Origin of the sequence: Streptomyces sp. NPDC051109 (genome assembly GCF_044455885.1) — a bacterium.
In the GTDB taxonomy this organism is placed as follows: Bacteria; Actinomycetota; Actinomycetes; order Streptomycetales; family Streptomycetaceae; genus Streptomyces.
The window spans coordinates 1-50,740 of record NZ_JBITFF010000034.1 but is presented as its reverse complement, the minus strand read 5'-3'; the positions used below and the strand labels follow the sequence as shown (position 1 = coordinate 50,740).

General features: G+C 72.2%; 45 protein-coding genes and 1 tRNA gene. 26 read left to right on the top strand and 20 right to left on the bottom strand.

Annotated features, from left to right (window positions below; all coding sequences use genetic code 11):
• Positions 1 to 389 precede the first annotated feature (389 nt).
• From ACIBAD_RS35160 to ACIBAD_RS35145, 4 genes are read right to left on the bottom strand one after another with little or no spacing between them, the layout of a single operon-like run.
• Entirely contained in the window at positions 390 to 1,592 is a 1,203-nt protein-coding gene (locus ACIBAD_RS35160; protein WP_398910941.1) for an ABC transporter permease, read from the bottom strand.
• Entirely contained in the window at positions 1,589 to 2,326 is a 738-nt protein-coding gene (locus tag ACIBAD_RS35155) for an ABC transporter ATP-binding protein (RefSeq protein ID WP_398910939.1), read from the bottom strand. Before ACIBAD_RS35155 ends, ACIBAD_RS35160 begins: the two co-directional genes overlap by 4 nt.
• A complete protein-coding gene (locus tag ACIBAD_RS35150) occupies positions 2,323 to 3,447 on the bottom strand; it encodes a peptidoglycan-binding protein (protein WP_398910937.1) in 1,125 nt (374 codons plus the stop codon). Before ACIBAD_RS35150 ends, ACIBAD_RS35155 begins: the two co-directional genes overlap by 4 nt.
• Positions 3,444 to 3,959: a hypothetical protein gene (locus ACIBAD_RS35145; RefSeq protein ID WP_398910935.1), complete on the bottom strand. Its 516-nt coding sequence runs from the start codon at positions 3,957 to 3,959 to the stop codon at positions 3,444 to 3,446. The genes ACIBAD_RS35150 and ACIBAD_RS35145 overlap by 4 nt, the downstream gene beginning before the upstream one ends.
• Positions 3,960 to 4,061: 102 nt before the next feature.
• Here ACIBAD_RS35145 and ACIBAD_RS35140 point away from each other — a divergent pair, with 102 nt between their 5' ends.
• From ACIBAD_RS35140 to ACIBAD_RS35130, 3 genes are read left to right on the top strand one after another with little or no spacing between them, the layout of a single operon-like run.
• Positions 4,062 to 4,772 carry a response regulator transcription factor gene (locus ACIBAD_RS35140; protein ID WP_398910934.1) on the top strand — a complete coding sequence of 237 codons (711 nt, stop codon included), beginning with the start codon at positions 4,062 to 4,064 and terminating at the stop codon, positions 4,770 to 4,772.
• Positions 4,769 to 6,061, top strand: a complete 1,293-nt coding sequence (locus ACIBAD_RS35135) for a sensor histidine kinase (protein ID WP_398910932.1) — start codon at positions 4,769 to 4,771, stop codon at positions 6,059 to 6,061. Before ACIBAD_RS35140 ends, ACIBAD_RS35135 begins: the two co-directional genes overlap by 4 nt.
• A gap of 26 nt (positions 6,062 to 6,087) precedes the next feature.
• Positions 6,088 to 7,011: a L,D-transpeptidase family protein gene (locus ACIBAD_RS35130; protein ID WP_398910930.1), complete on the top strand. Its 924-nt coding sequence runs from the start codon at positions 6,088 to 6,090 to the stop codon at positions 7,009 to 7,011.
• Between the two features lie 28 nt (positions 7,012 to 7,039).
• Here ACIBAD_RS35130 and ACIBAD_RS35125 read toward each other — a convergent pair whose 3' ends face one another.
• A complete protein-coding gene (locus ACIBAD_RS35125) occupies positions 7,040 to 7,690 on the bottom strand; it encodes a hypothetical protein (RefSeq protein WP_398910928.1) in 651 nt (216 codons plus the stop codon).
• A 237-nt stretch (positions 7,691 to 7,927) separates the two neighbouring features.
• Between ACIBAD_RS35125 and ACIBAD_RS35120 the strand changes: the two genes are divergently transcribed.
• The 8 genes from ACIBAD_RS35120 (at position 7,928) to ACIBAD_RS35085 (ending at position 17,556) form a co-directional block, all read left to right on the top strand.
• Positions 7,928 to 8,875, top strand: coding sequence for an LLM class F420-dependent oxidoreductase (locus ACIBAD_RS35120; protein ID WP_208329026.1), 948 nt, complete (start codon positions 7,928 to 7,930; stop codon positions 8,873 to 8,875).
• 26 nt (positions 8,876 to 8,901) lie between these two features.
• Positions 8,902 to 9,699, top strand: coding sequence for an SDR family NAD(P)-dependent oxidoreductase (locus ACIBAD_RS35115; RefSeq protein WP_398910926.1), 798 nt, complete (start codon positions 8,902 to 8,904; stop codon positions 9,697 to 9,699).
• A gap of 132 nt (positions 9,700 to 9,831) precedes the next feature.
• Complete coding sequence (locus ACIBAD_RS35110) at positions 9,832 to 10,953, top strand: LLM class flavin-dependent oxidoreductase (RefSeq protein ID WP_134073552.1); 1,122 nt, start codon at positions 9,832 to 9,834, stop codon at positions 10,951 to 10,953.
• Between the two features lie 243 nt (positions 10,954 to 11,196).
• Positions 11,197 to 12,936 carry a D-aminoacylase gene (locus tag ACIBAD_RS35105; RefSeq protein ID WP_134073554.1) on the top strand — a complete coding sequence of 580 codons (1,740 nt, stop codon included), beginning with the start codon at positions 11,197 to 11,199 and terminating at the stop codon, positions 12,934 to 12,936.
• Positions 12,933 to 14,414, top strand: a complete 1,482-nt coding sequence (locus ACIBAD_RS35100; RefSeq protein ID WP_398910924.1) for an aldehyde dehydrogenase family protein — start codon at positions 12,933 to 12,935, stop codon at positions 14,412 to 14,414. The genes ACIBAD_RS35105 and ACIBAD_RS35100 overlap by 4 nt, the downstream gene beginning before the upstream one ends.
• 263 nt (positions 14,415 to 14,677) lie before the next feature.
• Positions 14,678 to 16,252, top strand: a complete 1,575-nt coding sequence (locus ACIBAD_RS35095) for an APC family permease (protein ID WP_398910922.1) — start codon at positions 14,678 to 14,680, stop codon at positions 16,250 to 16,252.
• Between the two features lie 139 nt (positions 16,253 to 16,391).
• Positions 16,392 to 16,685 (top strand): hypothetical protein, encoded by a 294-nt coding sequence (locus ACIBAD_RS35090; protein WP_134073558.1) that lies wholly within the window; start codon positions 16,392 to 16,394, stop codon positions 16,683 to 16,685.
• 76 nt (positions 16,686 to 16,761) lie between these two features.
• Positions 16,762 to 17,556 carry a DUF4239 domain-containing protein gene (locus ACIBAD_RS35085; RefSeq protein ID WP_134074533.1) on the top strand — a complete coding sequence of 265 codons (795 nt, stop codon included), beginning with the start codon at positions 16,762 to 16,764 and terminating at the stop codon, positions 17,554 to 17,556.
• A gap of 1,169 nt (positions 17,557 to 18,725) precedes the next feature.
• On the opposite strand, the gene ACIBAD_RS35080 is transcribed toward ACIBAD_RS35085, so the two are convergent.
• Both ACIBAD_RS35080 and ACIBAD_RS35075 read right to left on the bottom strand, forming a co-directional pair.
• Entirely contained in the window at positions 18,726 to 18,971 is a 246-nt protein-coding gene (locus ACIBAD_RS35080; protein WP_398910919.1) for a DUF397 domain-containing protein, read from the bottom strand.
• Positions 18,968 to 19,804, bottom strand: coding sequence for a Scr1 family TA system antitoxin-like transcriptional regulator (locus tag ACIBAD_RS35075; protein WP_398910917.1), 837 nt, complete (start codon positions 19,802 to 19,804; stop codon positions 18,968 to 18,970). The genes ACIBAD_RS35080 and ACIBAD_RS35075 overlap by 4 nt, the downstream gene beginning before the upstream one ends.
• 126 nt (positions 19,805 to 19,930) lie before the next feature.
• Between ACIBAD_RS35075 and ACIBAD_RS35070 the strand changes: the two genes are divergently transcribed.
• Positions 19,931 to 20,356 (top strand): ATP-binding protein, encoded by a 426-nt coding sequence (locus ACIBAD_RS35070; protein ID WP_398910915.1) that lies wholly within the window; start codon positions 19,931 to 19,933, stop codon positions 20,354 to 20,356.
• Positions 20,357 to 20,377: 21 nt separating this feature from the next.
• On the opposite strand, the gene ACIBAD_RS35065 is transcribed toward ACIBAD_RS35070, so the two are convergent.
• The 3 genes from ACIBAD_RS35065 to ACIBAD_RS35055 are packed head-to-tail and all read right to left on the bottom strand — an operon-like array spanning position 20,378 to position 22,939.
• Complete coding sequence (locus ACIBAD_RS35065) at positions 20,378 to 20,626, bottom strand: hypothetical protein (RefSeq protein ID WP_134073566.1); 249 nt, start codon at positions 20,624 to 20,626, stop codon at positions 20,378 to 20,380.
• Positions 20,627 to 20,685: 59 nt separating this feature from the next.
• A complete protein-coding gene (locus ACIBAD_RS35060; RefSeq protein WP_398910913.1) occupies positions 20,686 to 21,546 on the bottom strand; it encodes a TIGR03619 family F420-dependent LLM class oxidoreductase in 861 nt (286 codons plus the stop codon).
• A 40-nt stretch (positions 21,547 to 21,586) separates the two neighbouring features.
• Positions 21,587 to 22,939, bottom strand: coding sequence for an ADP-ribosylglycohydrolase family protein (locus ACIBAD_RS35055; RefSeq protein WP_398910911.1), 1,353 nt, complete (start codon positions 22,937 to 22,939; stop codon positions 21,587 to 21,589).
• A 290-nt stretch (positions 22,940 to 23,229) separates the two neighbouring features.
• Between ACIBAD_RS35055 and ACIBAD_RS35050 the strand changes: the two genes are divergently transcribed.
• Positions 23,230 to 24,324 carry a tyrosine-protein phosphatase gene (locus tag ACIBAD_RS35050; protein WP_398910909.1) on the top strand — a complete coding sequence of 365 codons (1,095 nt, stop codon included), beginning with the start codon at positions 23,230 to 23,232 and terminating at the stop codon, positions 24,322 to 24,324.
• Positions 24,325 to 24,406: 82 nt separating this feature from the next.
• On the opposite strand, the gene ACIBAD_RS35045 is transcribed toward ACIBAD_RS35050, so the two are convergent.
• The 3 genes from ACIBAD_RS35045 to ACIBAD_RS35035 all read right to left on the bottom strand — a co-directional run bounded on the left by ACIBAD_RS35045 (position 24,407) and on the right by ACIBAD_RS35035 (position 29,127).
• Positions 24,407 to 26,968, bottom strand: a complete 2,562-nt coding sequence (locus ACIBAD_RS35045) for a bifunctional FO biosynthesis protein CofGH (protein ID WP_398910908.1) — start codon at positions 26,966 to 26,968, stop codon at positions 24,407 to 24,409.
• 49 nt (positions 26,969 to 27,017) lie between these two features.
• Entirely contained in the window at positions 27,018 to 27,800 is a 783-nt protein-coding gene (locus tag ACIBAD_RS35040) for an SDR family oxidoreductase (protein ID WP_398910906.1), read from the bottom strand.
• A gap of 106 nt (positions 27,801 to 27,906) precedes the next feature.
• Positions 27,907 to 29,127, bottom strand: a complete 1,221-nt coding sequence (locus tag ACIBAD_RS35035; RefSeq protein ID WP_398910904.1) for a PLP-dependent aminotransferase family protein — start codon at positions 29,125 to 29,127, stop codon at positions 27,907 to 27,909.
• Positions 29,128 to 29,257: 130 nt separating this feature from the next.
• On the opposite strand from ACIBAD_RS35035, the gene ACIBAD_RS35030 reads away from it, so the two are divergent.
• Positions 29,258 to 30,109, top strand: coding sequence for a hypothetical protein (locus tag ACIBAD_RS35030; RefSeq protein ID WP_134073577.1), 852 nt, complete (start codon positions 29,258 to 29,260; stop codon positions 30,107 to 30,109).
• 157 nt (positions 30,110 to 30,266) lie between these two features.
• On the opposite strand, the gene ACIBAD_RS35025 is transcribed toward ACIBAD_RS35030, so the two are convergent.
• The 3 genes from ACIBAD_RS35025 to ACIBAD_RS35015 all read right to left on the bottom strand — a co-directional run bounded on the left by ACIBAD_RS35025 (position 30,267) and on the right by ACIBAD_RS35015 (position 32,561).
• Complete coding sequence (locus ACIBAD_RS35025) at positions 30,267 to 30,479, bottom strand: DUF397 domain-containing protein (RefSeq protein WP_030156708.1); 213 nt, start codon at positions 30,477 to 30,479, stop codon at positions 30,267 to 30,269.
• Between the two features lie 208 nt (positions 30,480 to 30,687).
• A complete protein-coding gene (locus tag ACIBAD_RS35020; RefSeq protein ID WP_134073579.1) occupies positions 30,688 to 31,575 on the bottom strand; it encodes a Scr1 family TA system antitoxin-like transcriptional regulator in 888 nt (295 codons plus the stop codon).
• 239 nt (positions 31,576 to 31,814) lie between these two features.
• On the bottom strand, positions 31,815 to 32,561 hold the full coding sequence (locus tag ACIBAD_RS35015; protein ID WP_030156705.1) for a GPP34 family phosphoprotein: 747 nt from the start codon (positions 32,559 to 32,561) through the stop codon (positions 31,815 to 31,817).
• A gap of 163 nt (positions 32,562 to 32,724) precedes the next feature.
• Here ACIBAD_RS35015 and ACIBAD_RS35010 point away from each other — a divergent pair, with 163 nt between their 5' ends.
• The 5 genes from ACIBAD_RS35010 to ACIBAD_RS34990 all read left to right on the top strand — a co-directional run bounded on the left by ACIBAD_RS35010 (position 32,725) and on the right by ACIBAD_RS34990 (position 38,797).
• Positions 32,725 to 35,748, top strand: coding sequence for a hypothetical protein (locus ACIBAD_RS35010; RefSeq protein WP_398910901.1), 3,024 nt, complete (start codon positions 32,725 to 32,727; stop codon positions 35,746 to 35,748).
• A gap of 176 nt (positions 35,749 to 35,924) precedes the next feature.
• Positions 35,925 to 37,871 carry an MFS transporter gene (locus ACIBAD_RS35005; RefSeq protein ID WP_398910900.1) on the top strand — a complete coding sequence of 649 codons (1,947 nt, stop codon included), beginning with the start codon at positions 35,925 to 35,927 and terminating at the stop codon, positions 37,869 to 37,871.
• 98 nt (positions 37,872 to 37,969) lie between these two features.
• Positions 37,970 to 38,173 (top strand): hypothetical protein, encoded by a 204-nt coding sequence (locus ACIBAD_RS35000; RefSeq protein ID WP_398910898.1) that lies wholly within the window; start codon positions 37,970 to 37,972, stop codon positions 38,171 to 38,173.
• Between the two features lie 229 nt (positions 38,174 to 38,402).
• Entirely contained in the window at positions 38,403 to 38,612 is a 210-nt protein-coding gene (locus tag ACIBAD_RS34995) for a hypothetical protein (RefSeq protein ID WP_398910896.1), read from the top strand.
• 17 nt (positions 38,613 to 38,629) lie between these two features.
• Positions 38,630 to 38,797: a hypothetical protein gene (locus tag ACIBAD_RS34990; RefSeq protein ID WP_398910894.1), complete on the top strand. Its 168-nt coding sequence runs from the start codon at positions 38,630 to 38,632 to the stop codon at positions 38,795 to 38,797.
• Between the two features lie 61 nt (positions 38,798 to 38,858).
• Here ACIBAD_RS34990 and ACIBAD_RS34985 read toward each other — a convergent pair.
• Positions 38,859 to 38,931, bottom strand: a tRNA-Arg gene (locus ACIBAD_RS34985).
• Between the two features lie 399 nt (positions 38,932 to 39,330).
• Here ACIBAD_RS34985 and ACIBAD_RS34980 point away from each other — a divergent pair.
• Entirely contained in the window at positions 39,331 to 40,203 is an 873-nt protein-coding gene (locus ACIBAD_RS34980) for a xanthine dehydrogenase family protein subunit M (protein WP_134073583.1), read from the top strand.
• Between the two features lie 24 nt (positions 40,204 to 40,227).
• Here ACIBAD_RS34980 and ACIBAD_RS34975 read toward each other — a convergent pair whose 3' ends face one another.
• Positions 40,228 to 40,710, bottom strand: coding sequence for a RidA family protein (locus ACIBAD_RS34975; RefSeq protein WP_134073585.1), 483 nt, complete (start codon positions 40,708 to 40,710; stop codon positions 40,228 to 40,230).
• 138 nt (positions 40,711 to 40,848) lie between these two features.
• Positions 40,849 to 42,126, bottom strand: coding sequence for a M6 family metalloprotease domain-containing protein (locus ACIBAD_RS34970; protein ID WP_134073587.1), 1,278 nt, complete (start codon positions 42,124 to 42,126; stop codon positions 40,849 to 40,851).
• Between the two features lie 245 nt (positions 42,127 to 42,371).
• Here ACIBAD_RS34970 and ACIBAD_RS34965 point away from each other — a divergent pair, with 245 nt between their 5' ends.
• The 3 genes from ACIBAD_RS34965 (at position 42,372) to ACIBAD_RS34955 (ending at position 46,219) form a co-directional block, all read left to right on the top strand.
• A complete protein-coding gene (locus ACIBAD_RS34965; protein WP_398910891.1) occupies positions 42,372 to 43,115 on the top strand; it encodes a TetR/AcrR family transcriptional regulator in 744 nt (247 codons plus the stop codon).
• Positions 43,116 to 43,198: 83 nt separating this feature from the next.
• Entirely contained in the window at positions 43,199 to 44,737 is a 1,539-nt protein-coding gene (locus ACIBAD_RS34960; RefSeq protein ID WP_134073591.1) for an MFS transporter, read from the top strand.
• A gap of 504 nt (positions 44,738 to 45,241) precedes the next feature.
• A complete protein-coding gene (locus ACIBAD_RS34955) occupies positions 45,242 to 46,219 on the top strand; it encodes a sigma-70 family RNA polymerase sigma factor (RefSeq protein WP_134073593.1) in 978 nt (325 codons plus the stop codon).
• 70 nt (positions 46,220 to 46,289) lie between these two features.
• On the opposite strand, the gene ACIBAD_RS34950 is transcribed toward ACIBAD_RS34955, so the two are convergent.
• Entirely contained in the window at positions 46,290 to 47,240 is a 951-nt protein-coding gene (locus tag ACIBAD_RS34950; protein ID WP_134073595.1) for a YafY family protein, read from the bottom strand.
• 63 nt (positions 47,241 to 47,303) lie between these two features.
• Between ACIBAD_RS34950 and ACIBAD_RS34945 the strand changes: the two genes are divergently transcribed.
• The 3 genes from ACIBAD_RS34945 to pfkB all read left to right on the top strand — a co-directional run bounded on the left by ACIBAD_RS34945 (position 47,304) and on the right by pfkB (position 50,637).
• Complete coding sequence (locus tag ACIBAD_RS34945) at positions 47,304 to 48,806, top strand: MFS transporter (RefSeq protein ID WP_398910888.1); 1,503 nt, start codon at positions 47,304 to 47,306, stop codon at positions 48,804 to 48,806.
• A gap of 125 nt (positions 48,807 to 48,931) precedes the next feature.
• Complete coding sequence (locus ACIBAD_RS34940; RefSeq protein WP_134073600.1) at positions 48,932 to 49,690, top strand: DeoR/GlpR family DNA-binding transcription regulator; 759 nt, start codon at positions 48,932 to 48,934, stop codon at positions 49,688 to 49,690.
• Positions 49,687 to 50,637, top strand: a complete 951-nt coding sequence (gene pfkB / locus ACIBAD_RS34935) for a 1-phosphofructokinase (RefSeq protein WP_134073602.1) — start codon at positions 49,687 to 49,689, stop codon at positions 50,635 to 50,637. The genes ACIBAD_RS34940 and pfkB overlap by 4 nt, the downstream gene beginning before the upstream one ends.
• Positions 50,638 to 50,740: the final 103 nt, after the last annotated feature.

Here is a 50,740-nt window from a genome sequence, read left to right as displayed (position 1 = left end):
AAGCGACGCGACCGCAGGGAGCGCCCTTGACGGACCGACCCGACACGGAAGGACAGTGGACTGACGGGACGCCCCCGGACACACCACCAACCCCGTGCCGATGAGTCCCGCCTCCGACACTCCGGCCGGTCTTCTCCGGCCCCGTGCCGATGAGTCCCGCCTCCGACACTCCGGCCGGTCTTCTCCGGCCCCGTGCCGATGAGTCCCGCCCCCGACACTCCGGCCGGCCTTCCCCGACCCCGCGCCAAAGGTTCCCGCCTCCGACACTCCGGCCGACCTTCCCCGGCCCCGCACCGAAGACCCCCGCCCCCGACCCCCCCCGCCCGCCTTCACCGACCCCGCACCGAAGACCCCCGCCCCCCGAAGCTCCCTCCGCCCTTCACCGCCCCCTACGCCGCCTGCAACGCCAGGGTGGGGGAGAGGCGGGCCGCGCGGACTGCCGGGTAGAGGCCGGCCAGGGTGCCTATGGCCAGGGTCGAGGCGAAGCCGCCCGTCACCGCCCAGAGGGGGACCACCCAGGGGAGGTCGCCCGCTCGGGCGTAGGCGGCCGTGGCCGCCGCGCCGAGGGCGATGCCCGCCAGGCCGCCGAGGCCCGACAGGAGCAGGGACTCCGTCACGAACTGGATGCGGACCTGGCCCTTGGTCGCGCCCAGCGAACGGCGCAGGCCTATCTCGTGGCGGCGTTCCAGCACCGAGATGATCATGGTGTTCGCGACCCCGACCCCGCCCACCAGCAGGGCGATGCCGCCCAGGCCGAGGAGGAGGGTGCTGAAGGCCCCTTCCGTCGCGGCCTTCGCCTGGAGCGCCGCCGACGGGTCCGTCACCGAAACCGTGCTCGGCGACTGCGGGTTGGCCGTCGCGGCGATCAGTCCGCGGACCGCCCCGACGCGGTCGTCCGCCGAGCGCTCGTAGATCGCCGTCGGATGGCCGTCGAAGCCGAGCAGCTGCTCCGCCGCCTCCCAGCCGACCAGCGCCGAGCGCTCGATCTCCGGGGCCAGCGGGATCGGGTCAAGGATGCCGATGACCGTGAAGTACCGGCCGCCGATGAACACCTGCTGACCCGGCTCCGTGATGCCCAGGCGCTCCGCCGAGACGTTCCCGAGCACCACCGACGGGTAGCGTCCGGTGGCCCCGTTCAGCCAGGTGCCCTTCTGCATCCGGGCGCGCAGGACCTCCGGCAGGTCGTCCTTCGTCGCCTTCAGGCCGATGCCGCCCGTCTCCTCCTTCGGGATGTTCTCCGAGCGCCGTACGGACTGCGCGATGTCGCCCGTCGTGCCCACCGACTCGACCCCCTCGATACGGGAGATCATGCCCGGGGCCTCCTTCGGCAGCTTCGTGTCCTGCCCCGAGAACATGGACTGGCCCGGCGTGGCCACCAGCATGTTCGTCCCCAGCTCGTCGAGCTCGCGCAGCAGCTTGGCTTGGCTGGACGAGGACACCCCGACCACCGCGATCATCGTCGCGATGCCGATGGCGATGCCGAGCGCGGACAGGAACACCCGCATCGGGCGCGAGCGCAGCCCCGCCGAGCCGACGTGCAGCACGTCCCGCGGGCCTAGGCGGGACGGGCGCAGCTTCCTGGCGGCCCTCACTGCTCCCCCACCCCCGCCCCCGCCGTGTTCCACACGTCCGCCACGATCTCCCCGTCCCGGATGCGCACCTGCCGCGGCAGGCTCGCCGCGATCTCGTGGTCGTGGGTGATCACGGCGATGGTGGCTCCATCCGCGTTCAGTTCGTGCAGCAGCTCCATCACCGACCGCCCCGACGCCGAGTCCAGCGCGCCCGTCGGCTCGTCGGCCAGCAGCAGGTCGGGCTCGCCCGCGACTGCCCGCGCGATCGCCACGCGCTGCTTCTGCCCGCCGGACAGCTCGTGCGGCCGGTGTTCCATCCGGTCGCCCAGGCCGACCCGCTCCAGGGCCCGCGCCGCCCGTCGGCCGCGTTCGGCCCGCGACAGGCCGGAGTACAGCAGCCCCTCGGCCACGTTCGCCTGCGCGCTGATGCCCGGTACGAGGTGGAAGGACTGGAAGACGAACCCGACATGGCGTGCGCGCAGCGCCGACAGGGCGCGGTCGGACAGCGTCGCGATGTCGTGCCCGGCGATGGCGACCGCGCCGGCGCTCGGCCGGTCGAGGGTGCCGACGATGTGCAGCAGGGTGGACTTCCCGGAGCCGGACGGGCCGACGATGGCGAGGAGTTCGCCGTTCAGGACGGTCAGGTCGACCCCGCGCAGGGCCTTGACCCCGCCGGGGTACTCCTTGGTGACGCCCGCCAGTTCCACGACGGCGCGCGCGTGCCTGTTCTCGGCCGTGGCCGCTGTCGCCGTCATTGCTTGGGGATCCCCACCTGCATGCCCTCCTTGAGGGCGTCCCCCTTGACCTCGACGCGGCCCCGGCCGAACATGCCGAGCTCGACCGGGACGTCGCGGACCGCGCCGCCCTCGACGACCTGCACGCCGAAGCCCCCGCCGGACAGCGCGAGGAGCGCGTTGACCGGTACGGAGAGCACGCCCTTGCGGGTCTCGCCGGTGAGCCGGACCGAGACCGGGGACTGGTCCGGGCCCTTGATCTCCGAGGCGTTGTCCAGGGACACGTTCACCTCGACCTTCGGCTTCCCGCCGCCACCTCCGCCGCCACCACCTCCGCCGCCGCCGCCGGGGCCACCGCCGTCGGGGTCGTCCGGGTTCGCCGTGCCGCCCACCGAGTCGATCTTCCCGGTGGCCGTGCCGCCGCCCGGCAGGTTCACGGTCACCTTGTCGCCCGTCTTCGCCGCGCCGGCCTTGGCCACGTCCAGCTGGAAGCGGACCATCCGCTCGGTCCCGGTCAGCGTCATCACCGGCTTGCCCGGCGCCGGCTCGTCGCCGACCGCCGTGTCGTTCTTCTGCACCCGCTGCGGTCCGGCCGCGAAGGCGATGTCCTCCTTGCCGACCTCGCCCGTCTCCGCCGCCTTGTGCGCCTTCTGCCAGCGCTTGACGGCCGTCGCCGTACCCGCCGTGAAGGTGCCGTCCTCCGGGTCGAGCCCGGTTCCGTACCCGAGGGTCTGGAGGTTCCGCTTGAGCTGCTTGACGTCCTCGCCCTTGTCCCCGGTCTTCATCTGCCGGTACACGGGCGTGCTCCCGTACATGAGCCGCACCGGCTTGCCGTTGACCTCGTACAGTCTCCCGTCCCGCTCGATCGCCGTACCCGCACCCGCGGCCCAGGTCAGCACCCCGGGGCCGCCCGCGGCGAGCTTGCGCTCCTGCGCGTAGCCGAGGATGCCCTCGACGGTGAGGCCGGAGCTGAGGTCCCCGCGCGTGACCGGTGCCGTCTGCTGCGGCAGTCCGTCCGCGCGGCGGCCCTTCGACCCGTCGGAGTCCGCCCGCGGCTGGGCCGCCGTCACCGCGTACCCGCCGCCCGAGACGGCGAGTACGACGGCCAGCGATCCCAGCAGCCACCTGCCGCGCCGCCTCACGCGGCTTCGCACTTCTTCTGGGCGTCCTGGAAGGCCTGCTCCTGGCCCTCGGGGATCTTGGTCGCGCTCATCGCGCTCCCGTTGAACTCGGGGTCGGGGACGTTCACGCCGTTGTCCCGCATGCACTTGGCCCACTTCAGGGCCTTGTCCTTGTCCTCCTGCGAGACCTGGCCCGTTCCGGGGGCGTGCATCCCGCACGCCTCGAAGGCCTTCTTCAGCGCCTCCGGGTCCTCGCTGCCCGAGCCCAGCGTCATCCCGCGCGGGTCCTGGCCGGGCTCCGGGTCGGGCGCGTCCATGCCGTGCTCGCGCAGGCACTTGCGCGCCTTGAGCGCCTTGTCGGCGTCGGCGCCGCCGGCCTGCCCGCCGCCACCGCTCGACGCTTTCGAGGACGTGCCGTCCTTCTTCCCGTCCTTGCCGTCCTTGCCTTCCTTCCCGTCCGAGCCGGCACCGCCCGTGCACGCGGTGACGAAGAGGGTCAGGCCGGTGAGCACCGCGGCCGTGGTCATGGTCATGGATCGATTCATGCGCCAGACCCTGCACCCGAGGCGGATTTCGCTTCTCTCTCCGATCTTGCTTATGACGAGGAAATACGAGAATCCGGTAGAGAGGGCGGCATGCGAGTTCTGGTGGTGGAGGACGAGGAATTCCTCCGGGAGATGATCGCCGACGGGCTGCGCCGCGACGCGCTGGCCGTCGACGAGGCGGGTGACGGCCTGGAGGCCCTGCGGCGCCTGCGCCTCGGCGAGTACGACGTCCTCGTCCTCGACCGCGACCTGCCCGGCCTGCACGGGGACGAGGTCTGCCGCCAGGTGGTGCGCGAGCGACTGCTGACCCGCGTCCTGATGCTGACCGCCTCCGGGACCGTACGGGACAGGGTCGAGGGGCTCGGCCTCGGCGCCGACGACTACCTCACCAAGCCCTTCGCGTACGACGAGCTCCTCGCCCGCGTCCTGGCTCTCGGTCGGCGCACCCGGCCCGCGCTGCCGCCGGTGCTGGAGCGGTGCGGGATCGCCGTGGACACCGCCCGGCGGAGCGCCAGCAGGGACGGGCACCGGCTCGCGCTGTCGCGCAAGGAGTTCGCGGTGCTGGAGGCGCTGCTGCGGGCGGAGGGGGCCGTGCTCGGCAACGACGACCTGATCGAGCAGGTGTGGGAGGAGGACACCTCGTACAGCACCAATGCCGTACGGGTGACCCTCAGCAAGCTGCGGGCCAAGCTGGGCGAGCCGCAGCTGATCGAGACGGTTCCGGGGGCCGGGTACCGGATCGCGGGTCCGACTGCCGGTCTCCCCGATCCGATCACCGATCCGATCACCGATCCGCGATGAGAGCAGTGCTCCATTCCGAGCGCGCCCGTCTCACCGCGCTCTACGGCTCCCTGCTCGTCCTTGCCGGCGGCGGACTGATCGCCCTGATCAACGTGCTTCTGCGGGGCGGCCTCTACACCCGCATCAGCGGGGCCGTCACCACCGCCGTCCCCGGCACCGCCTTCGAACGCGCCGCCGTCGAGGGCCAACCGCTCAAGGCGGTACCCGCCCAGCGGCTTCCGCCCGGCGCCGCCACGCCCACCCGGGAGCAGCTCCAGACGTGGGCCGCCACCCGCAACCTCTCCACCGCCGTCGAAGCCGCCACCCTCCACGAGCTGCTGGTCGTCTCGCTCATCGCCCTCGCCGTGTTCGCCGTACCGTCGATCTGGCTGGCCTGGTGGATGGCGGGGCGCGTGCTGCGGCCCGTCGGCGTCATCACCGAGACGGCCCGCCGCCTTTCGGGGGAGAACCTGCACGAGCGGATCGGCCTCAAGGCCCCGCCCGGCGAACTCAAGCGGCTGGCCGACACCTTCGACGGCATGCTCGACCGGATGGAGAGCCTGGTGGGCGCGCAGCGCCGGTTCGCCGCCCATGCCGCGCACGAGCTGCGCACCCCGCTGGCCGTGCAGCGGGCGGCCGCCGAGATCGGACTGGCCGGGGGCCCGCCGCCGGAGAAAGTGGCCCGGATCCGAGCCAAGCTGATCGGCGTCGCCGAGTCCAGTGAGCACCTCGTGGAGTCGCTGCTCCTGCTCGCGGTGTCCGAGGAGGGCCTGGAGGCCACCGCTGCGGTGGACCTCGCGGCCCTCGCGGAGGCGGAGCTGTCGGAGACGGAGCGGTCGGAGACGGAGCGGGCCGAGCCCGGGTCAGGGCACGAGGCGGAGCCGGCCGGGGGCGCCGGGCTGACCGTGGTACGGAGCCTTGAGGCGGTGAGCGTGGTCGGCGACCGGTCCCTGTTGGGCCATCTGGTGCGGAACTTGCTGGCCAATGCCGTACGGCACAACCGGCCGGGCGGGCGGATCAGCGTGAGGACCTCCGCCGACGGGGCGCTGACCGTGTCCAACACCGGGCCGGTGATCGAGCCCGACGACGTGCCGCGACTGCTGGAGCCGTTCCGGCGGCGCGCCGAGCGGCAGCACACCGCGGGGGAGGGCGCCGGGCTGGGGCTCTCGATCGTCGCCTCGATCGCGCGGGCGCACGGCGCGAAGCTGGTCGTGCGGGCCAATCGGGGGCATGGCGGCGGATTGACGGTCCGGGTGCGCTTTCCGGTCACACCTGCGCCGCACCGGACGGCGTCGCCTCAGGAATCCTGATGATCCCCGTGTGTACCGTCGGAGGCATGAGCAAGCACCCCCGAGCCGGCTCCCGCAGTCCCCGTTCACTCCGCACGTTCCGCGGCCTCCGCTCGCCCCGGCGGGTGGCCGTCGCCGCCGCCGTGGGCCTGCTGGCCTTCGGGGCCGGCTGGGCCTTCACGGTCCAGGAGGACGGGCCCGGCACCCCCGCCTCGGCCCGGACCGACCGCCCGGGGGACGCGGCCCGTACTCCGCCGTCGGCCGCGACCGCCGACGCCGCCACCTCCGATGCCGCCCCGGCCGCCGGAGCCACCCACGCCAGCCGCGGGGCCCACGGCGCTCCCGGTGCTCCCGGGGCGCCCGCAGCCTCCGATCCCGACGACGGCCTGTCCGAGGTCAGCGACGAGACACGGGCCCGGATCCCGGCCGACTCCCGCCAGCTGCTCCTCGTCGCCGGCAAGGCGAGGGACTCCTCGGAGTCCACGGCGACCCTCTACAGTCGGCCGGCGGCCGGCGCCGACTGGGTCCGCACCGCCGGGAGCTGGCCCGCGCACAACGGCGCCAGCGGCTGGAACTCAGCCGAACGCGAGGACGGGGACCTGACCACGCCCGTGGGCGTGTTCACCCTGAGCGACGCCGGCGGTCTGCTCGAGAAGCCGCCGGGCACGAAGTTCCCGTACGACCACAACCGGCTGTTCGTGCCCACCGGCCGGGGGGTGAACGGCGAGTCCCTCGCGGGCGCCTTCGAGTACGTCATCGCGATCGACTACAACCGCCGCAAGGGTTTCTCGCCGCTGGACCTGGTCAAGCCGGAAGGCGAGGACAAGGGCGGCGGCATCTGGCTCCACGTCGACCACAACGGCCCCTCGCAGGGCTGCATCGGCATCTCGAAGGAGGCCATGAAGAAGCTGCTGACCACCCTGGATCCGGCGGCGAAGCCGGTCGTCGTGATGGGCCCGGCGGGCTTCTGACGGCCGGGCTCCGTCCTCCCGGCCGGTGTCACACGGCCGTCCCGGCCGGTTCCCGACCGGCCGGGGCGGCGGCCAACCGCCGCTCCCGCAGCAGGAGCCCGATGTACGCCAGGTCGAAGACGCTGCACATGATCCCGAGCCCGAGGATGAACGGCGAGCCCTCGACCACCCCGAAGAGCAGGGTCGGGGCGAGCGTCCCGAGCCACTTCGCGACGGCGATGACGAGGGACTGCCCGCGCGGTCCGCGCCGGTCGGCGTAGAGGGAGATGAACAGCCCGGACATCAGCAGGTTCTGCAGGAACGCCGCGTACCGGGTCGCGTCGTGCGTCCCGAAGTGCGCGAGGAACAGCCACTGCACGGCGAAGCCGCTGCCGAACACGAGCACGCTCCACGCCGCGAAGAGCGGCCGCGTCACGAACTCGGGCAGCTCGGCGCGCCCGAAGCGCAGGTACGTCCAGATGATGACGACGTCGGCGAGGGCCCACACCACGTTGACCACGCCCTGGGCGGAGACCCCGGCGCGGACGTCGCCCACGGCGTAGGTCGCCTCCCACGCGAAGTTCAGCGCGAGCGCGGCCACCGGCATCGCGTACGTCCGGTCCCGCAGCCCGACCCGGATCGCCTCGACGTACACGACGGTCCACGCCACTCCGCTGACCAGCGTCAGAAACAGATCCACCCGCGGCACCCTAGCCAACCCGCCCCCGCCCGCACATCCCCCGGGCCGTCTCTTCCGGATGCACGGCGTCCCGGCCCGGAAGCCAGGGCCTCGCCCCGTCCGCGCACCCGTCGGGTGGGTCGAACCCCTTGCCTGACGGTCCGTCAGCTACGACGATGGCCCCCGGCACCGGCGGGAAACGGGTCGGCGGCCGCGGCCCGGTCGGCGGGCGGCGGCGGAAGACGAAGCGGAGGCGGCATGGCGCGCGTGTTTGCGGAAGGCCGGCTGGTCTACGGGATGCAGCTCCCGATCCAGTCGCAGAGCACCATCTACGCCGAGCCCTGGGAGGCTCCGGCGACCGCCGCCGACCTCGCCGAGGTGGCGCGGGCCGCCGACCGGGCCGGGTTCGGGTACCTGGCCACCTGCGACCACGTGGCCATCCCGCGCCGCCTCGCCGGCCCCATGAGCACCGTCTGGTACGACCCCGTGGCCACCCTCGCCTTCCTCGCCGGGATCACCGAGCACGTACGGCTGCTCAGCCACGTCGCGATCCTCGGCCTGCGCCACCCGCTCCTCAGCGCCAAGCAGTACGCCACTGTCGACCACCTCAGCGGCGGCCGGCTCATCCTCGGTGTCGGCGCGGGCCACGTGCAGGAGGAGTTCGAGGCCCTCGGCGCCGACTTCGCCGGCCGCGGAGCCGTCCTCGACGAGACCCTGGACGCGCTGCGCGCCGCCCTCGGGCCCGAGGAGTACCCGGAGTTCGAGGGCGAGCTGTTCTCCTTCAAGGACCTCGGGCAGCTGCCCCGCCCCGTCCAGGCCCGCATCCCGGTCTGGGTCGGCGGCTCTTCGCCCGCCGCCGTCCGCCGGGCCGCCGTGCGCGGCGACGGCTGGCTCCCGCAGGGCGACCCGCGCGACAGGCTGCCCGCGCAGATCGCCCGGATCAAGGAGCTCCGCGCGGCGGCCGGGGTCACCGACCCCATCGAGTTCGGCGCGATCACCGAGGCGCTGTACGTCGGCGAGCCCGGCTGGGACACCGGACGCCGCACCCTCACCGGCAAGGCGGAGGCGCTCGCCGAGTCCCTCCGTGCGTACAGGGCCCTCGGCGTGGACCAGGTCCAGGTCCGCTTCCGCAGCCGTGACCGCGCCGAACTGACCGATCAGATCACCGCGTTCGGGGCCGAGGTCGGCCCGCTTCTCAACGACTGAACGCCTCTACGACTAGGAGTACGGGCATGGGCAAGCTGGACGGGCGCGTCGTCGTCATCACGGGCGCGGCGCGCGGCCAGGGCGAGCAGGAGGCCCGGCTCTTCGCCGCCGAGGGCGCCAAGGTGCTCCTCTGCGACGTGCTGGACGAGCAGGGCGCCGCCGTCGCCAAGGAGATAGCCGAGAAGGCGGGCGAGGACCGCGCCCGGTACGTACGGCTGGACGTGAGCCGGGAGGAGGACTGGGCCGCCGCCGTCGCCACCGCGAAGGAGGCCTTCGGCCCGGTGAGCGGCCTGGTCAACAACGCCGGGATCCTGCGCTTCAACGAGCTGGTCTCGACCCCGCTGGAGGAGTTCCAGCAGCTGATCCAGGTCAACCAGGTCGGCACCTTCCTCGGCATCAAGGCCTTCGCCCCCGAGATCGAGGCGGCCGGCGGCGGCACCATCGTCAACACCTCCTCCTACACCGGACTGACGGGGATGGCGTACGTGGGCGCGTACGCGGCGACCAAGGCGGCGATCGTCGGCCTGACCCGGGTGGCCGCGCTGGAGTTGGCCGCCAAGGGCATCCGGGTCAACGCGATGTGCCCGGGGGCGGTGGACACCCCGATGGCCAATCCCGGCCTGCTGGACCCGGCGAACATGACCGACGAGGCCCGGGACGCGATGGCGGAGCTCTACGGGCGGGTCGTGCCGATGGGCCGGGTGGGCCGGGCCGACGAGATCGCCAAGCTGGCCCTGTTCCTGAGCGGCGAGGACTCCTCGTACATCACCGGCCAGCCGTTCGTCATCGACGGCGGCTGGATGGCGGGCGTCAGCGTCATGTGACCCGCCGCCCGGCCGGCGGGAGGCGTGCCTCATCTGATGGAGCGTCAGGTATTGACGCTCCCGCTTCCGCGATGGAACAGTCGACACATCAAATCTGACGGTACGTCAGAAATCAAAGGACGGTGAACCCCCTTGGAATTCGGGCTCTTCGTGCAGGGATACGTGCCTGAGGCGCGGTCCAAGGTCGACCCCGAGGCAGAGCACAAGGCGCTGATCGAGGAGACCGAGTACGTCATCCAGGCCGACAAGTCCGGCTTCAAGTACGCCTGGGCCTCCGAGCACCACTTCCTGGAGGAGTACTCGCACCTGTCGGCGAACGAGGTCTTCCTCGCCTACCTCGCCCATGCCACCGAGCGCATCCACCTCGGCTCCGGCATCTTCAACCCGCTCGCCCCGGTCAACCACCCCGTCAAGGTGGCCGAGAAGGTCGCGATGCTCGACCACCTCTCCAAGGGCCGCTTCGAGTTCGGCACCGGCCGGGGCGCGGGCAGCCACGAGATCCTCGGCTTCCTGCCCGGCATCACGGACATGAACCACACCAAGGAGATCTGGGAAGAGACCATCGCCGAGTTCCCCAAGATGTTCCTCCAGGAGGAGTACGAGGGGTTCCAGGGCAAGCACTGGTCGCTGCCGCCGCGCAAGATCTTCCCCAAGCCGTACGGCAAGGCCCACCCGGCCATGTGGTACGCCGCCGGCTCGCCCTCCTCGTACGCGATGGCCGCGAAGAAGGGCCTCGGCGTCCTCGGCTTCAGCGTCCAGAAGGTCTCCGACATGGAGTGGGTGCTGGAGCAGTACAAGACGGCCATCCAGGAGGCCAAGGCCATCGGCGCGTTCGTCAACGACAACGTGATGGTCACCTCCACCGCCATCTGCGCCGAGACGCACGACAAGGCGGTCGAGATCGCGGTCAACGCGAACATGAACCGCTTCCAGTCGCTGGTCTTCCGCTACCACGACACCTTCCCGCGGCCCGAGGCGATCCCGCAGTGGCCCGAGACGCTGCCCGAGTACAACGCGGAGATCATCGAGCTGCTGATAGCCGAGGAGCTGCTGATCTGCGGCGACCCCTCCGAGGTGCTCGCGCAGTGCAAGCGCTGGGAGCAGGCGGGGGCCGACCAGCTGTCGTTCGGCCTGCCGACCGGCGTCTCGTACGAGGACACGATGACTACCGTCAAGCTCATCGGCGAGCACGTGATCCCGAAGATCGACACGGACCCGGTCCACCGCACGACGCGCTTCCGCGAAGCCGCCTGACCGGGCCGTCCGCCCGGCCGGCGGGAGAAGCAGGGGCGGCGTCTTCCCGGACCGCCGCCCCGGGGCCGGGGCCCCGCGCTCCGGCCCGGGCGGGGCCGGCCGGGGGCATCGGCGGCAGCGGCCTGCCGCCCGCCCCCCGGCCGGCCCCACCCTGCGGACGGCCGCGGGAACGCCCGGCCCGCGGAGCCCGGCGGATCCGGCGGGGTCCGGGGCGGAGCCCCAACGCAACCGAGAAGGGACGTCATGCTCGACCACCTGATCAAGGGCGCCACCGTCGTGGACGGCACCGGCTCCCCCGCCCGCGTGGCGGACGTCGGCCTGCGCGACGGGCGGATCGCCGTCATCGCCGAGCCGGGCACGCTCACGGAGGAGGCCCGGACCACCGAGGACGCCGGCGGGCTGGTCCTGTGCCCCGGCTTCGTCGACCCCCACACGCACTACGACGCCCAGCTGTTCTGGGACCCGTACGCGACCCCCTCCATGAACCACGGCGTCACCACCGTCGCCGGCGGCAACTGCGGGTTCACCCTCGCCCCGCTGCACCCCGACCGCCCCGAGGACGCCGACTACACCCGCCGCATGATGAGCAAGGTCGAGGGCATGGCCCTCAAGGCCCTGGAGGAAGGCGTCGACTGGACCTGGTCCACCTTCGGCGAGTACCTCGACGCCCTCGACGGCAGGATCGCCGTCAACGCCGGCTTCATGGTCGGCCACTGCGCGCTGCGCCGGCACGTCATGGGTGCCGACGCCGTCGGCGGACAGCCCACCCCCGAGCAGATGCAGCAGATGCTCGACCTCTTCCACGACGCCATGAACGCCGGCGCCTGGGGCCTGTCCACCACCCAGTCCGCCACCCACTCCGACGGGGACGGCGCCCCCGTCGCCTCCCGGCACGCCAAGCCCGCCGAGCTGCTCGCGCTGTCGAAGGCCGTCGCCGAACACGAGGGCACCCAGCTCGAAGCGATCGTCGCGGGCTGCCTCGACCAGTTCGCCGACGAGGAGATCGACCTCTTCGTCGAGATGAGCGCCGCCGCCGGCCGCCCCCTGAACTGGAACGTCCTCACCATCGACGCAGCCGTCCCCGAACGGGTCCCGCGCCAGCTCATACCGAGCGAGCGCGCCCGCAAGGCCGGCGGCCGCATCGTCGCGCTGACCATGCCGATCCTCACCCCGATGAACATGTCGCTCGGCACCTTCTGCGCACTGAACCTGATCCCGGGCTGGGGCGAGATCCTCGCCCTGCCCGTACCCGAGCGGATCGCGAAGCTGCGCGACGCCGACGTACGCGCGCAGATGCTGCGCCGCGCCGACAGCAAGGAGGCCGGGGTCTTCCGGCGCCTGGCCAACTTCGGCCGCTACGTCATCGGGGACACGTACAGCAAGGAGAACGAGGGCCTGTCCGGCCGGGTCGTGAACGACATCGCGGCCGAGCGCGGCCAGGACCCCTTCCAGTGCCTGGTCGAGATCTGCGCCAACGACGAGCTGCGCACGGTGCTCTGGCCCATGCCCACCGACAACGACCCGGCGAGCTGGGCCCTGCGCGCCGAGACCTGGCAGCACGAGGACGTCATGCTCGGCGGCTCCGACGCCGGCGCACACCTGGACCGGATGTGCGGGGCGCCGTACACGACCCGCTTCCTCGGGGACTGCCTGCGCGGCCGCAAGCTGGTGCCGCTGGAGCAGGCGGTGAAGATGCTCACGGACGACCCGGCCCAGCTGTTCGGGCTGCGCGAGCGCGGCCGGATCGCCGAGGGGTTCCACGCGGACCTGGTGCTCTTCGACCCGGAGCGGATCGAGGCCGGCCCCGCGACGCTCGTCCACGACCTGCCCGGCGACAGCCCGCGGCTGGACGCGCGCGCGATCGGCATCGTGTCCGTACGCGTCAACGGCGTGGAGACCATACGGGACGACCAGATCACCGGGGCGGTCCCCGGGACCGTGCTCCGCTCGGGCCGGGACACGAGGACGGTGAGCACCCGTTGAGCGAGCCCCTGCAGCAGAAGCTGTACATCGGCGGAGAGTGGGTCGAGCCCGCCGGCGGCCACTACGACGTGGTCAACCCGGCGGACGAATCGGTGGTCGGGCTCGCGCCCGAGGCCTCGCGCGCCCAGGTCGAGGAGGCGGCGCGCGCGGCCGCGGAGGCCTTCGAGACCTGGTCCCGTACGGCCCCCGAGGCGCGGGCGGCGATCCTGGACCGGGCCGCCGACATCATGCAGCGCGAGTACGAGCCGTGGTCGGCCCTCGCCCGCGCCGAGACGGGCGCGCCGACCGGGATCGCGCGCGCGATGCAGGTCGGGGTCGGGGTGGCGCGCTTCAGGCGGTACGCGAAGGGCGCACTCGAACCGGTGGAGCGCGGGCTGCCGCCGCAGGTCACCGAGGCCGGGCCGATGGGGAAGGCGAGCATCCTGGGGGCGCTTGAGGTGCGCCAGCCGGTCGGCGTGGTCACCTGCATCACCTCGTACAACAACCCGTGGGCGAATCCGGCGGGCAAGGTGGCCCCGGCGCTGGCCATGGGCAACACGGTGGTGGTGAAGCCGGCCCCGCAGGATCCGCTGTCGGTGTTCAAGATGGCCGAGGCCCTGCACGAGGCGGGCGCCCCGGCCGGCGTGGTGAACGTGGTCTGCGGTGCCTCGGTCGAGGTCGGCGAGGCCGCGGTGGACTCCCCGCACGTGGACATGGTGTCGTTCACCGGCTCCACGGGCGTCGGGCAGCGCATCGCGGAGGTCTGCGGCCGCTCGATGAAGCGGCAGCTGATGGAGCTCGGCGGCAAGGGCGCGGCGATCGTCTTCGAGGACGCCGACCTTGACGCGGCGGTGATGGGGATCGGCACCACCTTCTCCTTCTACTCCGGCCAGATCTGCACGGCTCCGACCCGGGTGATCGTGCACCGGTCGGTGTACGAGCGGCTGGTGGAGAAGCTGACCGGCTACCTGGGCTTCATGAAGGTCGGCGACCCGGCGGCGGCGGGCACCGTGGTGGGCCCGGTGATCTCGGCGGCGCACCGGGACCGGGTGGAGTCGTACGTCGAGCTCGGCCGCAAGGAGGGCGCGCGGATCGCGTACGGCGGCGAGCGGCCGGTGGTCGGGGACGGCCGCGGTTTCTACGTGGCGCCGACGCTGCTGGTGGACTGTACGAACGACATGCGGGTGGTCCGGGAGGAGATCTTCGGCCCGGTGGTCGTGGTGGTCCCCTTCGACGGCGCGGACGGCGGCGAGGACGAGGCCGTGGCCCTGGCCAACGACAGCGATTTCGGGCTGCTGAGCTACGTGTGGTCCGGGGACTCGGCGCGCGCCTTCCGGGTGGCGCGTCGGCTGCGGGCGGGCGGGGTCGGCGTGAACACGATCGGCCGGAACATGGAGGCGCCGTTCGGCGGCTTCAAACGTTCGGGGGTGGGCCGGGACGTGGGCTCGTACGCGCTGCACGCGTACAGCGAGACGCAGGCGATCGTCTGGACGAGCTGAAGCCGCCGGTCCGGCCCTGGGAGAGCCTGAGACCCAGGTCACACGGGAAAGTTCAAAGAGGGGCAAAAGGGGCATGGCTGCGGTTTCCGCATTCCGGAACGCGGTGTCCGCCCCCTGTCGTGCAGGGGGCGGGCCGCCGAGTGAACCTTGAATTGCATGCCGATGGACACCGATCGCCTCAATAATCCAAGGTGTTCCCGCCGGTAGCGCGTCGGACTCAATCCCTCCGGATATGGAAAACGCAGCCTCTAACGTCCTGACCCATGACACAGCTGGACGTTCGGCCTCGGGTCGCAGACACGGTGAACGGCGTCGCCGACGGCGAGGGCGGCGACGGCGACGTACGCGGCAAGGGCCTCGGCAAGGGCTCCGTGGGCCTGGTGGGCAGCGCCGTCATCGGCATCTCCACCGTCGCCCCCGTCTACTGCCTGACCTCGACCCTCGGCTCCACCGCCGGCGAGGTCGGCGTACAGATGCCGGCGGTCTTCCTGGCAGGCTTCCTGCCGATGCTGCTCGTCGCCTTCGCGTACCGCGAGCTCAACAAGGCCGTACCGGACTGCGGCACCTCCTTCACCTGGACCGTCAAGGCCTTCGGCCCGCGGATCGGCTGGATGTGCGGCTGGGGCCTGGTGATCGCCACGATCATCGTGCTGTCCAACCTGGCGGGAGTCGCCACGTCCTACTTCTGGCTGCTCGCGGGCGAGGTCACGAACAACCCGTCGATCGCCGCCCTGGACGACGACAAACTCGTCCACATCGCCACCTGCCTCACCCTGATCGCCGCCGCGACCGCCATCAGCTACCGCGGAATGACCGCCACCAAGGGCGTCCAGTACACCCTGGTCGGACTCCAGCTCGCGGTCCTCGCCATCTTCGTCGCGATGGCCTTCCAGAAGGCCTCGGCCGGCACCTTCGACACCGGCCCGGACTTCTCCTGGCAGTGGATGAACCCCTTCGCGGTCGAGTCCATGGGCGCCTTCACCGCCGGACTCTCCCTCTCGATCTTCATGTACTGGGGCTGGGACGCCTGCCTGGCCACCAACGAGGAGACCACCGGCTCCGCCAAGACCCCGGGCCGCGCCTCGCTCATCGCGATGGTCGTCCTGGTCGGCTCGTACCTGGCCACCGGAATCGCCGCCCAGACGGCCGTCGGCTCCGGCACCGCCGGCCTCGGCCTCGGCAACCCGGAGACCTCCGGCAACGTCTTCGCCGCCCTCGCCGGCCCCGTCATGGGCCCGGTGCTCGGCATCCTGCTCTTCGTCGCCGTCCTCGCCTCGGCGACCGCCTCGCTCCAGACCACGTTCATCCCCGTCGCCCGTACCGTCCTGGCCATGTCCACGTACGAGGCCCTGCCGGCCTCCTACGCCAAGGTCCACCCGCGCTTCAAGACCCCGGGCCGCGCCACCGTCATGGCGGGCGTCGCGACCGGCGCGTTCTACACCGTGATGACCCTGGTCAGCGAGAACGTCCTGACCGACACGATCTTCGCGCTCGGCCTGATGATCTGCTTCTACTACTCGCTGACGGCCTTCGCCTGCGCCTGGTACTTCCGCGGCGAGCTGCGCCGCTCCGCCCGGGACCTGTTCTTCAAGGGCGTCTTCCCGGTCCTCGGCGGCCTCCTCCTCGCCGCCGTCTTCCTCAAGACCCTGATCGACATGTGGAACCCGTCGTACGGCTCCGGCTCCACCGTCCTCGGAGTCGGCAGCGTCTTCGTCATCGGCGTCGGCCTCCTGGCCCTCGGCCTGGTGATCATGCTGATCACGGAACGCCGCAACCCGGCCTTCTTCCGCGGCGCCATCCTGACAAAGTCCACTCCGGCCCTGGTGGTCGAGGACTGACCCCGCCGCACACTCGGGGTGTCCCCCCGCGGCCCGGACCGATCCCCCCGATCCGGGCCGCGGACCCAATGCCGGACTTCACCCCGAGGGGGCCCGGCCCGGTGGTGACTCCGGGTGGCGGAGGGTCGTTGGGTACGGCATGAACGTCATGAAGCGCCGCCTCGCCTCCCTGGTCCTCACGAGTGGCGCCGCCCTCGCCCTGACCCCCCTCGCCGCCCACGCCGACACGACGGGCCCCACCATCGAGGAACAGCCCGTCACCAAGCGCATCACCGACATCGCCAACCACCCCGGCCGGGCGGTGGACGACACGAAGACGGCGCTGGCCGTGACCACTTCCGCCGCCGGCTCCGCCACCCGCGCCACCAACGGCTCCCTCGCGGGCGCGGGCAACGCCCTCGACGGGCTCCCGAAGGCCCCGTCGGTGCGCTGACCCGGACGAGAATGCGGCGAGGCCCGGGGCAGGACGCCCGGCGGGCCCTCAGGCGGAGTTGATCGTTGAGCAGGCCATGATCCTGTGGCTGCTCAACACCTTCAGCACGTTCACGCTCGGCATCCTCCTCGTCGGCGGCTTCGTCGCCCTCGCCGTGGCCGGCAGCCTCGCCGCCCGCCGCCGCTTCCCGCACCTGGCCGGCGGCGAGCACAACGAGATGGTCGGCGTCGCCCTCGGCATGTTCGGCGCGATCTACGGCATCATCCTCGCCTTCGTCGTCGTCACGCTCTGGACCCAGCTGGAGAACACCCAGACCGTCGTGGCCACCGAGGCCACCGACCTCGCCCTCGTCGTGCGCAGCGCCGAGGCCTTCCCGCCGGCCGAACGCGCCCGCGTGGAGCAGGCGGTGGGCGCCTACGTGCACGCCGTCGTCGAGGTCCAGTGGCCGATGATGCGGGACGGCCGCCCCAGCTACGACGCGACCGCCGAGCAGACGCACGGGCTGTACCGGGCGTTCCAGGCGTACGAGCCCTCCGGAACCCGCAACGAGACCTTCTACGAGGAGGCGGTGGGCCGCCTCAACGACATCGCGGCGCAGCGCCGCGCCCGCGTCACGATGGCGGAGACGTCCCTGCCGGTGCTGCTCCAGGTGCTGGTGTACGGGGGCGCGCTGGTGATCCTCCCGCTCACCTTCCTGTTCGGCCTGCGCAGCCTGAAGATGCAGCTGCTGTTCGTCTCGGCGGTGGCGGGGCTGATCGGCTTCAGCCTGCTGCTGGTGATGGCCCTGGACCGCCCCTTCGCGGGCGACCTGAGCGTGACCCCGACCCCCTACAAGGAGGCGGCACTGGCCCAGTTCTGGCCGGCGGGGTAGGAGGCGGGGGCGGGGGCGGGGCGGGGGCTTCGGGGGCGGGATCGGTGAAGGCTGGCGGGGGGCTTCGGGGGGCGGGGGCCTAGAGGCGGGGTCGGGAGGCGGACCGGGATGCGGGGGGCGGGGTCCCGGCCGGTCGGGGTTGGTGGGGTGTCCGGGGGCGTCCCGTCAGTCCACTGTCCTTCCGTGTCGGGTCGGTCCGTCAAGGGCGCTCCCTGCGGTCGCGTCGCTTCGCGATGGCCTTCGGCCACCCTTGACCGACCGCCCCGCCCCGGAATGCCATAAGACTGCCGGGAAGCCCCCGAAGGATGGCCGGGAGGTTCGTGTTCCGACCAGGGCCCCTGGATATGCCGGCCAGCACCCCCTGTCCCTCCGCACTCCCTCCCCGGCACCCCACGTGCCCGGCCAGGCCGGGGACGCGCCCGATCGCTACGCGCTCCTCTCGGCTCAGCGACCGACGACCGCCTGTGGCCGGACATAGGCCGCCCAGACGAAATCCTTGGGCCGCTTTCGGGCGTCTGCGGCCCGTTTGGGGAGCAAATGGCGGCTGAGAGGGGCGAAAAGGGGGTGAGAGGGAGCGAGGAGGAGCCTGATGCCCGATGTCTCAACCTCTCACTCCGCTCATGGTCGTTGGGAGCCTCGAGCGCTGGACGAATGGGGCAAACGACCCGCTGTCGCGTGCCGCGAGTGGCCTGTGCGAGTGGTGGGCGGCTTATGTCCGGCCACAGGCGGTCGCCGGACGCTGAGACGGGAGAAGGGCGTAGCGATCCGGTGCGCAGGGGTGGGGCATGGGGGTCTGGTCGGTGTCTGGTGCGGGGTGGGCCGCCGTGATGCGGAAAGGCCCGTCATGAGGGCTTTCCGGAGGCTCTGGCCTCCCCGCGCGTCATCTCGCCCCGGCTTGGTGGGCCGGGTGGGCTGGATGTGGCTGGACAGGGTGGGGAGGGCGGCATCCCTGAGCTGCCCGTGTGGGAATACGTCCCCCCTGACCGTTCCTTCGGGGCTTCCCGGCAGTCTTATGGCATTCCGGGGCGGGCCGGGCAGTCAAGGGTGGCCGAAGGCCATCGCGAAGCGACGCGACCGCAGGGAGCGCCCTTGACGGCCCGGACCGACACGGAAGGACAGTGGACTGTCGGGAAACCCCCGGACTCCCACTGACGCCGGCCGGCCGGAGCTCAGGCTCCGGTGACGCCGCCGAGGAAGGCAGCCCAGGTCGTGGGGTGCACGGCCAGCTCCGGGCCCGCCGGCACCTTCGAGTCCCGGATGTGGACGGCGTCGGCGCATGCGGCGACCTCTACGCAGTTGTCACCGTCGCCACTGCTGTACGTGGACTTGTGCCAGGAGAGGGCGACCTCGACGCAGCTGTCGCCCTGGCTTCCGCTGTAGCTGCTCTTGAACCATCGCAACGGGGAGCTGTTCACAGGGATCCTCGCATTCGCATCAACAGGCCCACACTGTCAGCAGGATTGAGGGCCTGGATACGAAGTTTGGCATACCGCTGATGGAGGAGGCTGATGTCTTTCGGGTCAGAGATGATGAGTCCCGACTGCTGTCCCTCGCTGTAGCCCAGCCACTCGTTGTCTTCGGTTTCGAGGAGGCAAATGGGGCCACCGAGCCCCGCGTGGTGGGGGCTCACCCTCGGCATGATCTGCAGGTCGACGTTCGGTAGCCGTGCGCACTCCACCAAGTGGTCGATCAGCTGACGCGTCACCTCCGGTCCGCCGATCTGTCGCTCGATCACGATCTCGTCGAGAATGAAACTGCAGATCGTGTACGGCGTGCGGTGGAGAATCTGCTGACGCTCCAGGCGGGCCGTGATGCGAGCCTCCACCTCCTCGGGGGTGGGGAGCGGCAGAACGTCGCCTATCAGCGCCCGTGCATACGACTCAGGCTGTAACAGTCCCGGAACCGAGCGGCATTCGTACGTATTGAGGGCAATCGCCTCCTGCTCCAACTCCGCCCACCTCTTGAACCACTTCGCCAGACCTCGCTTCCGATTCAGTCGATGCGAGGCGATGCGGATGACGCCGAAGGCGTCCAGAGCCTCCTCGGACCGGTTCACGAACTTGACCGACGGGTGTCGTCGGCCCTGCTCGACCGAGCCGACGTACTGGACCGAGTACCGGACGCGTTCGGCCAGTTGCTCCTGAGTGAGTTCCGCGCGTTTGCGGAAGGCCTTCACGGTTTCCCCGAAGCTCCGCAGGTCGCTGTCCGGGTCGGCCTCGCCGCCGCCGTTCTCGTCGTGACTCACCATCGCGGTCACCTCCCGCGTTCAGCTTCACGGGCGGTAACCGCGCCTGTCCAGAACGTGAACTCGTACAGATGAAAAGTAGCGGTCGCCTTTCTGGCAACCGCCCCGCCCACACGGGACGTTGCTCCCATGACCGGAGCCCCTGCCCCCGCCCAGCCCCTCGTACGCGCGTTCACGCAGCGTTTCAGCAGTACCCGGCGCGGGGCCCGCCTCGCGCGGTGTCTCGCCATGGTCGAGCTGCACGAATGGGGGATTCCGCACCGCACCCCGCTGTCCGAGGACGCGGAGCGGATCATCGCCGAGTTCACCGCCAACGCCGTCATCCACGGGCATGCCGCCGGCCGGGACTTCGAGCTCAGGCTCGTGCTCCTCGGGGGCGTGCTCCGCATCGAGGTGTCCGACGCCCGCCGCGAGCGGCGGCCCGCCGTCCAGCCGCACGCCCACCAGGCCGAGGGCGGCTACGGCCTGCGCATCGTCGACGCCGTCGCCGCCGACTGGGGGGTCGCGGACCGTGTGATCGGCAAGACGGTCTGGGCAGAGCTCGGCCGATGGTGATCAAAGATCACGCGGGGCCGGTCAGGCCTGGTCCCGCGGGACGAAGACGCTCACCCGGTAGGTGGTCGGGTGGGTGAGGCGGCCGCAGAACTGGTCGATCCGCAGGCTCTCGGGGTTGGTGACCTCGCCCTCGGCGATGAGGCGGCGGGCGTACTCCTTCATCTCCGCGTGCTCCTGCGTGGAGAACAGCGGTTCCCAGTGGCCGGCTACGGCCTTCGCCCGGCGGTGGGCGCGTTCCCTGCTCCGTTTGCGCTTCTGCTGGCCCGGCATGTGGATCAGCCCCCTTTCGGGGGCATCATCTGACCGGCCGCGCACCTGCGTCGACGGATTTACAGGTACTGCGCCAGGTCGTCCAGAACGCGGAGGATCTCCGGTTCTTCCGCCGGCGGGAGCTGGACGACGACCTCCTCGATGCCGAGGTCCGCGTAGTGGGCGAGCTTGCCCGGGTTCGGGTGGACCGCGTACGGGACCACCTGGAGGGTCTTCGGGTCGCGGCCCGCGGTCTCCCAGACCCGGCGCAGCACCGGCAGGGATTCGGTGAGGCCGCCCCCTCCGATGGGGAGCCAGCCGTCGGCGTGGTCGGCGATGGCCGCGAAGAGCTTCGGGCCGGCCGAGCCGCCGATCAGGGTCCGGGGGCCGTGGAGGAGCTGGCCGGAGCCGAGCTCGCGCGGGGCCAGGACCGGCTTGGGGTGGGCCATGCTGGCCTGGACGGAGGAGAACTCGCCGACGTACGCGGTGGGTTCCGGGGCCCACAGGGCGCGCATCAGGGCCATCCGGTCCCGGACCAGCTCGCGGCGGGTGCGCCACTCGACGCCGTGGTCGGCGGCTTCCTCGACGTTCCAGCCGTACCCGATCCCGAGGGTGAAGCGGCCGCCGGAGAGGTGGTCCAGCGTGGCGATCTGCTTCGCGAGGGCGATGGGGTCGTGCTCGGTGACGAGGGTGATGCCGGTGCCGAGGGCGAGCCGCTCGGTGACGGCGGCGGCCTGGCCGAGGGCGACGAAGGGGTCGAGGGTGCGTCCGTACATCTCGGGGAGTTCGCCGCCCATGGGCGCGGCGGTGTCGCGGGCGACCGGGATGTGCGTGTGCTCGGGGAGGTAGAGCCCGGCGAACCCGCGCTCCTCAAGGGCGCGGGCGAGGCGGACGGGGGTGACGGTGTGGTCGGTCAGGAAGACGGTCGTGGCGATCCGCATGGCTGGGGGCACCTCCGTGGCTCTTCGGTGGAGGGCCACGCTACGGCCTGCCGGCCGGATTGTTGAGGGGGCGCCAGCTGGAGCCGACGGGATAGCGCGTCTGCCAGCCGGTGGAGGGGGCCTTCGGGCCGTGCAGTGAGGGACCCTGGGTCATTTCGAGGGCGAAGTCGTCGGCGAGTTCCAGGAGGGTGGCCCGGCCTTCGAGGTCGGCGAGCCAGGCGCCCGGGAGGGCGGTCTCGCCGTGCAGGGCGCCGAGCAGGGCTCCGCAGAGGGCGCCGGTGGCGGGGGAGTCGCCGTCGTGGTTGACGGCGAGGCGCAGGCCGTGCGGGACGTCTTCGGCGACGAGCGCGCAGTAGACGGCGACGGCGAGGGCCTGCTCCGCGGCGTGGCCTTCGCCGCCGCCCGGGGCGAGGGCGGCGACGGAGTCGGCGGAGGGCGGGCCTTGGGGGACGGCCGCGAGTGCTCGCTGGAGGGCGTCGGTGACGGCCTGGTGGCCCGGGCGGGCGCCGAGCAGGCCGAGGGTGCGCTGGACGGCCGCGTCGAGGGAGTCGCCGCGGGTCAGGCCGTGGACGATGACGGCGAAGGCGCCGGCCGTGAGGTACGCGGCGGGGTGGCCGTGGCTCTGCGCCGCGCACTCGGTGGAGAGCTGGAGGACCAGGCCGGGCTCCCAGCCGACCAGCAGGCCGAAGGGGGCGGAGCGGGCGGCGGCGGCCGCGTCGCGGGCGGTGGGGTTCTTCGGCTGGTCGAGGGTGCCGAGGACGTCGTCGGCGAAGCCGGTCAGGCAGGCGCGGGCGGGGCCGCGGCGGGCGTAGAGCCACTCCTGCTGTGCGAGCCAGCCGTTGTCCTTGCGGCGCTCGTCGGGGCCCCAGTCGTGCTGGGTGGCGGCCCAGCGCAGGTACGCGCGGTGGATGTCGGTCGGCGGGTGCCAGGCGCCGGTGTCCCGGCGTACGTGGGCGCGGATCAGCCCGTCGACGGTGAACAGGGTGAGCTGGGTGGCGGCGGTGACCGTGCCGCGGGGCCCGTGCGGGCCGGGGACGGGCCCGGTCAGGCCCTGCGGGCCGTGGGCTTCGCGGACGGCGTCGAGCGAGAGCCCGGCTGCGGGGGCCCCGAGGGCGTCGCCTGCGGCGGAGCCGAGGAGCGCCCCGCGGACGCGGCTGCGGAAGTCCTGCTGTTCGGTCCGGCCCCACAGACCGGCGAGGACTCCGGCCCGCCCTCCGAGCGTTGCGCCGGGAGCGCGGCCGTCGGGTGCTCCGGGGCCGCGTCCGACCCGTGCCGCGATCCCGGCCGCGGCCGCGGCTCCGCCCGCGATGCGGGGCGTGCCCACCGCCTCGGCTCCGCCTCCGGTCCCGGTGCCGGCCGGTATCGAGTGCTTCTCGGTCGTCGTGTCGTCCATCGCGATCCCCCTGCCCCGCCCCGGCGTGCTCTGGCGCGCACTGTAATGGACACGTCTGATCGAATCCGGAACCAGGTCGTCCAGCAAGCCGTTTGCGCGGGCGGAACGGCTGGATTCCGTGCCCGGGTTCCGCGACATCTCGTTCACATCCGGTCCGAAACGGCCAGTAGACGCCCAGGTGGCGCGCCTTGATCGACAGGTGGCACGTTTTGCCACTCGCCTTGGAGCCGGTCGGTTCAGGCCATGTCTCGTTCATGCAGAGTTCTCCGGCGGCCCACAGCCTCAAGGGCATGAAGAAGGCACTCCTCGCCGCGACCGCCGTCGCCTCCGCGCTCACCGCTTCCCTGGTCGCAGCCCCCGCCGCCACCGCCGCCTCGGCCTCCACCGGTTGGGAGCTCCCCTGGACCGGCCACCACCACAGCCGCACCTCAGTCCCCTTCACCGAGGCCACCGTCACCGCCGGCGGGGACGGCCGGTTCACACTGAAGTGGAACGCCCCGGGCACCAAGCGGGTCGAGATCAAGGCCAACGGCAAGGTCGTCGCCAAGGGGGGCGCCCAGGGCGCCGCCGTCGTGTCGGGGCTGCCCGCCGCCGACCGCCAGTGGTTCGACTTCAAGTCCGACCGCGGCGTGGGACTGCGCCTCGCCGACCGCCTGATCCGGCTCGAAGGAGCGGTCAACTTCCGCGACGCGGGCGGCTACCGCACCACCACCGGCCAGTGGGTGAAGATGGGTGAGGTCTACCGCTCCGACGCCCTCGACAAGCTGACCGCGGCCGACCTGGCCAAGCTCCAGCGCCTGCGCGTCAAGACCGTCTTCGACCTCCGCACGGAGAGCGAGCGCACCACCGGCCCCGACAGGGTCCCGGCCGGTGCCGCGTACACCGTCGCCGACGTCTTCGCGGGCTCCGGCTCCTTCCAGACCCTGCCGAAGTCCCCCGACGAGGCCGTCAAGGCCATGGTCGACGCCGAAAGGGCGATGGTCGCCGGCGAGGGCGGCAAGAAGGCGTACGGCTGGGTCTTCGAGGGCCTGGAGCGCGACCGCGACCGCGCCGTCCTCTTCCACTGCACCGCCGGCAAGGACCGTACGGGCTGGGCGAACGCCACCCTGCTGACCGCCCTCGGCGTGCCGAGCGACACCGTCATGGCCGACTACCTGGCCAGCAACGACTACCGCAAGGCCGCGAACGACGCCGTCCTGTCGCACCTGCCGGCCCAGCAGGCCGCCGTCTACAAGCCGATGCTCGACGTGCGCGCCGAGTACCTGAACTCCGGCTACGACGAGGTCGAGGCCAAGTACGGCACCTTCGACCGCTACCTGAGGGACGGGCTCGGCATCGACGCCCGCGAGCTCAAGCAGCTCAAGAAGGACCTCCTCGTCGGCTGACCGGGCGGTCGCACTGCGAGGAGGGCCCGGCCGGCATCGCCCCGGCCGGGCCGTCCGCGTTCCCGCGTTCCCGCGTTCCCTCTCAGTCCAGCACCGGCAGCAGCTCCGGAAGGTGCCCGTCCGAGGTGCGGGCCGCCTCCATGCGCTCCTGCGGCACCTCCCCGTACAGCGTCGTGCGGGCCTTCGCGGGCCGGCCCGCGGCCTCCGCGACCGCGATGAGGTCCCGTACGGACTTGTACGAGCCGTAACTCGATCCGGCCATCCGGGAGATGGTCTCCTCCATCAGGGTGCCGCCGAGGTCGTTGGCCCCCGACCGCAGCATCTCGGCCGCGCCCTCAGCGCCCAACTTCACCCAGCTCGTCTGGATGTTGGTGATGTGCGGGTGCAGCAGGATCCTGGCCATCGCCGTCACCGCGCGGTTGTCGCGGACCGTCGGACCGGGCCGGGCGATGCCCGCCAGGTACACCGGGGCGTTGGTGTGGATGAAGGGCAGCGTCACGAACTCCGTGAAGCCGCCCGTCCGCTCCTGGATCCGGGCGAGCGTGCGGAAGTGGCCGAGCCAGTGCCGCGGCTGGTCCACGTGCCCGTACATCATGGTCGACGAGGACCGGATGCCCAGCTCGTGCGCCGTCGTGACGACGTCGATCCAGTCCGCGGTCGGCAGCTTGCCCTTGGTCAGCACCCAGCGGACCTCGTCGTCCAGGATCTCCGCCGCCGTGCCCGGGATGGAGTCCAGCCCGGCCTCCTTGGCGGCCGTCAGCCACTCCCGTACGGACATGCCCGTCCGCGTGGCCCCGTTGACCACCTCCATCGGCGAGAACGCGTGCACGTGCATCCCCGGCACCCGCTTCTTCACCGCCCGCGCGATGTCGAAGTACGCCGTCCCCGGCAGGTCGGGGTGGATGCCGCCCTGCATGCACACCTCGACCGCGCCCACCTCCCACGCCTGCTGCGCCCGGTCGGCGACCTGGTCCAGCGACAGCGTGTACGCGTCGGCGTCCGTACGGCGCTGCGCGAACGCGCAGAAGCGGCAGCCGGTGTAGCAGACGTTCGTGAAGTTGATGTTCCGCGTGACGATGTACGTGACGTCGTCGCCCACCACCGACTTGCGCAGGTCGTCCGCGATCCGGCACAGGGCGTCCAGTGCCGGGCCGTCCGCGTGCAGCAGGGCGAGGGCCTGGTCGTCGGTCAGCTTCGTCGGATCGTCGGCGGCCTGCGCGAGCGCCGCCCGCACGTCGGTGTCGATGCGCTCGGGGACCATGCCGGGGGCCGCCGCCTCGCGCAGCGCCTCCCAGTCCCCGTAGACGTGGTCGAAGTCCTCGCGCCGGTCCGCGGAACGGCCCTCGGTGTCGATGGTGGCGTGCAGGTCGGTGCGCCCGTACGAGCCGAACCCCTCGTCGGGCTCCTGCCAGGGATGGCCGACGACCTCGGCGTCCGGGTTCGCGAGGCCGGTCTGCGGATCGGCCAGGGCCCGTACGTGCGGCAGCAGCCGCGGGTCCAGCCAGGGCTCGCCGCGCTGTACGAACTCCGGGTACACGCAGAGCCGCTCGCGCAGCTCGAAGCCGGCCGCCGCGGACTGCCCGGCCAGTGCGTCGATCTGCGGCCAGGGCCGCTCGGGGTTCACGTGGTCGGGGGTCAGCGGCGAGACGCCGCCCCAGTCGTCGATGCCGGCCCGGATCAGCCGCGCGTACTCCCCGTCGACCAGGTTGGGCGGCGCCTGCAGGCAGCCGGAGGGGCCCATGATGTGCCGGGCGACGGCGACCGTGGCGACGAGGTCGTCCAGCTCGGCGTCGGGCATGCCGCGCATCGCCGTGTCCGGCTTGGCGCGGAAGTTCTGGATGATCAGCTCCTGCACGCCGTGGTACGAGCGCGAGACGCGGCGCAGCGCGAACAGCGACTCCGCGCGCTCCTCGTACGTCTCCCCGATCCCGATGAGCAGCCCGGAGGTGAAGGGCACGGAGGACCGTCCGGCGTCCTCCAGCACCCGCAGGCGTACGGCCGGCTCCTTGTCGGGGGAGCCGAAGTGCGGGCCGTCGGGCTCGGACCACAGGCGCGTGGCCGTGGTCTCCAGCATCATCCCCATCGAGGGGGCGACGGGCTTGAGCCGTTGGAAGTCGGCCCACGACATCACGCCCGGGTTCAGGTGGGGCAGCAGCCCCGTCTCCTCCAGGATGAGGATGGAGACGGCCCGCACGTAGGAGATGGTGTCGCTGTACCCCTGCGCCTCAAGCCACTCCCGCGCCTCGGGCCAGCGCTCCTCGGGCTTGTCGCCGAGCGTGATGAGCGCTTCCTTGCAGCCCAGCGCGGCGCCCCGGCGGGCGATGTCGAGCACCTCGTCGGGCGACATGTACATCCCGTGGCCGGCCCGGCGGAGCTTGCCGGGGACGGTCGCGAAGGTGCAGTAGTGGCATTTGTCTCGGCACAGACGGGTCAGCGGGATGAACACGCTCTTCGAGTACGTGATGACGCCGGGCCGCCCGGCGGCCGCGAGGCCGGCGTCGCGGACCCGGGCGGCGGAGGCGGCGAGGTCTTCGAGGTCCTCGCCGCGCGCCTGGAGGAGCACGGCCGCCTCGGTGGCGTCGAGGGCGACGCCGTCGCGGGCCCGGCGGAGCGCCCTGCGCATCGCGTTGTCGGTCGGAGTCATGCGGTGAGCATACGATCCGACGCCAGGCCGCCGAGGGGGCTGCGATCCGTCATCTCATCAGCTCACCGGCGTTGACCAGCAGGGACTGGCCGGTTATCGCCCGTGCCCGGTCGGAGGCGAGGAATACGGCGGCGTCGGCGACGTCCCCGTCGGTGGCCAGGTCGGGCAGCGCCATCCGGTCGGTCAGCCGCTGGTGCACCTCGGCCTCGGGAACCCCCTCGGTGTGTGCGGTGAAGGTGACGAACGCCTGCACGGGCGGCCCCCACATCCACCCCGGCAGCACCGTGTTGACCCGGATCCGGTGCGGCCCGAGCTCACGGGCCATGGAGTACATGGCGGAGGTCAGGGCCCCCTTGGAGGCGGCGTAGGCCGCCTGCTGCACTTCGTTGGGTGCGGCCACGGCGGACTGCGTCCCCACGATGACCACGGAGCCGCCCCGCGCCTTGAGCGCGGGCAGGCAGGCCCGGGTCATCCGCAGCGTCCCCAGCAGGTTGACGTCGATGATCTGCGACCAGGTCCCGAAGTCGGCGTCTTCGAGCCCCCCGAAGTACGAGTCCCAGGCGGCCACGTGCACGACGGCGTCGATCCCCCCGAACCGCTCCTGGGCGAGGGAGGCGAGCGCCGCGCACTGCCCCTCGTCGCGGATGTCGGTCGGCAGGTGGGCCGTGTGCGTCCCGTCGGGGTCGATCTCGGCGGCCGACTTGGCGAGATTGGCCTCGGTCCGTGCCCCGAGCACGGCGTTCCCGCCGTCCCGTACGACGGCGGCGGCGACCTGGTGCCCCAGACCGGCCCCGACGCCCGAGACGATGACGGTCTTCCCTTGCAGCAGCATGTGCGTGCCTCCTGGCGCGGGTCCATCTGACGGTCCGTCAGGCTAGGGCTTCGGCCGGGGGTTGGGAAGGGGCGCGGCCCCCTGCCGGCCCGCCCGCCGGGCCCGCCTACCCCGCCCCCGTCACTCCCGCCAGCCGCTCCAGGCCCACCCCGATCTCCTCCGGCGTGTGCGTCGTGAACGACAGCCGCAGGGTGCGCGGATCCGGGGTCCCCGTGTGGAACGGCGCCCCCGGGACGAAGGCCACCCCGCGCGCGATCGCGGCCCGCAGCAGGCCCGTCGCGTCGTACCCCGCCGGCAGCCGGGCCCACACGAACATCCCGCCCTCCGGCCGTTTCCAGGCCGAGCCCGCCGGCAGGGCCGCGCCCAGCCCCGCGAGCAGGGCGTCGCGCCGGTCCCGGTAGGCCGCGCGCACCGCGCCGATGTGCGCGTCGAGGTCCGAGGTCCGCAGGTAATGGGCCGCCGCCAGCTGGTCCACGGTCGAGGTGTGCAGGTCCGCCGCCTGCTTCGTCACCACCGCCGCCCGACGCAGCGCCTCCGGTGCGCGCAGCCACCCCAGCCGCAGCCCCGGGGCCATGACCTTCGAGAAGCTCCCGAGCAGTGCCGTACGGTCCTGCGCCCCCGGGTACGCCGCGAGCCACGGCACCTCGGCCCCCTCGAACCGGAGCTCCCCGTACGGGTCGTCCTCCACCAGCCACAGGCCGCGCCGTGCCGCGATCTCCGCCACCGCAGCCCGCCGGGCGCCCGGCAGGGTGCGCCCCGTGGGGTTCTGGAACGTGGGCACCGAGTAGAGGACCTTGGGCCGCTCCCGGGCCACGATCTCCTCCAGGGCGTCGGGCAGGATGCCCTCCCCGTCGCAGGGCACGGGTATGACCCGCGCCCCGGCCAGCGCGAAGCACTGGAGCGCCGCCAGGTACGTGGGGTTCTCGACGAGGACGGCGTCGCCCGGTTCCACCAGCGTCGAGGTGATCAGGGCGAGGGCCTGCTGGGACCCCGTGGTGACCACCAGGTCCTGCGCGGAGGTCTCCAGCCCCCGGGCCGTCACCCGCGCGGCCACCGCCTCGCGCAGCTCCGGCGCGCCCTCGGTCGTCGAGTACTGGAGCGCCCGGCCGGCGGATTCCGCGAACGCGGCGTCGTACGAGGCCCGCAGTCCCTGCGTGTCGAAGAGCTCGGGCGCGGGCAGGCCGCCGGCGAAGGAGATCACCCCCGGGCGGGCGGTGAGCGCGAGGATCTCGCGGATGGGGGACCCGGCGACGGCGGTGGCGCGGGCGGCGAACGCGGGCGGCGGCGCGGCGGGCGGAGCGGTGGGGGAGGACGCGGGAGACGGCACGGGGGCTCCTAGGGGGAGGCGGGTGCGCGCATCCTAGCCACGTAAAGATGCATACGGCACCTATATGTCAAGGGGTGGAACGCCGCACACCCCCTCGCCATCTGACGTCTCATCAGCTAGACCGTTCGGCATGACGACGGAACACCAGAGCCGAGACACCCGCCCCGAGACCTATGCCGACCTGGCGGCGGTGGGCCCGTACGGCGTCCGCCCCGGCCATGCGCTGATCACCATGGTCGAACCGCGCCCGGGCCACGAGTACGCGTACAACCGCTGGTACGAGGACGACCACTACTACGCCGGCGCGATGGCCATGCCCTGGATGTACGCGGGCCGACGCTGGGTCGCCACCCGCGACCTCCAGGAGCTGCGCTACCCCGAGAAATCGGCCGTCGCCCAGCCCGTCACGGCAGGGTGCTACCTCTCCACGTACTGGGTCACCGAGGGCCGCTACGACGAGCACATGAAGTGGACGGTCGCCATCAACAAGCGGCTGGGTCGCGACGGCCGCGTCTATCAGGACCGCACCCACGTCTTCACGGCCTTCCAGGACCACGAGGCCACGGTCTACCGCGACGGGGCGGCGGGCCCGCGCGACTTCCACGCCCTCGACCATCCGTACGCCGGTCTGGTCCTCCAGGTCGTCGACGCCGACGGCCCCGAGCAGCGGGCGGAGCTGCTGGAGTGGCTGCGCTCGCGCGCCCTGCCGAAGCGGCTGCACGGCTCGCCGGCCGCGATGGTGACGGTCTTCCGGCCGACCCCGCTGCCCGGCGACCGGATGACGTACGTCAAGCAGGTCGAGGGGGTCGACACCCGGTTGACGCTGCTGTGGTTCCTGGAGGCGGATCCGCGTACCTGCTGGGACCGGTTCCAGGGCCTGGACGTCGAGGTCGCCGAGGCCGGAGTGGGACGGGTGGAGCTGGTGGCGCCGTTCATCCCGACGGTTCCGGGAACGGACCGGTACGTGGGGGAGCTCCGCTAGGGAGCGGCCGGGGCGGTCGGAATCCGGCCCCGGACATGGCCGAGCCCCCTCGGCCGGGACGGCGGGCCAGTCGAGAGGGCTTCAGTCAGTGGTGCGGGTGATGCGGTCGTGGCGCGTGATGCAGAGGAGGGATCGGCGGGGTGGTACGCCGTGACGTTCAGACGAGGCGTCCCAGCCGGCCCTCGGTGACGTCGGCGACGAACGAGGTCCAGGAACCCGGCGCGAAGGTGAGGGACGGCCCGTCCTGCACCTTGGAGTCGCGGACCGCGATGGCCTCCACGACGGGGGACTTGACCTCGACGCACGCGCCGTTTCCGCCGGAGTAGGAGGACTTGATCCAGTTGTCCGTGGCGCCCTGACGAATAGCCATGTTTCTCTCCGGTTCAGCGAGTTGTGCCAGTGAGGTGTCGGCCATTTCGCTTCTCTGACCGACGTGATCGACGCTACCGGCACCTTCCGACGGGCGAAGGGGTCATTCACCCGACCGAGTGGCATATTCCATTCAGGACTTCTGTGGCTGGGGAGTGACGGTGTACCGTACCGGCCCCCCTCGCCACCTGCCCGGTTTTCTCCCCCTTTTACCTACTTCCCTTGCCGGCGTACTGGTCGATGATCTCCGCGATGAACTGGCGCGTCTGCTCCACGTTGAGGGCCTGCGCGCGCAGGTGCTCGTACATCACGCTGTACTTCTGAACGTCGTTCGCCTTCTCCAGGTACAGATCGCTCGTCACGCCCTCGATGTAGACCACCGTCGAGTCCGACGCGTCGGGGAATTCGAGGATCGCGTACTGGCCGTTCACGCCGGGGTGCGCGCCCATCGAGAACGGCATCACCTGCACGGTGATGTACGGCTGTTCGGACTGCTGTATCAGGTACTCAAGCTGCTTGATCATCAGCTGCGGGTCGCCCACGTGCCGGCGCAGCGCGGCCTCGTCGATGACCGCCCACAGCCGCAACGGCCCGACTTCCGGATTGTTGTTGTCCGTTTCGGAGAGCCGTTTCTGCCGGTGCATGCGCACCTGGACGCGCTTCTCGACATCGGCCGGAGCGGTCTCGGGCAGCGCGCCGCGGATGAGCGCCTGGGCGTACTCCGGGGTCTGGAGCAGGCCGGGCACCATCTGGGGTTCGTAGGTGCGCAGGCTGGCGGCATCGGTTTCGAGGCCGATGTACACGCTGTACGGGATGTCGCCGAAGGCGTGCCACCAGCCCTGCTGGCGGGAGTCCTTGGCCATCTGCATGAGGGAGTCGACGAGCCGGCGGTCCTCGACCTCGTACACGTCGCACAGGTCGCGGACGTCGCGCTGGCTGATGGAACGGCGGCCGTTCTCCAGCCTGCTGATCTTCGACTGGGAGACGAGCAGGCGTTCGGCGACCTGCTCGGCCGTCATGCCCTTGTCCTCGCGGAGCTTGCGCAACTCCATGCCCAGTCGGCGGCGTCGGACGGTGGGGTTGACATTGGACGCCACTTGAACGGCACCTCCGCCTTCTTCTGGTTCTGTCTCTCTGCGTGTCTGATGGTGAGCAGACTGCCACCGAAGGGCGGGGCGGCGCCGGAGAACGGCCCGGAAATGCAGACGCGCGGGATGGCGGGGCCGGCGGACCGGCCCCGCCATCCCGCGCGCTGGCGGCTCCCGAACCGGGTCATCGGGGATGCCGGTTGCGGCCATGGCGGTTCGGTGGAGCGGTGAATCGGTAAAGCCGTTGATCAGTGCGCGGCCACACCGGCGCGGGCCATCGCGCCCGTCCGGCGCGCCTGCATCGGTACGCCGTTCGCCGTGGCCCGGGCGGCCGGCGGGGCCGCCGGTGCACGGTCACGGCGCGGCTGAGCAGCCACACCGTTCTGGACGTCCATGACGGCGTGCGCCACGAGACCGCCCATCGGGTCGTGCCGGATCAGGTCCCGCAGCCGGGACCTGGACGACCGCCCCTCGTTGCCGGGGTACAGGTGCTTGCCGAGTCCGACCGCGTGGGCCAGTGCGGCGAGCGCCGCGGTCCGCGGGTCCGGCGGTACGCCGGTGCGGATCGCACTGTCGAGCCGGGCACGGATCTCCCGGCTGATCGCCGTGTCGGTCGCCTGGTAGCGAGTCGTCGGCAGCACTCCGCACATCTGGCCCGCGACGGCATGGACCATGCCGCAGCGCTCCAGATGAGCGAGGTAAATCTGGCGGAGCCCCAGCCGGGGTCCGCCGATCCAGTGGACGGCCCGTACCGGGCTGCCGCGCCTGCGCAGCAGTTCCAGTGCGGAGTCCAGGGTCGGATCTCCTGTCGGCCGTGGCATCACCACGGCGATACGATCCCCGTCAGGGGCTATCCGTCCTGCCAGAGCCAGCTCTACTAGCTGTGCCCCGGCCAGGCCGAGGTCGAGCGACTGCGGCTGCGCCGTGGTACCCGTGGTCGGGTCCAAAGCGAGCAGCAGAAGCTCCTCCGGAATTGTTCTGCGGCTCCTGCCCATCCATGCCTCCCCGCGTGGATGAGTGACAGGGTGACGCCTCTCACATTCATCTGTCGAGAGCGCCTGGTCGCTTTGTGGGGGAACTGGCAGCTATGTCGTTCTCGTCTAGCACGGGGGCGATGCCCCCTAGACGGGACACTGTTAGACATTCGGACAGCCGAACGTGGTGGCGATCGAGGAGGAACTGGTGGCGGGCGAGTCCCCCGACAAGTCGGTTGATGAAGGAGCGTCGGGGGCGGCGATGTCCTCCGCGGAGCGTGACCCGAGGCTGTCGGTGTTCCGGCCGCGGGAACCCGAGTCCGAGACCTCCGCCGCCGCCTCGGCCGAGGGCCGGGATCCGCTGCGCGAGGCGGTGGCGGCATGGGTGGCCGGGACCGAGGACGAGACCGGGTCCTCCGGACGGGTGGACTCGGACCCGGCACCGGCCGACAGCGAGCGCACGGCGGTCTTCCGCGCCCCGAAGCCGGCGGAGTCGAAGCCGGACGCCGAGTCGAAGCGGGCCGAGTCGAAGCCGGACGCCGAGTCGAAGTCGGACGCGTCGAACCCGGACGCCGGGGAGCCGGAGTCGGCTGCGGCCTCGGCCGGGGCCGGTACGGACACCCCGGCGCCGGCAGCCGCTCCGAAGGCGGGCTCGGCTGCGGCCCCCGCCGAGGACGCCGCGGCCGGGACCCCGGCCGGGGATCCGTCGCGCGACAGCGAGCGCACCGCGGTGTTCCGGGCCGTGCGGCCCGGGGCGGGTACGGATGCCCCGGCGCGCGCCGCCGGGAAGCCGGCCGGCCCCGAGCGCGGCCCCGCAGCAGGTTCCGCTTCGGGACCCGCCACCGACGACGCCCCTGCCGGGGGTTCCGGTTCCGGTGCCGCTGCGGCCGACGCCGGTCGCCCGGCCGGGAGGCCGGATCCGGCCTCCTCCGCCAAGAACTCCGGCGCGGACGGGCCGGCCGCCGCCGATGCGCCGGCCAAGTCGTCGCCGGCGCGCGCCAGTGAGCGCACCGCCGTCTTCCGAGCCGTACGGCCGGGTGCGGCGCCGGGCGGCCCGGATGCCGCCGCCACAGGTTCCGCTTCCAGTACCGGTTCCGGTGCCGGGTCGGCCGCTGCGAAGCCTGCTGGACCTGATGTCCCTGCGGGGAAGCCGGATCGGGCTTCCGCCGCCAAGCCGGCCGGAACCGCCCGACCGGATTCCGGTTCGGCGTCGGGCGCCGACAAGCCGGCCGCCGGCGAGGGACCGGCGGAAAGGCCGGGCCCGGCTTCGGGTTCCACTTCTGCTTCCGCTTCCGCGCGCAAGCCCGCGGGCGCCGCGTCCACGGACTCCGGTTCGGCGGCCGCCCCCGAGGCCTCCGGCAAGGCGTCGGCGGAGGACAGCGAGCGCACCGCCGTGTTCCGGGCCGTGAAGCCGGGTTCGGCTCCCGCCAAGGGCGGTTCGGGCTCCGAGGCCGCGGGTTCCGGTTCGCCGTCCGCAGCCGAGGCCTCCGGCAAGGCGTCGGCGGAGGACAGCGAGCGCACCGCCGTGTTCCGGGCTCCGAAGGTGGACTCCCAGTCCGGGTCCGGGTCCGGGTCAGCGTCCGCATCCGGGTCCGCATCCGGGTCCGCGTCCGCGTCCGGCCCCGGCGGCGCGGGCAAGGGCTCCGACGAGGCTGCGGACAGCGAGCGCACCGCCGTGTTCCGGGCCGTGAAGCCGGACGCCAAGGGCTCCGCACCGGCTCCGCAGAAGCCCGCGGGCTCCCGGCCCGTGCCGCCGAAGGCGGTCGGCGGGGAGCGGGCCAGCACGTACGTGCCGCTGCGCAAGGACGACGTCCCGGCTCCGAAGCCGGCGCCGGCGGCCCCCGCGGCAGCGGCTCCGGCCCCCGCCGCGGCCCCCGCCCCCGTACCCGAGCGGACCGAGCGGACCACGCAGCAGCCGCTGCCGCCCAAGCCGCCGCTCGACATGCTCGCGGACCTGACCAACAACCCGCCCCCGCCGCCGAGCCCCCTGCGCACGGCCGTCCGGCGGTTCAAGATCTACGCCCCGCTCGTCGCGCTCCTCGCGATCGTCCTGGCCGTCGTCCAGCTCGTGCGCCCCATGCCCGAGCCGAAGCTCACGATGACCGCGAAGTCCTCGTACACCTTCGACGGCGGAAACCCGGTCCTGCCCTGGCCGAAGGAGGGCCAGGCCTACATGGCCGCCGCCGGCCTCGGCACCGTCGGCAGCTTCGGCGAGCAGAAGCCGATCGCCATCGGCAGCGTCGCCAAGACGATGACGGCGTACGTGATCCTGAAGAACCACCCCCTCAAGAAGGGGGAGAAGGGTCCGATGATCGACGTCGACAAGACGGCGGTCGACGACGGCAACAAGGACTCCGAGGGCGAGTCCACGGTCAACACCCTCAAGGCGGGCGACAAGGTCTCGGAGTACGACGCCCTCGCCGCGATCATGATCCCGTCGGCCAACAACATCGCGCGCCTGCTCGCGCGCTGGGACGCCGGCGGCGACCAGGAGGCGTTCGTCAAGAAGATGAACGACGCCGCCAAGGAACTCGGCATGGCCAACACCACGTACACGGACCCCTCGGGTCTGGACGCGACGACGGTCAGCACCGCCGAGGACCAGGTCAAGCTCGGTCTCAAGATCGTGGAGATGCCGGAGCTGATCGCGATCACCAAGCTGCCGGACTGGACCGACCCGTCCGGCAAGAAGTGGCGCAACTACAACACCCTCATCCCGTTCAACGGCGCGCTCGGCATCAAGACCGGCTCCACCACCAAGGCCGGCGGCAACCTGCTCTTCGCCGCCGAGAAGACGGTCGGCAAGACCAACCAGCTGATCGTCGGCGCGGTGCTCGGCCAGCACGGCGTGCCCATCCTCGACACCGCCATCGCGTCCAGCAAGCAGGTCATGCTGGCCACGCAGAAGATGCTGGTGAACGCGCCCGTCGTGAAGAAGGGCGACGTCGTCGGCTACGTGGACGACGGTCTCGGCGGCCACACCCCGGTCGTCGCGACCGCCGACGTGGAAGCGGTCGGCTGGCCGTCGCTCACCGTCACCGTCAAGCTCACCGCCGGGGACGGCAAACTCCCGCAGACCGCCAAGGCGGGCACCGAGGTCGGCGTGCTGACCGTCGGCGAAGGGGCCAGCCAGGTGAAGGTGCCGGTGGCGCTGCGGAGCGACCTCGCCGCGCCGGGCATCGGCAGCAAACTGACCCGTGTCGGCTGATCGCCCCCGCAAACGGTGAAGTGGTGACGTGACCGCTCGCCGCGACACCGCGTGATTCCGGCGCCCCGGGCAACCCCGGGGCGCCGCCGCGCGTCTAGCGACCGGGAACGGTACGCAGAAGTTCGATCGATGCTCCGGTGAACCCGGGGAGTCCGGGGAATCCGGGGAGTAGTGCAGTGACCACCGCTGAGCAGCAGGGCCAGGGCGACCGGGGTGCACCGGCGGCCGCCGGCGGATCCGGTGCGTCCGGCGTCGGCGACGTGCCCGAGGCCGCACCCGGCGGCATAGGGGCCGCCGCCACCGCCGCCGCTACGGCCTCCCCGGCTCCCGTCGCCCCCGTCGCCTCCCGCGCGCTCGGCCGGCTGCGTCGCCACCCGGTGCTCGTCGCCACCGCCGTGGCGGCCCTCCTGCACGTGATCTGGTTCTTCAGCTTCGCCAACAGCGGCGGCGACCTGGCGGCGCAGGACGCCTGGGCCGAGTTCGTCGGCCGCCATCCGGACTCGGCGTACAACCTCGCCTGGTACGGCGGCATGCACCCCGTCTCGTACAGCGTGGTGTCCCCGTACGTGATGTACATGATCGGCGTGCGGACCACGATGATGGCCGCCGGTACGGTCTCGGCCGGACTGCTCGCGCTGATCCTGACCCGCTGCCGGGGCACCGTCCGCGAGCCGCTGTGGCCTGCTCTGGCCGGGGTCTACGGGCTGCTGTGCAACGCCCTGTCCGGCCGCGTCACCTTCGGGCTCGGCGCGATGTTCGCGCTCGGAGCCGTCGCGGCCGTCTTCTGCTGGCCCCGCAAATGGGCGGAGCGGCGCTGGGCCAAGGCGGCCGTGGCGGCGCCGCTGGCTGGGCTCGCGACCGCCTCCAGCCCGGTCGCGGGGCTCTTCCTCGGGGTGATCGCGGCCGCGCTGTTCCTGAGCGGGCGGCGCCCGGGGGCGTACGCGCTCGGCCTCGCCCCGGTGGCGGTCGTCGGGCTGTCGGCCTGGCTGTTCCCGTTCTCGGGGACGCAGCCGATGAAGCTGGGCTCGGCCGCGCCGCCGTTCCTCTTCGGGCTGGCGATCCTGTTCCTCGTACCGAAGCGGTGGAAGACCGTCCGGATCGCCTCCGCCGTGTACGCCTTCGGGGTCCTGCTGACCTGGGCGATCGACTCGCAGGTCGGCTCGAACGTCACCCGGCTGGTCATGCTGTTCGGCGGGGCCGTGCTGCTGGCGGCCCTCCCGTACGCGGTCCCGCGCAGCCGGCACTGGTACGCGGTGCTGTTCGCGTTCATCGGGATCAACGTCTGGATCACCGCCAACAGCATCACGGACATCGTCCGCACCACCCCGGTGGCCGCCTGGAACCGGGAGCTGGCCCCGCTGGTCGATCAGCTGAAGAAGGCGGGCGCCGAGCGCGGCCGGGTCGAGGTGGTCCCGGCCAGCAGCCACCGCGAGTCCTCCGCCTTCCCCGCGTACGTCAACCTCGCGCGGGGCTGGAACCGGCAGGCGGACCTGGAGCGGAACCCGCTCTTCTACGACGACACCCTCACGGCCGTGAGCTACCGGGAGTGGCTGGACCGCTGGGCCGTGCACTACGTGGTGCTGTCGGCCGACAAACCCGACTCGGGCGGGGAGGACGAGGCGAAGCTGGTGAGCGAGGGTCTCCCGTACCTCCAGCAGGTGTGGGGCGACCGGAACTGGCGGCTGTTCAAGGTCGACGCGCCGACGGACCTGGTGTCCGGGCCGGCCACGGTGGTGCGGGCGGGCGCGGACCAGCTGGTCGTGGACGTGAAGGCGGCCGGGCGGGTGCTCGTACGGATCCCGCACTCGCCGTGGCTGGGCCTGGTGGACGGGGCGGGCAAGCCGGTGCCGCCGCCGCAGGAGACGTTCGCGTCGAAGGCGCGCGGCGGGGGCGGGGGCGGCGGCTCGGGCACGCTGCCGAAGGAGTACGCGAACACGGCGGGGTGCCTGTTCAAGGCGGCTCCGGACACGGCGGGCGACGTGTGGACGGAGCTGCTGGCGCCGGGGCCGGGCGTGTACCGGGTGGCGGCGAAGTACCAGCTGCCGCGGGGGACGCCGTGCCCGGAGGAGCTGACCCGGTGGCTGGCGGGGCCGCTGGAGCGCCCGGCTCCACCGAGTCCTTGATCGGGAGTTTTTACGGTCGGTCCGGGTGCGTTGCTCCGCATATCTGCATACGATCCGAATAGTCCGATTGGGTGCTTCCCGAGGGAGTTGACGACGGGATGAGCAAAGCGCAGCAGAGGCAGGATTTCCGAGAGGCCTTCCAGGCCCAGGAGCCGGATCGGCCGCCGCGCCCGGCAGGCCACGGCTTCGACGGTCTCGTGCGGAGCAAGGTCAAGGGCGGAGCGCACACGAAGGCGGCCCTGAAGCGGGCCGGCACCCCGCAGGGTGACCGCATCGGCGAACGCAGCAGAGGCCTGAGCTGATCCCACGACCCACGACCCACGACACGCATCGCATCGCCAGCCCTCGCGGTTTCGGCCGGGAGGGCTGGCGCATGTCCCCACCAGGGACTTCGGACAACCGTTGCATTGCCGACGGATGACCAAAACGCGACCCTCGTAACGTCGGGTTGGTCGACGGGCCGAACCGCAGAGAAGCGGGCCCCCGGCGCCGGGCACCCGCCCGGCGACCCTTCCCCGCCCGGAGAACCCCATGCCCAGCACCCCCGTGCCCCGCACGCGCCGCACCCGCCGGGCGATCGCGACGACGACCCTGACGCTGTCCGTCACGTGCGTCCTGGCCGCCTGCGGCAGCGGCGGCGGCTCCAAGCTCCCGCCGGACCCCAAGGTCGGCAATGCGTCCGCGGCGGCCCCGGTGGCCGACACGAAACGGCCCTCCCACCGTCGAAGCCGACCGGCCTGAAGATCGACGCGGCGGGCGTGGACGCGAAGAAGACGGTCGACCTCGAGGTGGACGCCGCCACCGGCGAGCTCGGCGTCCCCGACGCCGACCCGGACGCGGACAACCCCGGGCCGGTGGACCGGGGGTGCCACCCCGGCGGCCACCGCACCGACAACGTCATCTTCTACGCCGACCTCGTGGCCTGACCCCCACCACCGCGGCACGCGAAAGGGCACCTACTGATTCAGCAGGTGCCCTTTTCCCATGTGCCCTCGGCAGGATTCGAACCTGCGACACCGGCTTTAGGAGAGCCGTGCTCTATCCCCTGAGCTACGAAGGCGTGACCGCTGACAGACTAGCGGATCGTCCGGTGCGCGGTCGCCCGGATATGGCCGACGCCGCCGGGGGCAGGGTCGGGGGGCGCCGCTGCCCGCCTTTCCCGGTGGGGTGTTCTGCGCCGGCGCGTGCCGTTCGGCGGGGTGCTCGGGGCGCCCCGCGCCGAACTCCCGGCCCGCGCACCTGCCTTGGCGGCCCGCTTCGGTGTCCGGGTGGCGGCCGTGGGCGGGGAACCACGTGCGGCCGGGGCCTGTTGGAGAAGCGTCGGGGCGGCGCGGCGAAGACCCGGCTGCGCCGGGCCGCGGCCCGCCGTGCGGCCGGACGCCCCGAAGCGGCGGTCGACACCCGGGGGAATTCCGCCTGATCCGGTTTGAGGTCGAACGCCCCGGTCCATGGGACACCCATGGAATTCCTTCGCCCCGCCGGCTGGGAGGAGGCGCTCGCCGCCAAGGCCGAGCACCCCACCGCCGTGCCCATCGCCGGCGGCACCGACGTGATGGTCGAGATGAACTTCGACCACCGCCGGCCGGAGTACCTCATGGACCTGAACCGCATCGGTCCGCTGCGGGAATGGGAGATCGGCGAGGACGTCGTACGGCTGGGCGCGTCGGTCCCGTACACGCAGATCATGGAGCACCTGCGGACGCAGCTCCCGGGCCTGGCCCTCGCCTCGCACACCGTCGCCTCGCCGCAGATCCGCAACCGCGGCAGCGTCGGCGGCAACCTCGGTACGGCCTCCCCGGCGGGTGACGCCCACCCGGCGCTGCTCGCGGCCGGGGCGCAGGTCGAGGTGGAGTCCGTACGGGGCTCACGGCTGATCCCGATCGACGCGTTCTACACCGGGGTCAAGCGCAACGCCCTCGCCCCCGACGAGCTCATCAAGGCCGTGCACGTGGCCACCGCCGACGGGCCCCAGCAGTTCTCCAAGGTCGGCACGCGCAACGCCATGGTCATCGCCGTCTGCGCCTTCGGCCTGGCCCTGCACCCGGCGACCCGGAGCGTCCGTACGGGCATCGGCTCGGCGGCGCCCACGCCGGTCCGGGCGAAGACGGCCGAGGAGTTCCTGGCCGCGGCCCTGGACGAGGGCGGGTTCTGGGAGTCCCGCAAGGTCCTCACCCCGTCGATCGCGAAACAGTTCGGGGACCTCGCTGCCGCGGCCTGCAACCCCATCGACGACGTGCGCGGCACCGCGGCGTACCGCCGGTACGCCGTCGGTGTCCTGGCCCGCCGCCAGCTCCTGTGGACCTGGGAGGAGTACCGCGGCGGGTCCGGCTGACCCCGCGCCCGGCCGGGCCGCGCCTCAGACGCCCATCGGGGTGTGCAGCTCCACGACGACCTCCACCTCGACCGGCGCGTCCAGCGGCAGCGCCGCCACGCCCACCGCGCTCCGCACGTGGATGCCCGCGTCGCCGAAGGCGGTGCCGAAGAGCTCGCTGGCCCCGTTGAGCACGCCCGGCTGGCCGGTGAACCGCGGATCGCTCGCCACGAAGCCGACCACCTTGACCACGCGTTTGACGGCGGACAGGTCGCCAGCCACGGAGGCGATGGCGGCGAGCGCGTTCAGCGCGCACTGCCGGGCCAGCCCTTTGGCCTGCTCCTCGGTGACCTCTGCGCCGACCTTCCCGGTCAGCAGCAGCGCGCCGTCGGCCATCGGCAGCTGGCCGGAGGTGTAGACGTGGTGGCCGTTGACCAGCGCGGGCACGTACGCGCCCAGCGGGGCGAGGGTCTTCGGGAGGGTGAACCCGGCCGCGGCGAGCCGCTCCTCGGGGGTGCCGGTCGTCATCCTGTGTCTCCTCGGCTCGTCGGCTCGTCGGTTGGTCGGTTGGTCGGCTCGTCGGTTGGTCGGGTCGTCGGTTGGTCGGGTCGTCGTGTCGGCTGTCGTCTCGTCGTCGTGCGCTCGTCCCGGTGGCCGGGCGGCGCCTCAGGGGCGGGTGACCCGGACCTGGAAGCTGCCGTTGCGCAGCTCGCCCACCACCGAGATGCTGACGCCGGCCTGCTCGTCGGTGAAGGTCTCGCCCGGCCGGAACGGCGCGTCCGACAGTTCCCCGTGCACGTTGGGCCGCCGGGTGCAGCCGCCGCTGCCGATCGCGCTGTCGGAGACGGTGACGGGCCCGCGCCCGGTGTCCACCTGGGAGTCCACCTTGTAGATCAGTACACCGGGCTTGCAGACGGCCTCGTCGTTCCCGGCCCGGGTGCGCACCTCCACCGCGTACCCGGCGGTGTCCGACAGCGGTACGAAGGCCAGCTTGGTGCCGCCCTCCACGCCGAGCGGGGTCAGGGTGTGGTCGCTGACGCCGGATTTCGCGGCGCAGCTGATCTGCGAGCTGTCCAGCCAGCCCAGCTTCCACTTGTGCCAGCCCAGCAGGTCGTTGTTGGCTCCCCAGTCCTCGCTCATGATGTCCCAGTGCCCGACGGCGCCCCCGCCGTCGGAGGTGTACAGGTCGGGCAGCCCGAAGACGTGCCCGTTCTCGTGCGGGAGCACCCGGTAGCCGGACTCCCGGTAGGTGCCCGAGCCGTCGTCTTGGCGGCTGTAGACGAAGGATGTGTTGGCGAGCGGTACGCCGTCGGCCATCGGGGCCTCGGCGTTGCCGGAGAAGGTGACCGAGAGCACGGTGTCCAGGGCGGACGGTCCGGCGTTCGGCGTGACCAGGACGTTGACCAGGTCGTAGCGGCTGAAGTCCACCTCCGGGTCGGCGGCCTTCGCGATGTGTTCGACGAGCTGCCGGTAGCCCGGCTCGTACGCGGATCCGCGCTCGATCCCGTACGCGGCGAACGGCATCGGCATGCGCAGCCAGGTCCTTATCGGCGCCTCGGCCCGGTACGTGAGGCGGCCGTAGGAGCTGGTGCGGAACCATTCGGAGGTCTGGGGGAAGAACTCCGCCATGCGGTCCAGTGCGGTGCCCTCGCCCTTGGCGTCCGGGAAGTCGATCATCAGGTTCAGTGCGCGGACCTCGCCGGTCGAGCGGGAGTACCCGGGCGGGGTCGGCATTCCCTCCGACATCTGGACGCCCATCGCGCCGGTGATCCGGCAGGGCGCCAGGGCGGACTCGGCGCTGGTGGCAACGGGCCCGGCCGCGGAGTGGCTGCGGCTGGAAATTCCGGTGCTCGCAGTGGCCGTGACACCGAGGGCCAGCACGGTGAGGCCGATGTACGCGCCGGCGCGGCGTGGTCTGCGTATCCGGTGGCGGGTCTGCGGCATGGAGATCGCCTTCGGGTCCGCGGCAGCCGGCCGGGCCCGGACTGCGCTCTGTGCGATTACCCTCCGTCGGCTGCGGCGCGCCCGCGCGTCGAGTACGTCCGAACGGGAATCGCGATGTGACCCGGGTCACGCGGGAGAGTGAAATAACCGGGGACGCGATCCCCGTTTGTACGTGAGTCCCGCAAAGCGGGGACCGACTCCCCGTTTGGGGGCGGGTACGAGACCCAGGCCGAGGGAGGCCTCGCATGAAGCGCCCCACCACCCCGGCGGCGGCCGTGTCCGCCCCGGAGGCGGCCGTGGAACTGCCGGCGGACCCGTCCGCGGCCCCGGCGGGCCGGGCGGACCCGGCGGCCGCGGCGCCCACCCGGGTCCCGCGGCCGCGCGCGGACGCCGTGCGCAACCGCGAGCGGATCCTGGTGGCGGCGCGCGAGGTGCTCGTGGAGCAGGGCTCGACGGCGCCCTTCGACGAGATCGCCCGCCGGGCGGGCGTCGGCAACGCGACCCTCTACCGGCACTTCCCGGACCGGGCGGCCCTGGTGCACCACGTCGTGCTCTTCGTCATGGACCGGGTCACCGTCCAGGCCGAGGACTCCCTCGCCCAGGAAATCGACGCCTTCGCCGCGCTGTGCCGCTTCACGCACGCCGCGGCGGACGAGCGGATCGGCGCCCTGTGCCCCATGCTCGCAGGGGACTTCGACCACGAGCACCCCGAACTCATCGCGGCCCGCGAGGCCTTGGCGGAAGCCGTCGAGACACTGGTGGCCGCGGGCCAGGCGGCCGGGCTGGTCCGTACGGACGTCGGCGTCGGGGACCTGATGGTCGCCCTCTCCCAGCTCAGCCGACCGCTCCCGGGCGTCACCTGCATGGCCGTGGACGGGTTCGTCCACCGCCATCTCCAGCTGTTCCTGGACGGGTTGCGGGCGCCGGCCCGCTCCGAACTACCGGGCGAGGCGGCCACCTTGGAAGACCTGAGGCAGAAAACCATGTGACGCCCGGGGTCGCGCCCGTTAGCGTCGTAAACCCGACTTAAAGATAATTTTTCAGTCATTCCGCACAGTAAGTGGGTACCCCCATGTCAAAAACAGCCGCGCCTGCGCCGCTGGCTGCCGACCCCAGTCGCTGGAAGGCACTCGTCTTCATAGCCCTGGCCCAGCTGATGGTCGTCCTCGACGCGACGATCGTGAACATCGCCCTCCCGTCCGCCCAGACCGACCTCGGCATCTCCGACGGCAACCGCCAGTGGGTCATCACCGCGTACGCGCTGGCCTTCGGCGGACTGCTGCTCTTCGGCGGCCGCATCGCCGACAAGTGGGGCCGCAAGAACGCCTTCATCGTCGGCCTCATCGGCTTCGCCCTGGCCTCCGCGCTCGGCGGCGCCGCCAACGGTGAGGCGATGATGCTCGGTGCCCGCGCCCTCCAGGGTGCCTTCGGCGCCCTGCTGGCCCCGGCCGCACTCTCCCTGCTGGCCGTCATGTTCACCGACGCCAAGGAGCGGGCCAAGGCCTTCGGCATCTACGGTGCGATCGCGGGCGGCGGCGGCGCCGTCGGCCTGATCCTCGGCGGCTTCCTCACCGAGTACCTGAACTGGCGCTGGACCTTCTTCGTCAACATCCCGTTCGCGATCGTCGCGGCCATGGGTGCCTGGATGGTCATCCGCGAGCCCGCGGGCGGCCGCAACCGCGCGCCGCTCGACATCCCCGGCGTGGTCCTGTCCACGCTCGGCCTCGTCGCGCTGGTCTACGGCTTCACCCGTGCCGAGTCGGCCGGCTGGTCGGACGTCGTCACCGTGGCCATGTTCGTCGGCTCGGCGGTGCTGCTCGGGGCCTTCGTGTTCGTCGAGTCCCGCGTGAAGTCCCCGCTGCTGCCGCTGCGCGTCCTGCTGGAGCGCAACCGCGGCGGTGTCTACCTCTCGCTCGGCCTGGCCGTCATCGCGATGTTCGGCCTGTTCCTCTTCCTCACGTACTACCTCCAGGTCGTGAAGGGCTTCTCGCCGGTCAAGACCGGCTTCGCCTTCCTGCCGATGATCGCGGGCATGATCACGGGCTCCACCCAGATCGGCGCCCGTCTGATGACCCGGGTCCCGCCCCGGCTGCTGATGGGCCCGGGCTTCCTGCTCGCCGCCACCGGCATGCTGCTGCTGACCCAGCTTGAGGTCGGGTCCTCGTACCCGGCGCTGATCCTCCCGGCGCAGCTGCTGCTGGGCCTGGGCATGGGTACGGCGTTCATGCCGGCCATGTCGCTGGCCACGCACGGGGTGAACCCGGCCGACGCCGGTGTCGCCTCCGCCATGGTCAACACCTCGCAGCAGGTGGGCGGCGCCATCGGCACCGCCCTGCTGAACACGATCGCCGCCTCGGCGACCACCGCGTACCTGACCGACCACGCGGCCGAGGCCGCTGCGGGCGGCCCGGCGGCGAAGCTGATCCAGGCCCAGGCGATGGTGGAGGGCTACTCCACCGCCATCTGGTGGGCCGTCGGCATCCTCGTCACCAGCGCGACCATCGCCCTGACGCTGATCACCACGGGCCGGCCCGGTGCCGGCGGTCCGGTCGCCTCCGGCGACGGCGCGGGCGCGGACGCCGAGGTGAAGATCCCGGTGATCGCCCACTGACGCGGCTGGGGGAACCCCGGGAATGACTGATGACCCCGTGTCGTTCGGATCCGAACGACACGGGGTCGGTCGTGTTCGGGGCCGGCCCGGCTCGCCGGAAGCCACGAGCGGGGCGACCAGCCGCAGGGTGTGCCCGCCTCTCATCCGAACGGGTGGGGCGAGGCGCCGGAGGGTGCCGGTTTGGGGTGGATGGGTCACTTGTCGCTTATCAAGCGATTCGCTGGCCGGGCCAGGCAACCAGAAGCGGGCGGGGGCCGTCTTCAAGGGCGGAATGTGGCGGGGTGCGCAGCCGCGGCACATGCCGCGGAGTGTGACGGCGGTCATATGAGCGCGGTGGCGGGGCAGGATACTGCAAGATCCCCAAAAAGAGGGACCAGCGTGGGAATTCTGTCCCGATTCCAGTCGTTGTTTCCTTTGGAAGCGGGCACTCGGGAGAGTGTCCAGGGACGCGGAGCCGCGTCCCAGCAGCCGCACCGCGACCTAACTCATTGCAAGGGAGCACGCATGGCAACCCGCGCCGTCGCCCGTCGTCAGTCCAGGGGCAGCGCCCGCGCTGTGGGCGGGGAGATCGCCGACCGCGACCTGGTGGGCATGTACCTGGACGAGATCGCGCGTACCCCGCTGCTCGACGCGGCCAAGGAAGTGGAGCTCTCGCAGATCATCGAGGCGGGCGTGTACGCCCAGCAGATCCTCGACGGCGAGATAGAGCGCGAGGGCGAGAGCCCGGCGCGCGAGGAGCTGGAAGCGCTGGCCGCGGAAGGGGAGCGGGCCAAGGAGGTCTTCATCCGCTCCAACCTGCGCCTCGTCGTGGCCGTCGCACGCCGCTACCCGCGCAGCGGCCTGCCCCTGCTCGACCTGATCCAGGAGGGCAACGCCGGCCTGGTGCGCGCCGTCGAGAAGTTCGACTACGCCAAGGGCTTCAAGTTCTCCACGTACGCCACGTGGTGGATCCGCCAGGCCATCACCCGTTCCATCGCCGACCAGTCCCGCACCATCCGCCTCCCCGTCCACCTGGTCGAGGAGCTCGGCCGGATCCGCCGCATCCAGCGCGAGTTCAACCGCGAGAACGGCCGCGACCCGGAGCACGCCGAGATCGCCGCCGAGCTGGACTCGACGGAAAAGCGCGTCGGTGACGTACTGGACTGGGCGCGCGACCCGGTCAGCCTGAACATGTCCGTGGACGACGAGGGCGAGACGCAGTTCGGCGACCTGCTGGAGGACACCTCCGCGATCTCCCCGGAGCAGTCCGTCCTGTCCCTCCTGCGCAGCGAGGAGCTGGAGGACCTGCTGGGCAAGCTGGACCAGCGCACTGCCTCGATCATCAAGATGCGGTACGGCATCGAGGACGGCCGCGAGCGGACCCTGACCGAGGTCGGCAAGCAGCACGGCCTGACCCGCGAGCGGATCCGCCAGATCGAGAAGCACGCCCTGCTGGAGCTGAAGCGGATGGCCCGCGACACGGGCTTCGACGCGGTGGCCTGACCCGCGCCCCCAAGAACGACCCCCCGGTGCCTACCCCCCCCAGGCGCCGGGGGCTCCCCTTCGCCCCTGCTCATCCCTGCGGCGGCACGGCCGCGGTGAGCCGTGAAGCCAGCGCGCGGGCCGCGGCGGCCAGGAAGTCGGGCGTGTGCACCGTGAAGGGGACCGCGGTCAGCGCCAGCCGCGCCGCCACCCACTCCGGGGAATCCCCGCTGGAGAACCGCACCCGGCAGCCCCCGCCCACCGGCTCGGCATGCTGGCGCAGCCACCCCGGCAGCACCTCGGCCGGGGCCGCGAACGACACGTCCACCGCGTACGTCTCCCCGCCGTGCAGCCCGCGCCGTACGAACTCCGCCGCGTCCATCGGCAGCTCCCGGGCGGCGAAGCGGGCGCCCGTGGCGAACGGCTCCGCCACCCGGTCCACCCGGAACGTCCGCCAGTCGCCCCGGTCGAGGTCGTACGCCACCAGGTACCAGCGGCTCCCCGTGCTCACCAGCCGGTACGGCTCCACCAGCCGCCGGGAGTCCGCCCCGTCCCGCGCCCGGTACGCGAACCGCAGCCGCTCGGGCCCCGCCACCGCCGCCGCGATCGTGGTCAGCGTGCGCGGGTCGATGCTGGCCCCGTCCCCGCGGGTCACCGCGATCGTGGCCGACTGCAGTGCGCCCACCCGGCGCCGCAGCCGCCCCGGCAGGACCTGTTCCAGCTTCGCGAGGGCCCGTACGGAGGCCTCCTCCACCCCCTCGATCGCGTGCCCGGCGCCCGCGCGCAGCCCCACCGCGATCGCCACCGCCTCCTCGTCGTCCAGCAGCAGCGGCGGCATCGCGGCTCCCGCCACCAGCCGGTACCCGCCCTCCGCGCCCAGCGTGGCCTCCACCGGGTACCCCAGCTCCCGCAGCCGCCCGATGTCGCGCCGGATCGTGCGCGGGCTGACCCGCAGCCGCTCCGCCAGCTCGCTCCCGGGCCATTCGCGCGGGGTCTGGAGCAGGGAGAGCAGGGTCAGCAGCCGTGCGGGGGTGTCGGTCATGCCCTCCAGATTGCCTGGGAAATAGGACACTAACCGACCTAGATGCCCTCTAGGTTTCTCTTCATGACCACCGAGACGTCCCAGCCACCCAGTCCGCCCACCGACCGCCGCCGCTGGCTGGCGCTCGCCATCGTGATGACCGCGTCCTTCATGGACCTGGTCGACGTCACGATCGTCAACATCGCGATACCCAGCATGCGCCAGGACTTCGGCGCCTCGACCAGCGCGATCCAGTGGATCACGGCCGGCTACGCGCTCGCCTTCGCCGCCGGCCTGATCACCGGCGGCCGTCTCGGTGACATCTACGGGCGCAAGCGCCTCTTCCTCGTCGGCGTCGCCGGCTTCACCGCCGCCTCGCTGCTCTGCGGCATCGCGGCCGACCCCGCGATGCTCGTGGCCTCCCGCCTCCTCCAGGGCGGCATGGCGGCGATGATGGTCCCGCAGGTCCTGGCGATCATCCACGTCACGTTCCCGCCGCAGGAGCGGGGCAAGGTCTTCGGCATGTTCGGCGCGATCGTCGGCCTCGGCGCGGTCTCGGGACCGATGCTCGGCGCGCTGCTCACCGAGTGGAACCTCTTCGGCCTCGAATGGCGCACGATCTTCCTGATCAACCTGCCCGTCGGCATCGCGGCCGTCATCCTGGGCCGCAAGTTCATCTCCGAGTCCAAGGCCCCCCGGGCGCTGCGCCTGGACCTGGTCGGCGTCGTGCTGGCCACCGCCGCACTGGTCCTGCTGATCTTCCCGCTCACCCAGGGCCGGGAGAACGGCTGGCCGCTGTGGGGCTTCGCCTGCATGATCGCGTCGCCGCTCGTCTTCGCCGCCTTCATCGCGTACGAGAAGTACAAGATCAAGAAGGACGGCTCCCCGCTCGTCGAGCTCTCCCTCTTCAAGGTCAAGAGCTTCGCCGGCGGCATCGCGGTCCAGCTGGCCTTCGGCCTGGCCACCGGCATCTTCTTCCTGGTCTGGACGCTCTACATGCAGATGGGCCTCGGCTGGACCCCCCTGCACGCGGGGAGCACGGGCATCCCCTTCTCCATCGCCGTCTCCGTCGCCGCCGGCCTCTCGGTCGAGAAGCTGGTCCCGCGCTTCGGCCGCAAGGTGCTCCAGGCCGGCGCGCTGGTCATGGCCGCGGGCCTGCTCCTCTACATCTGGGAGTCGCAGCGCTACGGCATGGAGATCGTCTCCTGGCAGATGGCCGCCCCGCTGGTCGTCATGGGCATCGGCATGGGCCTGATCGTCGCCCCGCTGAACGACACCATCCTGTCCCAGGTGCCGCGCGAGCACGCCGGGTCGGCCTCCGGTCTGATCAACACCACCGGCCAGATGGGCAACGCGCTCGGCCTCGCCCTGACCTCCGTCGTCTTCTTCGGGTCGATCGACGACGACAGGATCTTCGGCGTCCCGTACGTCGAGGCCTTCCGCGGCGCGCTGTGGTGGGTCGTGGCGGTGCTCGTCGTGATCTTCGCGGTGATGTTCGTGCTGCCGCGCAAGCAGATCCCGATGGACCAGCGCGAGGGCGGCACGCAGGACGCCCCGGCCGCGCCCGAGGCGGTCCCGGCCGGCTGACCGGCCACCCGCACCCGCCCGACGGGCATGTCCGCTTCTGTTGGCGGACATGCCCGTTTGCTTTGGTTTTAATCTGATATCGGCGTACAGTGGGGGCTGATCCGTAGAAACGGACGTGAACCCACATGTACGCACCGGAACGCCAACAGGAGATCCTCCGGCTCGCCCGCGAGGCGGGCCGCATCGACGTCCTCTCCCTCGCCGACCGCTTCCGGGTCACCGCCGAGACCGTACGCCGCGACCTCAAGGCCCTGGACCGGGCCGGCCTGGTCCGCCGCGTGCACGGCGGGGCCATCCCGGCGGGCCGCCTCGACTTCGAACCGGACCTGACCGAACGCGAGGCCACCCGCGCCGACGAAAAGGAGCGCATCGCGGCCGCCGCGCTCGCCGAACTCCCCGAGGGCGGGAGCATCGTCCTCGACGCGGGCAGTACCGTCGGCCGGCTCGCCGCCGCCGTTCCCGTCGACTCCGCGCTCACCGTCGTCACCCACGCGCTGCCCGTCGCCGCCCGGCTCGCCGACCACGCCGGCATCGACCTCCACCTCGTCGGCGGCCGCGTCCGCCACCGCACCCGGGCCGCCGTCGACGCCTGGGCCCTGCGGGCCTACGCGGAGATCCGCGCCGACGTCGCCTTCCTCGCCGCGAACGGCTTCTCGGAGCACGGCCTCTTCACGCCCGCCCTCGCGGAAGCCGCCGTCAAGCGGGCCGCGATGGCGGCCGCCCGCCGGGTGGTGCTCCTCGCCGACTCCTCGAAGGCCGGCCGGGAGCACTTCGCGCGCTTCGGCTCCTTCGCGGACGTGGACCTCCTGATCACCGACCAGGGGCTCGCCCCTGCCCAGCAGGCGGCCATCGAGGCCGCCGGTACGGAAGTCGTGCTCGTATGATCCTGACCGTCACCCCGAACCCCTCCCTCGACCGGACGTACGAGGTCCCCCCGCTGGAGCGCGGCGCGGTACTGCGCGCCACCGGCGACCGCGTCGACCCGGGGGGCAAGGGGGTCAACGTCTCCCGCGCGGTGGCCGCCGCGGGAGTCCTCACGACGGCGGTCCTCCCGCTCGGCGGCGCCCCGGGCGCGCTGCTCGCCGAACTGCTCGGCGTACAGGGCGTGGACGTCACGGCGGTGACGGTCGCCGGCCAGACCCGCTCCAACATCGCGCTCGTCGAACCGGACGGCACCCTCACCAAAATCAACGCACCCGGCCCCGAACTCACCGCGGAGGAAGCGGCCCTCCTGCTGGAGACCGTCCGCACCGCCGCCGGCCACCCCGACTGGATCGCGGCCTGCGGCAGCCTCCCGCGCGGCCTTGCACCCGAGTGGTACGCCGGCCTGGTCGCCCGCGCCCGCGAGGCCGGCGCCCGGGTCGCCCTCGACACCTCGGGCCCGGCCCTGACCGCCGCCCTGCCGGCCCGCCCGGACCTGGTCAAGCCGAACGCCTCGGAGCTGGCCCAGGCGGTCGGCCGCCCGCTCGCCACCCTCGGCGACGTCACCCGGGCGGCCCAGGAACTCCGCTCCCGGGGCGCGGGCGCGGTGCTGGCCTCGCTCGGCGCGGACGGTCAGCTCCTGGTGAGCGCCGAGGGCACCTTCCACGGCACGGCCCCGGTGGCCGCCGTCCGCAGCGACGCCGGGGCGGGCGACGCCTCCCTGGCCGGTTTCCTCATCGCCGGCGGGACCGGACCCAAGGCCCTCGCCTCGGCCCTGGCCCACGGCGCTGCCGCGGTCCAGCTCCCCGGCAGCGCCATGCCGACCCCCGCGGACCTGCGCCCGGAAGCGGTCAGCATCACCGGGAACCCGCCCGCGGACCTCCGCCTCTCCGCTCCGGCCCTCCCCTAGTCTTCTGCGTCAGGAATTCTGTTCAGATAGCTGGCGAGGCGTTCGAGGATCTCGTCTGCGGTCTTGGTCCAGACGTAGGGCCTCGGGTCGGTGTTCCATGCGG

What these genes read in the sequence shown, in the direction of transcription:
- ACIBAD_RS34980 (WP_134073583.1), top strand. Translation starts at nt 39,331, where the DNA reads ATGGAATTCCTTCGCCCCGCCGGCTGGGAGGAGGCGCTCGCCGCCAAG.
- ACIBAD_RS35075 (WP_398910917.1), bottom strand. Translation starts at nt 19,804, where the DNA reads ATGGTGAGTCACGACGAGAACGGCGGCGGCGAGGCCGACCCGGACAGC.
- ACIBAD_RS35000 (WP_398910898.1), top strand. Translation starts at nt 37,970, where the DNA reads ATGAGCAAAGCGCAGCAGAGGCAGGATTTCCGAGAGGCCTTCCAGGCC.
- ACIBAD_RS35015 (WP_030156705.1), bottom strand. Translation starts at nt 32,561, where the DNA reads ATGGGCAGGAGCCGCAGAACAATTCCGGAGGAGCTTCTGCTGCTCGCT.
- pfkB (WP_134073602.1), top strand. Translation starts at nt 49,687, where the DNA reads ATGATCCTGACCGTCACCCCGAACCCCTCCCTCGACCGGACGTACGAG.
- ACIBAD_RS35120 (WP_208329026.1), top strand. Translation starts at nt 7,928, where the DNA reads ATGGCGCGCGTGTTTGCGGAAGGCCGGCTGGTCTACGGGATGCAGCTC.
- ACIBAD_RS35060 (WP_398910913.1), bottom strand. Translation starts at nt 21,546, where the DNA reads ATGCGGATCGCCACGACCGTCTTCCTGACCGACCACACCGTCACCCCC.
- ACIBAD_RS35155 (WP_398910939.1), bottom strand. Translation starts at nt 2,326, where the DNA reads ATGACGGCGACAGCGGCCACGGCCGAGAACAGGCACGCGCGCGCCGTC.
- ACIBAD_RS34940 (WP_134073600.1), top strand. Translation starts at nt 48,932, where the DNA reads ATGTACGCACCGGAACGCCAACAGGAGATCCTCCGGCTCGCCCGCGAG.
- ACIBAD_RS34960 (WP_134073591.1), top strand. Translation starts at nt 43,199, where the DNA reads ATGTCAAAAACAGCCGCGCCTGCGCCGCTGGCTGCCGACCCCAGTCGC.
- ACIBAD_RS35145 (WP_398910935.1), bottom strand. Translation starts at nt 3,959, where the DNA reads ATGACCATGACCACGGCCGCGGTGCTCACCGGCCTGACCCTCTTCGTC.
- ACIBAD_RS35105 (WP_134073554.1), top strand. Translation starts at nt 11,197, where the DNA reads ATGCTCGACCACCTGATCAAGGGCGCCACCGTCGTGGACGGCACCGGC.
- ACIBAD_RS34995 (WP_398910896.1), top strand. Translation starts at nt 38,403, where the DNA reads ATGCCCAGCACCCCCGTGCCCCGCACGCGCCGCACCCGCCGGGCGATC.
- ACIBAD_RS35045 (WP_398910908.1), bottom strand. Translation starts at nt 26,968, where the DNA reads ATGACTCCGACCGACAACGCGATGCGCAGGGCGCTCCGCCGGGCCCGC.
- ACIBAD_RS35135 (WP_398910932.1), top strand. Translation starts at nt 4,769, where the DNA reads ATGAGAGCAGTGCTCCATTCCGAGCGCGCCCGTCTCACCGCGCTCTAC.
- ACIBAD_RS35065 (WP_134073566.1), bottom strand. Translation starts at nt 20,626, where the DNA reads ATGCCGGGCCAGCAGAAGCGCAAACGGAGCAGGGAACGCGCCCACCGC.
- ACIBAD_RS34955 (WP_134073593.1), top strand. Translation starts at nt 45,242, where the DNA reads ATGGCAACCCGCGCCGTCGCCCGTCGTCAGTCCAGGGGCAGCGCCCGC.
- ACIBAD_RS35030 (WP_134073577.1), top strand. Translation starts at nt 29,258, where the DNA reads ATGACGACGGAACACCAGAGCCGAGACACCCGCCCCGAGACCTATGCC.
- ACIBAD_RS35090 (WP_134073558.1), top strand. Translation starts at nt 16,392, where the DNA reads ATGAACGTCATGAAGCGCCGCCTCGCCTCCCTGGTCCTCACGAGTGGC.
- ACIBAD_RS34950 (WP_134073595.1), bottom strand. Translation starts at nt 47,240, where the DNA reads ATGACCGACACCCCCGCACGGCTGCTGACCCTGCTCTCCCTGCTCCAG.
- ACIBAD_RS35085 (WP_134074533.1), top strand. Translation starts at nt 16,762, where the DNA reads ATGATCCTGTGGCTGCTCAACACCTTCAGCACGTTCACGCTCGGCATC.
- ACIBAD_RS35115 (WP_398910926.1), top strand. Translation starts at nt 8,902, where the DNA reads ATGGGCAAGCTGGACGGGCGCGTCGTCGTCATCACGGGCGCGGCGCGC.
- ACIBAD_RS34975 (WP_134073585.1), bottom strand. Translation starts at nt 40,710, where the DNA reads ATGACGACCGGCACCCCCGAGGAGCGGCTCGCCGCGGCCGGGTTCACC.
- ACIBAD_RS35025 (WP_030156708.1), bottom strand. Translation starts at nt 30,479, where the DNA reads ATGGCTATTCGTCAGGGCGCCACGGACAACTGGATCAAGTCCTCCTAC.
- ACIBAD_RS35055 (WP_398910911.1), bottom strand. Translation starts at nt 22,939, where the DNA reads ATGGACGACACGACGACCGAGAAGCACTCGATACCGGCCGGCACCGGG.
- ACIBAD_RS35070 (WP_398910915.1), top strand. Translation starts at nt 19,931, where the DNA reads ATGACCGGAGCCCCTGCCCCCGCCCAGCCCCTCGTACGCGCGTTCACG.
- ACIBAD_RS35050 (WP_398910909.1), top strand. Translation starts at nt 23,230, where the DNA reads ATGAAGAAGGCACTCCTCGCCGCGACCGCCGTCGCCTCCGCGCTCACC.
- ACIBAD_RS35040 (WP_398910906.1), bottom strand. Translation starts at nt 27,800, where the DNA reads ATGCTGCTGCAAGGGAAGACCGTCATCGTCTCGGGCGTCGGGGCCGGT.
- ACIBAD_RS34970 (WP_134073587.1), bottom strand. Translation starts at nt 42,126, where the DNA reads ATGCCGCAGACCCGCCACCGGATACGCAGACCACGCCGCGCCGGCGCG.
- ACIBAD_RS34965 (WP_398910891.1), top strand. Translation starts at nt 42,372, where the DNA reads ATGAAGCGCCCCACCACCCCGGCGGCGGCCGTGTCCGCCCCGGAGGCG.
- ACIBAD_RS34945 (WP_398910888.1), top strand. Translation starts at nt 47,304, where the DNA reads ATGACCACCGAGACGTCCCAGCCACCCAGTCCGCCCACCGACCGCCGC.
- ACIBAD_RS35095 (WP_398910922.1), top strand. Translation starts at nt 14,678, where the DNA reads ATGACACAGCTGGACGTTCGGCCTCGGGTCGCAGACACGGTGAACGGC.
- ACIBAD_RS35140 (WP_398910934.1), top strand. Translation starts at nt 4,062, where the DNA reads ATGCGAGTTCTGGTGGTGGAGGACGAGGAATTCCTCCGGGAGATGATC.
- ACIBAD_RS35130 (WP_398910930.1), top strand. Translation starts at nt 6,088, where the DNA reads ATGAGCAAGCACCCCCGAGCCGGCTCCCGCAGTCCCCGTTCACTCCGC.